The sequence below is a fragment of the Rhizobium sp. BK312 genome, assembly GCF_014193605.1.
GTDB lineage: Bacteria > Pseudomonadota > Alphaproteobacteria > Rhizobiales > Rhizobiaceae > Rhizobium.
In genome coordinates this window covers 1-57671 of the sequence record NZ_JACHZP010000015.1, presented here as the reverse complement: position 1 = coordinate 57671, position 57671 = coordinate 1, and the positions used below count along the sequence as shown (strand labels likewise).

General features: G+C 59.2%; 45 protein-coding genes and 4 pseudogenes (1 of these 49 running past the window's edge). 26 read left to right on the top strand and 23 right to left on the bottom strand.

The window, feature by feature from the left end:
- Positions 1-586, top strand: partial view of a TetR/AcrR family transcriptional regulator gene (locus FHT85_RS28880; RefSeq protein WP_246780135.1) — the 3' portion only. It extends 95 nt beyond the left edge of the window; only the last 586 of its 681 coding nucleotides appear in the window; its start codon lies off the left edge, out of view; its stop codon occupies positions 584-586.
- Between the two features lie 134 nt (positions 587-720).
- Here the strand turns inward: FHT85_RS28880 and FHT85_RS28875 are convergent, their stop codons facing one another.
- The 5 genes from FHT85_RS28875 to FHT85_RS28855 form a co-directional block, all read right to left on the bottom strand.
- A complete protein-coding gene (locus FHT85_RS28875) occupies positions 721-1323 on the bottom strand; it encodes a class I SAM-dependent methyltransferase (RefSeq protein ID WP_183774754.1) in 603 nt (200 codons plus the stop codon).
- A complete protein-coding gene (locus FHT85_RS28870; protein ID WP_113241176.1) occupies positions 1320-1955 on the bottom strand; it encodes a DedA family protein in 636 nt (211 codons plus the stop codon). Before FHT85_RS28870 ends, FHT85_RS28875 begins: the two co-directional genes overlap by 4 nt.
- Before the next feature lie 3 nt (positions 1956-1958).
- Entirely contained in the window at positions 1959-2942 is a 984-nt protein-coding gene (locus FHT85_RS28865) for an oxidoreductase (protein WP_183774752.1), read from the bottom strand.
- Between the two features lie 265 nt (positions 2943-3207).
- On the bottom strand, positions 3208-4059 hold the full coding sequence (locus FHT85_RS28860; RefSeq protein ID WP_183774750.1) for an SDR family oxidoreductase: 852 nt from the start codon (positions 4057-4059) through the stop codon (positions 3208-3210).
- 54 nt (positions 4060-4113) lie between these two features.
- A complete protein-coding gene (locus tag FHT85_RS28855) occupies positions 4114-5427 on the bottom strand; it encodes an MFS transporter (RefSeq protein WP_183774749.1) in 1314 nt (437 codons plus the stop codon).
- A gap of 162 nt (positions 5428-5589) precedes the next feature.
- On the opposite strand from FHT85_RS28855, the gene FHT85_RS28850 reads away from it, so the two are divergent.
- Positions 5590-6513: an AraC family transcriptional regulator gene (locus FHT85_RS28850; protein WP_183774747.1), complete on the top strand. Its 924-nt coding sequence runs from the start codon at positions 5590-5592 to the stop codon at positions 6511-6513.
- Positions 6514-6718: 205 nt separating this feature from the next.
- Here the strand turns inward: FHT85_RS28850 and FHT85_RS28845 are convergent, their stop codons facing one another.
- From FHT85_RS28845 to FHT85_RS28810, 8 genes are all read right to left on the bottom strand, one after another.
- Positions 6719-8320, bottom strand: a complete 1602-nt coding sequence (locus FHT85_RS28845) for a bifunctional 3-(3-hydroxy-phenyl)propionate/3-hydroxycinnamic acid hydroxylase (protein WP_183774745.1) — start codon at positions 8318-8320, stop codon at positions 6719-6721.
- Between the two features lie 16 nt (positions 8321-8336).
- The gene (locus FHT85_RS28840; RefSeq protein ID WP_183774743.1) at positions 8337-9092 is read right to left on the bottom strand and encodes a cupin domain-containing protein; all 756 of its coding nucleotides are present in this window, start codon (positions 9090-9092) and stop codon (positions 8337-8339) included.
- 14 nt (positions 9093-9106) lie between these two features.
- A complete protein-coding gene (locus FHT85_RS28835) occupies positions 9107-10465 on the bottom strand; it encodes an MFS transporter (RefSeq protein ID WP_183774740.1) in 1359 nt (452 codons plus the stop codon).
- A 37-nt stretch (positions 10466-10502) separates the two neighbouring features.
- Positions 10503-11417: a VOC family protein gene (locus FHT85_RS28830; protein WP_183774737.1), complete on the bottom strand. Its 915-nt coding sequence runs from the start codon at positions 11415-11417 to the stop codon at positions 10503-10505.
- Positions 11418-11455: 38 nt separating this feature from the next.
- The gene (locus FHT85_RS28825; RefSeq protein WP_183774734.1) at positions 11456-11857 is read right to left on the bottom strand and encodes a cupin domain-containing protein; all 402 of its coding nucleotides are present in this window, start codon (positions 11855-11857) and stop codon (positions 11456-11458) included.
- A 16-nt stretch (positions 11858-11873) separates the two neighbouring features.
- Positions 11874-12818: a hypothetical protein gene (locus tag FHT85_RS28820; RefSeq protein ID WP_183774731.1), complete on the bottom strand. Its 945-nt coding sequence runs from the start codon at positions 12816-12818 to the stop codon at positions 11874-11876.
- A gap of 113 nt (positions 12819-12931) precedes the next feature.
- Positions 12932-13855, bottom strand: coding sequence for a LysR family transcriptional regulator (locus FHT85_RS28815; protein WP_183774728.1), 924 nt, complete (start codon positions 13853-13855; stop codon positions 12932-12934).
- A 173-nt stretch (positions 13856-14028) separates the two neighbouring features.
- Positions 14029-14946, bottom strand: a complete 918-nt coding sequence (locus FHT85_RS28810; protein ID WP_183774725.1) for a LysR family transcriptional regulator — start codon at positions 14944-14946, stop codon at positions 14029-14031.
- 137 nt (positions 14947-15083) lie between these two features.
- Between FHT85_RS28810 and FHT85_RS28805 the strand changes: the two genes are divergently transcribed.
- From FHT85_RS28805 to FHT85_RS28770, 8 genes are all read left to right on the top strand, one after another.
- Complete coding sequence (locus FHT85_RS28805; protein ID WP_183774722.1) at positions 15084-16010, top strand: ABC transporter substrate-binding protein; 927 nt, start codon at positions 15084-15086, stop codon at positions 16008-16010.
- 62 nt (positions 16011-16072) lie between these two features.
- Positions 16073-17818 (top strand): thiamine pyrophosphate-binding protein, encoded by a 1746-nt coding sequence (locus FHT85_RS28800; RefSeq protein ID WP_183774719.1) that lies wholly within the window; start codon positions 16073-16075, stop codon positions 17816-17818.
- Position 17819: 1 nt separating this feature from the next.
- On the top strand, positions 17820-18644 hold the full coding sequence (locus FHT85_RS28795; protein WP_183774716.1) for an ABC transporter ATP-binding protein: 825 nt from the start codon (positions 17820-17822) through the stop codon (positions 18642-18644).
- A complete protein-coding gene (locus FHT85_RS28790; protein WP_183774713.1) occupies positions 18641-19417 on the top strand; it encodes an ABC transporter permease in 777 nt (258 codons plus the stop codon). Before FHT85_RS28795 ends, FHT85_RS28790 begins: the two co-directional genes overlap by 4 nt.
- Positions 19414-20181, top strand: coding sequence for an ABC transporter permease (locus tag FHT85_RS28785; RefSeq protein ID WP_183774710.1), 768 nt, complete (start codon positions 19414-19416; stop codon positions 20179-20181). Before FHT85_RS28790 ends, FHT85_RS28785 begins: the two co-directional genes overlap by 4 nt.
- Before the next feature lie 32 nt (positions 20182-20213).
- Positions 20214-20648 (top strand): GlcG/HbpS family heme-binding protein, encoded by a 435-nt coding sequence (locus tag FHT85_RS28780; protein WP_183774707.1) that lies wholly within the window; start codon positions 20214-20216, stop codon positions 20646-20648.
- A gap of 36 nt (positions 20649-20684) precedes the next feature.
- Positions 20685-22115, top strand: coding sequence for an aldehyde dehydrogenase (locus tag FHT85_RS28775; protein WP_183774705.1), 1431 nt, complete (start codon positions 20685-20687; stop codon positions 22113-22115).
- A 46-nt stretch (positions 22116-22161) separates the two neighbouring features.
- Entirely contained in the window at positions 22162-23103 is a 942-nt protein-coding gene (locus tag FHT85_RS28770; RefSeq protein WP_183774703.1) for an alpha/beta hydrolase, read from the top strand.
- 19 nt (positions 23104-23122) lie between these two features.
- Here the strand turns inward: FHT85_RS28770 and FHT85_RS28765 are convergent, their stop codons facing one another.
- On the bottom strand, positions 23123-23842 hold the full coding sequence (locus tag FHT85_RS28765) for a GntR family transcriptional regulator (protein WP_183774701.1): 720 nt from the start codon (positions 23840-23842) through the stop codon (positions 23123-23125).
- Positions 23843-23966: 124 nt separating this feature from the next.
- On the opposite strand from FHT85_RS28765, the gene FHT85_RS28760 reads away from it, so the two are divergent.
- The 6 genes from FHT85_RS28760 (at position 23967) to FHT85_RS28735 (ending at position 31856) form a co-directional block, all read left to right on the top strand.
- Positions 23967-25010 carry an amidohydrolase family protein gene (locus FHT85_RS28760; RefSeq protein ID WP_183774698.1) on the top strand — a complete coding sequence of 348 codons (1044 nt, stop codon included), beginning with the start codon at positions 23967-23969 and terminating at the stop codon, positions 25008-25010.
- Positions 25011-25014: 4 nt separating this feature from the next.
- The gene (locus FHT85_RS28755) at positions 25015-25908 is read left to right on the top strand and encodes a VOC family protein (RefSeq protein ID WP_183774695.1); all 894 of its coding nucleotides are present in this window, start codon (positions 25015-25017) and stop codon (positions 25906-25908) included.
- A gap of 26 nt (positions 25909-25934) precedes the next feature.
- Entirely contained in the window at positions 25935-27518 is a 1584-nt protein-coding gene (locus tag FHT85_RS28750) for a bifunctional 3-(3-hydroxy-phenyl)propionate/3-hydroxycinnamic acid hydroxylase (protein ID WP_183774692.1), read from the top strand.
- A gap of 51 nt (positions 27519-27569) precedes the next feature.
- The gene (locus FHT85_RS28745) at positions 27570-28880 is read left to right on the top strand and encodes an MFS transporter (RefSeq protein WP_183774689.1); all 1311 of its coding nucleotides are present in this window, start codon (positions 27570-27572) and stop codon (positions 28878-28880) included.
- A gap of 37 nt (positions 28881-28917) precedes the next feature.
- The gene (locus FHT85_RS28740) at positions 28918-29766 is read left to right on the top strand and encodes a fumarylacetoacetate hydrolase family protein (RefSeq protein ID WP_183774686.1); all 849 of its coding nucleotides are present in this window, start codon (positions 28918-28920) and stop codon (positions 29764-29766) included.
- 122 nt (positions 29767-29888) lie between these two features.
- Complete coding sequence (locus FHT85_RS28735) at positions 29889-31856, top strand: glycoside hydrolase family 3 protein (protein ID WP_183774683.1); 1968 nt, start codon at positions 29889-29891, stop codon at positions 31854-31856.
- 84 nt (positions 31857-31940) lie between these two features.
- On the opposite strand, the pseudogene FHT85_RS31065 reads toward FHT85_RS28735, so the two are convergent.
- A pseudogene (locus FHT85_RS31065) lies at positions 31941-32332 on the bottom strand (transposase domain-containing protein); the annotation flags it as partial.
- 20 nt (positions 32333-32352) lie between these two features.
- Here FHT85_RS31065 and FHT85_RS28720 point away from each other — a divergent pair.
- Positions 32353-32586: pseudogene (locus FHT85_RS28720) on the top strand (transposase); the annotation flags it as partial.
- Between the two features lie 160 nt (positions 32587-32746).
- Here FHT85_RS28720 and FHT85_RS30950 read toward each other — a convergent pair.
- On the bottom strand, positions 32747-34066 hold the full coding sequence (locus FHT85_RS30950) for a DUF4135 domain-containing protein (protein WP_183774680.1): 1320 nt from the start codon (positions 34064-34066) through the stop codon (positions 32747-32749).
- Positions 34067-34172: 106 nt separating this feature from the next.
- Between FHT85_RS30950 and FHT85_RS28710 the strand changes: the two are divergent.
- Positions 34173-34322: pseudogene (locus FHT85_RS28710) on the top strand (hypothetical protein); the annotation flags it as partial.
- 395 nt (positions 34323-34717) lie between these two features.
- Here FHT85_RS28710 and FHT85_RS28705 read toward each other — a convergent pair.
- A complete protein-coding gene (locus FHT85_RS28705; protein WP_183774677.1) occupies positions 34718-35266 on the bottom strand; it encodes a DUF4946 domain-containing protein in 549 nt (182 codons plus the stop codon).
- Between the two features lie 246 nt (positions 35267-35512).
- On the opposite strand from FHT85_RS28705, the gene FHT85_RS28700 reads away from it, so the two are divergent.
- The 4 genes from FHT85_RS28700 to FHT85_RS31060 all read left to right on the top strand — a co-directional run bounded on the left by FHT85_RS28700 (position 35513) and on the right by FHT85_RS31060 (position 39204).
- Positions 35513-36244 carry a helix-turn-helix transcriptional regulator gene (locus FHT85_RS28700; protein WP_183774674.1) on the top strand — a complete coding sequence of 244 codons (732 nt, stop codon included), beginning with the start codon at positions 35513-35515 and terminating at the stop codon, positions 36242-36244.
- A 301-nt stretch (positions 36245-36545) separates the two neighbouring features.
- Positions 36546-38339, top strand: a complete 1794-nt coding sequence (locus FHT85_RS28695; RefSeq protein ID WP_183774671.1) for a methyl-accepting chemotaxis protein — start codon at positions 36546-36548, stop codon at positions 38337-38339.
- Complete coding sequence (locus FHT85_RS28690; RefSeq protein ID WP_183774669.1) at positions 38339-38812, top strand: chemotaxis protein CheW; 474 nt, start codon at positions 38339-38341, stop codon at positions 38810-38812. The genes FHT85_RS28695 and FHT85_RS28690 overlap by 1 nt, the downstream gene beginning before the upstream one ends.
- Before the next feature lie 116 nt (positions 38813-38928).
- Positions 38929-39204, top strand: coding sequence for a PilZ domain-containing protein (locus FHT85_RS31060; RefSeq protein ID WP_310234828.1), 276 nt, complete (start codon positions 38929-38931; stop codon positions 39202-39204).
- 30 nt (positions 39205-39234) lie between these two features.
- Here FHT85_RS31060 and FHT85_RS28680 read toward each other — a convergent pair whose 3' ends face one another.
- The 3 genes from FHT85_RS28680 to FHT85_RS28670 form a co-directional block, all read right to left on the bottom strand.
- Positions 39235-40452: a S41 family peptidase gene (locus FHT85_RS28680; RefSeq protein WP_183774666.1), complete on the bottom strand. Its 1218-nt coding sequence runs from the start codon at positions 40450-40452 to the stop codon at positions 39235-39237.
- Between the two features lie 216 nt (positions 40453-40668).
- Positions 40669-41265 (bottom strand): TetR/AcrR family transcriptional regulator, encoded by a 597-nt coding sequence (locus FHT85_RS28675; protein ID WP_183774663.1) that lies wholly within the window; start codon positions 41263-41265, stop codon positions 40669-40671.
- 195 nt (positions 41266-41460) lie between these two features.
- Positions 41461-42768, bottom strand: coding sequence for an MFS transporter (locus FHT85_RS28670; protein WP_246780134.1), 1308 nt, complete (start codon positions 42766-42768; stop codon positions 41461-41463).
- 325 nt (positions 42769-43093) lie between these two features.
- Here FHT85_RS28670 and FHT85_RS28665 point away from each other — a divergent pair, with 325 nt between their 5' ends.
- The 4 genes from FHT85_RS28665 to FHT85_RS28650 all read left to right on the top strand — a co-directional run bounded on the left by FHT85_RS28665 (position 43094) and on the right by FHT85_RS28650 (position 56070).
- On the top strand, positions 43094-44044 hold the full coding sequence (locus tag FHT85_RS28665) for a hypothetical protein (protein ID WP_246780141.1): 951 nt from the start codon (positions 43094-43096) through the stop codon (positions 44042-44044).
- A gap of 254 nt (positions 44045-44298) precedes the next feature.
- Positions 44299-46050, top strand: a complete 1752-nt coding sequence (locus FHT85_RS28660; RefSeq protein WP_246780140.1) for a ShlB/FhaC/HecB family hemolysin secretion/activation protein — start codon at positions 44299-44301, stop codon at positions 46048-46050.
- Between the two features lie 10 nt (positions 46051-46060).
- On the top strand, positions 46061-55444 hold the full coding sequence (locus tag FHT85_RS28655; RefSeq protein ID WP_183774655.1) for an MBG domain-containing protein: 9384 nt from the start codon (positions 46061-46063) through the stop codon (positions 55442-55444).
- 92 nt (positions 55445-55536) lie between these two features.
- Complete coding sequence (locus FHT85_RS28650; RefSeq protein ID WP_183774653.1) at positions 55537-56070, top strand: invasion associated locus B family protein; 534 nt, start codon at positions 55537-55539, stop codon at positions 56068-56070.
- A gap of 255 nt (positions 56071-56325) precedes the next feature.
- Here FHT85_RS28650 and FHT85_RS30740 read toward each other — a convergent pair whose 3' ends face one another.
- The 3 genes and pseudogenes from FHT85_RS30740 to FHT85_RS28640 all read right to left on the bottom strand — a co-directional run bounded on the left by FHT85_RS30740 (position 56326) and on the right by FHT85_RS28640 (position 57590).
- Complete coding sequence (locus FHT85_RS30740; RefSeq protein WP_246780133.1) at positions 56326-56736, bottom strand: DMT family transporter; 411 nt, start codon at positions 56734-56736, stop codon at positions 56326-56328.
- Between the two features lie 175 nt (positions 56737-56911).
- Positions 56912-57304 (bottom strand): annotated as a pseudogene (locus tag FHT85_RS30735) (EamA family transporter); the annotation flags it as partial.
- Between the two features lie 7 nt (positions 57305-57311).
- A complete protein-coding gene (locus FHT85_RS28640) occupies positions 57312-57590 on the bottom strand; it encodes an FCD domain-containing protein (protein ID WP_246780132.1) in 279 nt (92 codons plus the stop codon).
- Positions 57591-57671: the final 81 nt, after the last annotated feature.

Below are 57671 nucleotides of genomic sequence, written 5' to 3'. Positions count from 1 at the left end.
AGCGGCGACACGGCTATTCTGGATCAAGGGTTATGAGGCGACCTCGATCGCGGACCTGACGGAAACGATGGGGATCGGGACCAAGAGCCTTTATGCGGCCTTCGGCTCGAAGGATGCGCTCTATGCGGAGGCGCTCAAATATTACTACACGACCTACGAAGGGTTGGTCTGGGCCCGCTTCAGGGCCGCCTCGACTGCGAGAGACGCAGCGCTGGCATTTCTTCAGGATTCCGCGATCGCCATGACCGGAGGAGATCTCGATCTACCCCATGGGTGCATGGCGACGCTCGCGACCGTGGGCGGCGAAGGACACTCCGAACTGGGTGAACTCATGCGAGCGACCCGCGCCGGCGGTTTCGATATCCTTAAGGCGCGCTTCGACAGGGCGAAGAGCGACGGCGACCTTGAGGCCACCTCGGACACGACCAAATTGGCGAGGTTCGTGCAAACAGTGCAAAGTGGGATGGCGATCCGCGCCCGCGACGGAGCGGATCGCGACGAACTCTCTGCTGTGGCGGAAATCGCGCTTTCTGGCTGGGACCATATCACCGGCAACATCGATCACCTGATGCAGGGCAAGGCATGACCCTTTGGCCGGGTGCTGAAGGACAACGTCATGGCCTGATGGAATGTCCGGTGCCTTCCGCATTCAGCCGGAACAGCCAGAGAGGTAGCTGCTGCTGGCTAGGATAGATTGTTCTGACCACCAAACGACAGATCCTAGTGCGCCGGTTCGAATGACCTCCGCGGGCGTCGTCGTCTGATACGGTAAACGGCTGCAGGTGGAATATTGGCGAAGGTCCAGCCTATATACGTCGCTTTCAGGCCGAGACGGTCGAGCAAGGGTCTGGCAATCGGGCATTTCGGGCCGTAGGTGAATTGGTAGAATGCTCCACCCGGACGAAGATGCGAGAATGCCCCCTCCAGGATAGCATGCACTTTGCGTAATGGCATCGATAGAAGAGGAAGACCGCTGACGACAGCGCCTACAGGCGCCGAGGCGTGAAGCGGCAACTTGCGCAACTGTGCGGCATCCATCTGGACGGTTTTAGCGGCTGGGAAGCGATCGCTAAGTTGGTTGGCAAACTCAGCACCGTACTCGACCAGCACGAGATTTTCCTCAGCGACACCTCGATTCAGCAATGCTTCGGTAAAAACGCCTGTTCCCGGACCCAGCTCAATGACTGTGCCTGTGTCCGCAGAGATTTCGGTCGTCATGAGTGAAGACAACGCGCGTCCTGATGGCGTAACCGAGGCGACGCGAAGGGGCGCGGAAAGCCACGCCCGAAAAAACAAAAAGGCATCAGCAGTTCTGTTCGTCATCGCCCACTGGCTCCCGGATTAACGCGCACCGCGGATCGTCGCCGAAGCCGCCATACCAGGGCCACAAGTCCCTCTGTGACAACAAGCAGGATGAGTATCTTCAGTGCGAGCATGGATGAATTGATGCCGGGACTGGCCAGAACAGCGAGATGACCTGCGGCGATGAACAAGCCGTTCCACAAAACTATGCCGACTGCCACGCCAGCGATAAACCGCAGCGTACTTGTGCCCAAGAGCCCTGCCGCCACAGGCGCGATCAGCCGAACCGTGGGAATGAGTTGCGACAGAATCGTCAGCGATTGTTCCCGGTCGCGCAGGGAGGACAATGTCCAGTCGATGCGAGGTTGCGATAGACCCACCCATCTGCCGACCGCGTAGAGAAGCGTTGCGGACCTCTTTCTCCCGATAACACGCACGAGAAAATAGAGACCGAGAGCGCCCATAAAACTCCCGAGCGTCGTTGCGATGACAGCGGTGTGGAGGGACCAAAAATCGTCGGCCGCGATACCTATGGCAACGAGAACGCCATAGGAGGGTAGGGCAGGCAAGAAGCGCTCCGCCAGCCCGATCGCGATGAGGCCGAATATGCCATATATCGCAATCCATTCGACAAGATTTCCGAGCGGGTCCATCACTCACCCCTCCCGCGCGATCGTCGTCGCGCCCGGGCCAGAGAGCCCCAGGGTCGGAATCTGGGCGTTGAACGAGATGCCCGTGAGTTTTTCCGAGACTTCCCATAGCTTGCGCGCGACATGCTTTTCCAGCGCCTGTCGCGGAATTTGTGCTTCCGTTGGATGTCCACGGGTCTCGCTGAGCCTTTCGGGACCGTAATAGCCGCCGCCTCGAGCTTCTGGGGATGTTGCCGCGAACAAGGTCGGCAGCGCACCCTGTGCAACGGGCTGGAATAAAAACCATAAGAACGTCCTGAGGATGCCTTGAGCGCTGTGGCGCCCAGGGGCATTGTGAAGCAGATCGGTACGCGACACGCCTGGGTGGGCAGCGATGCTGGTGACACCCCAACCCGCTTCTTCACTTCGCCGTTGCAGTTCGAACGCAAACATCAGGCAGGCCAGCTTCGACTGAGTGTAGACGGGCATCGGCTTATAATGCCGTTCCGCTTGCAGATCGTCGAAGTTGATTGCGGCGCTTGCGCTCCTAACAGCAATGCTGGAGAGCGTGACGACGCGTGGGGCTTGTCCAAGCTTGAGCAGCGGCAGCAAGTGGCCGGTCAAGGCGAAGTGGCCGAGATAGTTGGTGCCGAATTGCAGTTCGAAACCATCCTTCGTCGTCTGACGCGTCGGCGGCGTCATCACGCCGGCGTTGTTGATGAGCACATCGATGTGATCGCGCGTTTCCTTCAGTCTGTTGGCCAGTGCCTCGATCGACGCGAGATCACCAAGGTCGACGATCTCCAAAGCGACCGATGCCTGGGGCGCCTGTTCCTTAATGCGCCGGATAGCGTCTGCACCCTTTGTCGGATTGCGTCCTGCGATGATCACGTCGCCACCGGCGCGAGCCAGCGCAAGTGCATCTTCCAAGCCCAGACCACCAGTCCCGGTGATCAGGATCGTCCGGCCCTTTTGAGACGGCATATCGTCAAGTTTCCACGATTTCGACATCGTCAGTTCCTTTGTTCTGCTGGGGCAAGATCGTCCGCCGAAGACGCTATGTTCAGGGCACGTCTCCGGCGGACGGGAGGTCGCCGTGGGGTAAAGCGACCTTTCGCGGATCCGGAACGGGGCGGTTCCGGGATCCGAGCCTATGCGTTGACATGCATCGGTTCGCTGAGGGGTGGCTTTGTGGCGATCTCTCGTGTTCGCCGCATTCATGCCGGAGACTCGGGAATGCTCGCTGGCTGCGAGGCAAGTCCACAGCGGTCGTCCGTCAGGCGATCCCGCCGTTTGCGAAGACGTTTTGGCCATTGATCCAGGCCCCGTCCGGCGAGCAGAGAAGGCCTATGACATTGGCGATATCCTCTGGCTGGCCGAGCCGACGGAGCGGCGTTGCTTCCGGTATGCCGCGAAGCGCCTCTTCCCCGTGCTGGCGCAAGAGTTGGGTATCGACGGCGCCTGGCGAAATCGCGTTGACCGAAATGTTGCGACCGCCCAATTCCTTCGCAAGAACGGTTGAGTAGACCTCCCGCGTCGCCTTGGTTGCGGCGTAGGCTGCCGTGGCGGGAGGACTCATTTTGATGATACTTGAGCTCAGGCTGATGATCCGGCCACCATCGCGAATTCGTCGTGAAGCCTCGCGCAAGACATTGAAGCTCCCCTTGACGTTGGTGGCCATCATCCGGTCAAAAGCCGCGTCGGTCATTTGAGCAAATGGACCGACATTCATGATCCCTGCATTGTTGACCACCACGTCCACGCCGCCGAACGCCTGGTCATGGGCGTCGAACAAGGCTTTGACCGCAACGGGATCTGCGACGTCGCCCTGGCGAACGATGGCGCGACCGCCAGCCGCCTCGATGTCGCGAACGACCGCTTCAGCAAGATCGCGGTTGGTCAGATAGTTCACGGTCACGGCGAACCCGTCCCGCGCGAGGCGGCGGGCTGTCGCGGCGCCAATACCACGGGAAGAGCCAGTGACGATCGCACCACGCTTGTCACTTGGTGGAGCGATAGCGCCAGTCTCTGACGATTGGGCCGATGCAATGCCGCTCATGGCGATAGCGGATGGCACGGCCGCTGCAAGGGCGAGGAACGTGCGCCGTGAATTGTCTGTGTTGGACATTTCAATATCTCCTAAAAAGTTTCGAATAGTTCGGCCTGCAACGGCGGTTTGCGGTCACTGACGGCGGAGGAATGCGGCGATGCGTTGATTTGTGATTAGGTAGACAATGCCTGCGAGAGTGCTCGCTAACGGCACGATCAAAAGACCGAGCCCGAGGCCGTTCGGAATGTCAGCCGCTGTGGCCGCATCACTGACAATACCGACGATCAGGGGACCGAGTGCCGGCCCGGCAAGGCCGGACGCGATCATGACGAGGCTGGTCGCCTGTGCCTGCCGTCCTGGACCGGCGATCAGATGCGCGGCCCCAAAGCCCCATGGCAACATGAAGGAAAATGACAGCATTCCGGGCACGAAGAGCGCGATGGACATCCAGCCAGTCGGGGCAAATAGCGCCGCAGTTGTCGTTGTACTGGCGATGAGAAACAGAATTGCCGGAGGTCCAAGCACCTTGCCGGTACCTGTGCGAACAGCGTGGTCAAACCAGCGTCCGCCGCCCAATGTCCCGATGATACCCATTAGTCCTTGCAACATGCCGAACGAGACGCCGACCTCAGTCGCGGTAAAACCATGGGTACGGATCAGAAAAGGGATCGAAAAGGCATAAAAAGGTGCGCCTGCGAAGCCCAGGAAAACGGCGCCAGCGAACAACCAGCGGAAAGCCGGGGACGACAACAGGTCAAGGCTGGTTCGCAGAAAGGGTTCGTCGCGAGAGGCTGTACCTGGAAGCGGAGGGGTGGGGCCGGCAATAAGAATGGTCAACAGCCCGATCAAGACGCCGATGGCTCCAGCACCCATCAAAACAACGCGCCAGCTGAAAACATCTGCAATCGCGCCGCCTGCCGCAAACCCAACCATCGTGCCGAGCGGAATGCCCATCGCGAACAAACCGATCGCAAGGCCACGCCGCTCGAGGCCGATCTTCCGGACGATGAGAGCATGGCCTGCCGGCACTGCGCCAGCCTCGCCGAATGCAACGCCGAAGCGTGTGAGGGCCAGAAACATGAAACTTGCTGCAAAACCACCGACTGTCGTCATGACGCTCCAGATCAGGATGCAGGACACCAGTACGAGCCGGGGAGAGCCCCGATCTGCCGCTCGGGCAAGCGGCAATGAGAGAAGTGCATAGCACACCGCAAACGCAAGGCCGGTGAGCAGGCCCATCTCGGTATCGGTCAGCTCCAGATCCGCTTTGATCTTTTCCGCCAGGATGAACGGCAATATTCGATCGATCTGCGAGAACGCGTTGATCAGCAGAAGCACGACGCAGATGGCGGCCATCCTCAGGCCTTTCACGTGCTCCCGTGTGGCGCCAGCAGGCGCCACTCGTGTCTCTACGGGGTCTATTGACCGGGCGACAATTTCTGTCATCTTGAGGTCACTCCTCGCTTGGTTGCACCCTTAAGCTAGATGGAGTGTCCAATGACCAGAATGCCCGAACCTTCAAGAAACTTGCCTATTCCTACAAGTGAGGTGATAGTGCCGGCGAGGAGCCACGTGTTGCCGTGGCCTCTGAAGCAACTGGAGCCCCGCTTGAATACGCCATTGCTCTCAGCCGTAACGGCCTACATCGAAGAACAGGGTGGTGGGCAAGGTCTGTTTCCGACGGCCATCGAAGGTTTCAACATCGTCCGATCGTATCAGTCGATGATGCCTATGCGGAACATCTACCGCCCGTCGCTCTGCGTCGTCGTCGAGGGCGGCAAGGAATTGCAGCTGGGAGAGGAGCTGCTACGCTACGGAACGATGGAATGCCTCGTCGTCAGTGTCGGCGTCCCAGCGACCGGCCAGATCGTCGAGGCAAGTGAGGAGACCCCTTACGTCGGCGTGATGATTGACTTCGACGTGGCAACCGTACGGGACGTTCTTGAACAGTTGGAGGTGCTTCCCCCGCAGCCGGAAATATCCGGTCCATGCGCTTTCGTTGCCAAGGTCGACCAACCGCTGTCAGATTGCATCCTTCGCCTGGTTCGGTTGCTGGCTACACCCAAGGCAATTCCGATCCTGGCGCCTTCGATCGTCCGGGAAATATGCTTTTGGTTGCTGAGTGGGCCGCATGGCGGCGAAATATGCAAACTAGCCTTGCCCGACTCGAACATTGAGCGCGTCGTCAGAGCAGTATCGGTCCTGCACACCAATTTTGCAGAGACGCTGCGGGTGGAAGAACTGGCTGATATTGCTCGAATGAGTCCGTCATCTTTCCATCAGCATTTCAAGGCGCTGACGGCAATGACACCGCTTCAGTTTCAAAAACAACTTCGCCTGCTGGAAGCGCGCCGACTCATGGCAACTCAAGCTGCGAATGTCGCCGAGGCTGCCTACAAAGTTGGGTACGAGAGCGCTTCACAGTTCAGTCGAGAATATTCCCGGACTTTCGGTATTGCACCGAAACAAGATGCTCTTAAACAACAGAAGCTTCAGGACCTATATGCTAGCCGTACCGTGCGTTCAGCGTAGTGTACTAGCGGAGCCGGCGATATAGCAGTGCCCTGTGGACTCGCCAGTCGTATTGCAGAAGATCAGCTACTTAGAGGGCCGGATGAGCAGGGTCGCGGGTTCGCATCTCTTCAAGAGCCTCGGTGTCTTCCTCAATGAATGCCATGGCCTTTCATTCGTCGAAATTCGAAGGCTCCAAATATTGCAAGGTTGATGGGTTTAATCCTCAAGCAACCTCTTCCGTGGTGACCGAACGGGGATTGACGCGCCGCAAATGGGAGCCCAAGTTTCTGAGATGTCGTTCGATGCTCTCCTTGCTTGTGGCGACTGAGTATACGTAGTGATCTGGCCGGACGATCGCCGCGCTTGTTTTTCGCTCGCCGAACCAGTGGTCGAGAATACCGTCATCTTCGACGAAAGGTATGACGTCGCTATGCGCCGAGGCAATGCTAGACCCGAGGTGAAGAATTGTCATTCCAAGCTGGCGCGCCTCATCGACAGTGGAAGGTGGAAGCGTGCCAAAACGCCCGCCATCGATGATCAGCCGCCACCCGCCGCCGCAGACGTCGTCGAGTAGGCAGCTTTTCCCGCGAAACGTCACGATTGGCTGCGGAAACAATTCTCCAGCACCGGAGCCAGTCGTGGGGTCGATGAGGCCATGACGGATTGGCGGAATGATCGACTGGCGAAAGAGTGTCCTTGGCAATCCATCGCTTTCCGCCAGGATGCGCTCGTCGCGGCGGATCGCGGCTTCGGGATCGCGTTCACACAGAACCGCACCGATCTCCTTGATCTTCAGGATCAACTCGCGGACGTGCTCGCGGCGCTCATTACCATAAGTGTCGAGAAGCTCCGGTGGGGCGCCGTCCTTCAGGACAGCCTTCAGCTTCCAGCAGAGATTGGCTACATCGCGCATACCCTGACACATGCCCTGACCGAGGATCGGTGGCTGTTGGTGGGCGGCGTCGCCGGCGAGGAAGAAGCGACCTTGTCGCCAGTGCGTGGCGACCAGGGCGTGAAACCGATAGGCGGCCGACCGCCAGATCGTGGCATCGTCCGGCGTGATCCACCGATCCAGGAATTTCCACACCCATTCGGGCTTCTCGACATCGCGCGGGTTTTCGTCCTCGCGCAACATGATCTCCCAGCGCCGATGGTTTTGAGGCCCGACAATGTAGGCCACCGGACGCTCGGGATTGCAAAAATGCGACGAGTTGACCGGAACGCGATCGAGCTTGTCCGGATTGACGAGAACATCGACCACCACCCACGGCTCATCGAAATTCAGGTCTTCCAATGTTAAGCCAAGCCGCTCCCGCGTCCCACTGGAGGCGCCGTCGCAAGCGATGACATACTGTGCTGAGACGGCCCGCTCTGTCCCGTCTGCCTCTCGTAGCGAAACTACGGCCTTGTCAGAAACGTTGGAAACAGCAGTGACTTCCGTTCCGAGCGAGACGGAAACGCTCGGCCATTGCACCGCATGGGCTCGTAGCGCTCTTTCAACCGGGGGTTGGGTGAACACCATGGTCGGCGTATAGCCGAGCGGGTAGGGTTTGCCGACCATGCCGACACGGCGCAAAAGCTGTCCGGATGCTCCGAAATGTTCCGAAAGATCGAAGGGGGCTACATGAGCCTCAATGTCTTGACGGAGGCCAATATTGTCGAACAGCCGCATGATTTCATGGTCGAGAGCGATCGCGCGGGGCTTGTCGTAAACCTCGGTGGTGCGATCGACGCAGAGCGTTGTAATCCCGGCTTTGCCAAGCAGATTGGCGGCCATGGCTCCAGACGGGCCGAAGCCAATGATGATGACCTGATAGTCTTTCATTTTAGTCTCTTCAATTTTAGCTGTTAAGATCGATGGAGTAGGCGCCTCGGGTGCCGACTGGCACTTCCGGAACGTTGATCGTCAGCAAGAGTGTAGGGCTGGCGCCGTCATTGGAATTGCTGTGGATCAGCCCCGCGGGAAAGGCGACGAGATCACCTTCGCTCATCCTGCCGCTATCGAAACCAAGAAGCACGGATAGCTCTCCCTGCAGGACGTAATAGAATTGATCGAACGGGTGGACATGCAGTCCCATCCCACTGCCGGGATGGACGAGCGAAATGAAAGCCTTGATGCTTTCGGAGCCGATCTTGCGATCGATAAGTGCCTGGGTCTCGAACGCCCGGCCTTCGGCGGCATGAGCGGTGTGCACCGCGAACGCATTTTCGTCGACGCGACCCTTCAGGTCGGATAGTGCCTTGTCTGCAGCGGGTGAGGATCGCTCGTACGAGATCGGTACCTGGATGTCGAGCAGCCGTGCTGCGCTGTCCGTTCCCATTATGATGATTGCACGTGACCTCGGTACGAACAGGAAATCGTTCGCTTCGAGCCGGACGAAGTCGGCACCCTCCTTGAGCGAAATCGCCCCCGCGAGCACGTAAATCAGCCTTTCCACGGTCTGAGAATGCAGGCCGACAGGTGAAGCCGGGGCGGAGAGAAGAACATGGTCGATGCGGCATGTTCCGATCGCACTCAGCGAGCCGAATACGGAAGTCCGGGCCTCTGGCGCGTCTTCCGCACCAACGTCCAGTTTCAATTTTTGAACATACCGCATCACCAAAACCTCCTTCAGATATTTATGGCAGGGATTCCACTTACATTGGCCGCCTGCTTGCGGTTGAGCGTGCCGACAGTCAGGACGGCGAGCGTAAGGATGATCGCCGGTACAATCGGCAGCATCAGGATGTCATGGGCCGCCCACCCGCCGGATACCATCAGCCAGCCGATAAAAGACGGCGAGAACGACGATCCAAGCCGGCCTATCCCGCTTGCCCAGCCAAGCCCTGTCGAACGACTTGCCGTCGGATAGGCTTCCGTAGTCAGCGCATTGATGACGCCGAGGCCACCCATGATCGTCCAGCCGGTGACAAAGGAGCTGAACAGCAGAAGCGTTTGCATATCGCGCGACGAGGCCAAAGCGACCATTCCCGGAATGATAACCAGAAAGTTGATCGCGGAGACCCTGTAGACGCCCCACCTTGCCGCCATCGGCCCAAGAACGATGGAGCCGACCATGCCGCCGAGGTTGAACACTGTCGACGCATAGGTCGCCATCGCCGGAGAGAAACCGAATTCCCTCGCCAGGGTTGGAAGCCACTGGAACAGAAGATACATGGTCGACAGGACCAGGATGTAGCTGACCCACAGGACAATAGTCGTGACCGCCATCCCCCCTGCGAACAGTTCGCGAAAAGTCCCGGCCGCCGGCCGTTCGCTGACCATCCAGTGGGCGTTCTGCGGTATGTCAGCCGAGGGCGAGATCCGCTTCAGAAGCCGATAGACATCCGGATGGGTCGGGTTGCGAGCGATTAGGAAGCGGATCGATTCGGGCAGAAGGACAATCGCCACGACCAGCGCGACGATCGTCAAGCCGCCCGCGACCATGAATAGAGACCGCCATCCGAACGCCGGCTCGATGAACGAGGCCAGAATGCCACCGAGCATCGCGCCTGCGGCGATACCGCCGCTGACAACCAGGACGCCGGTCTGTCTGTGCTTGTTCGGCGAATATTCCGACACAAGGGCGCAAATGTTTGGAAGCAGCCCGCCGATGCCGATGCCCGCCAGAAAGCGAAACAGGATCAGCATGTTCAAGCCCTGCACATAATGGATGGCGAGGGTGAAGATGCCAAAGAAGGCCGTGCAGGCAAGCGTTGCGGGGCGCCGTCCCCACTTGTCGCCAGCCGGTCCGAGGACCATCGCGCCAACGGTCAAACCGATAAGCGTTGCCGTGAAAACGGATGCAAGATCGGTCTTGGGAATTTGCAATTCGGCGGACAATGCCGGAGCGACGAGGCCCAGCGTCACGTTGTCGATGCCGTCGAGCATCGCCAGCAGCACCGCCAGTGCAAACACGGCGATGCGGTATCCTCCTACGGGCATTTGGTCGAGCACCTGCTCGACATCCACTCTCGTCTGGGTATTCATGTCCAATCCCTCCTCCACAGATGGAAACTTGGTTTAATCAGGCGTTTTTGTTGTTTAAGGCAGATAGCCGCTCCCTCGGATGCGGGTTGATGCGATAGGCGTCCTTCGCAAAAGCGTAGAGATCCTGCAGACGCTTCCAGCGAGCGGTGTGTGGCGGTGTCACGCCCCAATGATCCAGTCGGCCACGTGGCCAAGCCCAGTATTCCGGACCGTGGTATTCGTAACTGTCGTCAATCTGATCGACGTCGGACGTGTACTCCAAAGGCCACTCTTCCGGCCCCGCGAAATAGGCGAAGGTGTTATGCGCACAGCCGTGTCGGCCGGGGCCCCACTCGATCGGGTAGCCTGCATCGATCATTCGACCGGCGCCGCGCATCACCGCATCGAGATCCTTCATTTCGAAGGAGAGGTGGTTTAGGGTGCGCCATGGCGCACCGCACACCACGATCGAACTGTGGTCCGGGCTGTCGCAATTCAGGAATATCTGCCGTCCTGCCCGATCGCTGACACGAAAGCCGAGAGCGTCGACGAGAAAGGAAACGAGGTTTTCCGGTTGCGGATCGTTGAAGTTGATATGAGCGATCTTGATTGGATGATCGCTTGAGCCGAAGCCAGGCTTGTGACGGATATCGTCAGTGACCACCGCGAACGCGCGACCTTCGGGGTCCTCAAAACCGAAGCCGTATCCGCTGCCTATGCGATCCAGAGGTCCGGGGGTTTCGACCACAACGCCTGTGGCCGCGACGCGCGCGTGTAATGCATCGACCACATTGCGATTTGCAGCATCCATCACAGTGCGCCGAACAGCGCCGGGACCGTTCGCGGGATGGATTGCCAGGATGTGATGTGCATCACACGCTCCGCGAAGATAAATGCTTCCCTGATCGCGCGCGACGATCTCGAGTTTCCAGACGTCGACATAGAAGCGTGCCGCACGCTCGGGATCTGACATCTCTATCTCGACGCTCTGGACGCTCTTTACCGAAATTCTCAAGACTTGCCCCCTTGGCACCACTTCGAGAAATCGTCGTCCTGATAGGCGACGATGTTGAGGTAGTCCTCACGGGCTGGACCGAAGATATCGAGGTTGATGGCCACGCCGTCCTCGGGAGACGGCGGATCGACATAGTGGATGTAATGGGGCGGGATGCGGATCACCGTTCCGGGTTTGCAGTCGAACGTCTGGTCCTCGACATGCAACGTGACCCGCCCCTGGATCACCATGAAAATCTGGTCGAACGGATGGCTGTGCGGCGACCCCTTGCAGCCTGGCTGCAGGTAGTTGTAGGTCACCATGACGCCATCACTGCGGAAGCCACGCTGGATGATGCCGGGCTTGAGTTCACGTTCGGGGATTTCGTCCCAGTTATAGGCTTTGATCGATTTCTTCATGGCAACCTCCACTGCATCAGGACTCACATGCCGAAGCCACGTCGGCATGGAGCTTTAGAAAATCGGCAATCACTGCGGGCTCGCGGGTGGCAAATCCGCTGCGCGCAGCAAGCGCGAATTCCGGGAAGCCTGTCCGGGCAAGCGCGATGCGGCGCATCGCACCTTCCACTCCATCCGACAGATGGATCAGGCCGAGGCAGAGCCGGGTTTCGGGTCGCAGAGCAAGGCGTCGCAGGGGTGCGAAGAAGCTCTCGTCGGACACCACGAGCGGAACCGGTATGTGGAGGAGATCGATCCGCCTGACACACCGCTCCAGCAGGCGGTTTGACAACTCCGTCATATCCGCGAAATCGTTCGGCTGGATCTTGAAGCCCGCGCCGTCCCGGCAATTCATATGTACGGCGACCGGAATGGATTCCGGCAAGGCCTCGATTATACTAGTAACGGAATCCAAAAGAACGTCGGCAAATGCGCTGTCTGCGGTATCGCCTTGCGTTGCTTCAGCAAGGTCCGCGAAAGGCAGCTTTATCTGGACCGCCAGATCGGTAGAAGACGAGGGGAGATCGGTTACGACCCGCTTTACCTCGTCCATCAACCATGCGGCGTAAGCCGAGTCCGCGTCCGGTTCCACCCGATCTTCAGGTTTGGCGAAACGCGATGTTTTAAACGGGGCCAGGATGCTGAGAGAGGCGCGGATGCCTGCCGGCAGCGCGACTGCCTCCTTCAACGCCTCGAGGGCATCGAGCGAGCCGCGGGCTCGGTGCGAAAGCCGCGCTGCTCCGTCGGCTCCGGCTAGCCATGCCCTGATATCGTCGCCGTCCACGATGCGGGTGTCGGGATAGTAGAGAAGCCGGGGACCCAGCTCCGCCTGGCACAGCTGGTAGATCTCACACCCGCTATGAAGCGGAAAGTCGCCGACAAGATGGATACCGGTAGCTAGGGGTAACCTGTCGAGTGCCATGGTTCCTCCCGGGCCCTTCAGATTTTCCGTAATGGTGCAGGAGGATGGCTATTATGTATAATATGTATTTATGCGCTTTATATAGTTCTCAGCTATAGAAACTTTACCGCCAATCACTTGAGATCCGCGCCGATAAACCTGGCGATCTCGATAAAGCGATTTGCCACCGGACTGGGCTCACGGGACTTCAGGCGGTGAATCCCGAAAACGCGCGGTGTCATGCGTTCAGCCAATGGAACGGTGATGAGAGATCCTTCGGCAAGCTCCGTTCTGACAATCTGATCGGATAGGATGGTGACGCCATCGGTTTGCTTGACGATTTCTTTCAGAACGCCAAACGGTGCGGCCTCGATGAGATTTCGCGGGACGGGAATGCCGGCTACCGTGAATCCGGAATCGATCAGCGTTCGAATTATGCTTCCGCGCGGCGGCAATACCCACAGCGCATCCTGCAGATCCCGCAGCGACAACGTCTTCTCAAAAGCGAAAGGGTGGCCTCTTCGAACGACGGCGGAGGTTTGCGCCGAAAATAGCGGTTCGCTAGCGATGAGACCGATGCCGTTCATTTCGAGGACATCCGCCCGCATCGAAGAAATCACCACGTCGATCTCGTTGTTCAGGAGGCTCTTTATCAGATCCTCGTCATACGCCTCCACGATATCGCATCGGATCGGCATGAAATCCGGCACGAGCTTGGACAGGATCTCGGGAATGATGCTCGCCGTCGCCAAAGGCGTTCCGCCGACGACCATCGGACCGCTGAAGCCGAGCGAAGAAAGGCGGACCTCCGCCAGGGCGTTTTCCAGCGCGTTGTCCAGGCCCTCGGCATGCCGAACCAATATCTGCCCCGCCTTGGTCAAGACGGCGCCGTGCCGTCCCCGATCCATCAGCTTTTCGCCGACAATATCTTCCATCCGCGAAATGCTGACGGAAAGGGAAGGTTGGGCGATATTGAGGGCCTTTGCGGCAGCTAGCAGCGACCCCGTCTCCGCAATGACCTGGAGATATTTCAAATGTCGTGGGTTTAGACCTGTCATAGTGGGCATCCCGATGGAATTCGTCTTTAACGAATACATAAAAATGAGGATGGAAAAATCGCCGAAATTCAAGGTCCATGCCAACCGACTTCACCCCCGTAGCCTCAGGGTAGAAAGAGTGGCCCTTCAGGCGAAACTGCGGCAATGACGCCACCTCCTTCCTGCGGCGCGCATCACCTGCCCAGATAGGTTGCCTCCCAGCGGCCGGATCTAATGTTTTCCTTTGTCGACGTCTGCAGCAGTTCTATGAAGCGTTTTGCCGCTAGCGTTCGCTCAGAGTTTTCCAGCAATGCGATGAGCCAAGTGACTGACAGGCCTTCTATCGGGGCCCAGGCAAGCTGAGTCAGCGGTGAATTGACCATTCCGCAGAATGGCATGATGGTGAAACCCACCTTGCGCCGAATAAGATCGTCCATCGGGGCATATTCGGTTTCCACCGCGACCTTCGCGCGCCGGCCGATGCGAGCGAATTCGGTCTCGATGAGAGTTCGCAAACCATCGGGGCGGGGCGTAAGGATCAGCGGTCGGTCTGCCACCATTTCGAGCGTGATGGGCTGTTCCGGTGATATGCCGCTGCCGTCAGGTCCGACGAGGTACAGCTGTTCTTGCAACAAAGGCTCTGTGTGCAGGTCGGGCTCCGTAAGCGGTGCGGCCAGAATACCGATATCGATGTCCCGGAAGAAGATGGCTTCGCGAAGCTGGAACGAATGCGCGCCGCGGACGCGAAGGCGCACATGCGGATAAGTCTCCACATAGGTCGCTACCAATTCGCCGGTGAGCACGCGTCCCATGAACGGCGGCGCACCAAAGGCAAGCCGCCCGGAAGGCGTGTTAGCCACATGCATGACTTCTTCCGGAACCCGCGCGATCTCTTCCAAAATAGCCTCAGCTCTGGCGCGGAAAACTTCTCCGGCTGGTGTCAGCGTCAGACCACGTCCGGTGCGGTGGAAAAGCGAAGCGCCTATTTCCTGTTCCAGAGCAACGATCTGCCGGCTTAGTGCCGGTTGCGAGATGTCGAGCTTTTCGGCGACGCGTGACAGGTTACCAAACTCTGCTGCTTTGAGGAAATATTCCCACTTCCGAAGGTTCATCGCATCGCCTCCCGTTGCGGCGCAGATATGCCTTTAATGTTATAGCTGAACTGCCGTTCTGTCTATTGATGTAAGTCTGCGCCATTGAAATAGTCGCGATAGGTTGAGGAGCCCCGCATTCGAGGAGGAGGTTATTTATGCTCAAGCGCGCGATTCTCATAGCCAGCGTTGTTGCCGCAAGTGCGGCACCATCACTGGCCGAAACAAGCATAACCTTTGGATCTCCGCCGATTGCCGAGGTCGAAGCGGTGTTCGTTGCAAAAGAGCTAGGCGTCTTCGACAAGAAGGGCCTCAACGTCGAAGTATTGCCGAGCACCTCGAACCAGGCAATGGTTGCCGGTTTAGTGTCAGGATCGCATCAAATTGCCGCGATCTCGCCAACAGTTCTGCTGCAGGCGATCGATACGGGAATGGATCTTGTCGTCGTTGGCACCTGCGGCGTCACATCCGCACGCACGGCAAACAATATGGGGCTCGCGGTTCGCGACGGCGTCGATATATCGAAGCCGGAAGACCTTGTGGGAAAGAAAATTGGTGCTCCAGGTACCAATGGTACGATCGACGTCCTGTTCAAGCAGTGGCTCAAACTCAAGAATATTCCGGAGACGAAGCTAACCTTCATCGAAGTTCCTATCCCCAACACCGCGGACGTGTTGAAGGGTGGTACGATCGATGCGATCATCGCCGGCGAACCTTCGCTCGGGCGTGCGGTCAGCCAGTCGAACGGCAAGGTCGCATTTCACTACATGTCAGAGCTTCCTGAAAACCTGCCCTATACGACGTTTGCGACAACCCGGGAATGGGCAAGGTCGAATCCGGATGCAATCAAGGCTTTTCAGGCGGGCCTTGCCGAAGGGGCTGCGTTCGTGAAGGCCAACCCCGACAAGACCCGCGAGATACTCTCGAAGTACACAAAGCTACCTGTCGAGGTGCTCAACACGTTCGAATTGCCCGAGTGCCAGACGGTGCCGACCAAGCAGGGTCTCGACTACTTTGATAAGGCAATGCGCGATGACGGCCTCTTGACCGGCAATATCGACACTGCCGGGCTTATCGTACCCTGAGCCGAAACGGCCGGGGTGCATCAAGGCTCCCCGGTCATGCTCCCAGTTTTACAGGTGATATCATGGTCCAGATGACCGGCGCGGAAGCGCTGACACGTTTGCTCGTTCCGGAAGCCGTTCCATTCGTTTTCGGCATTGCCGGCGGCAAGTTGAACCCGCTTCTACACGCGATCTCGCGCGAACCGTCGATCCGCTACCTCGGCGTTCGTCATGAGGCATGCGGACCTTTAATGGGGGCCGCCATCGCTGCGGCCAGCGGACGGATCTGCGTGGCGCTCGGCGAAATGGGGCCTGGGTCTTCCAATCTGATCGGCGGTCTCGGCACGGCTTTCAACAATAACCTGCCGCTTCTGCTGATCACTTCCAACAACCATCATGCGGCATCCTACCCCAACCGCGGGATGTTCATGGACCTTGATACGCACGCACTACTGAAGCCGCTCACCAAGTGGAGTGCTGTCGTGCATGATGGACGCCGTTTGCCGGATCTCGTCCGCGATGCCTTCCGGCAGGCACTGACGGGGCGACGCGGGCCGGTTCATCTCGATGTGCCCCAGGAGATTTTCACCGCCAAATTCGACTTCGAGGAGGAGGCGCTCTCTCTTCCGCCGGAGGCTTATCGCGCTGTCGAAGGCCCGAGAGCTTCTGCCGCTCAGATCGCCCGCGCTGCGGAGATGCTGGCTGAAGCGAAACGTCCGGTTCTGGTGGCAGGCGGCGGTGTCGTCTCGGCGAACGGCGGCGACCTGTTCCGTGAACTCCTTGGCGTGATGAAGGCCCCGGCTCTTGCCACCCAGATGGGTATCGGAACGGTTCCGTCGGATTCGCCCTTCTTTATCGGCCACGGCGGCATCATCGGTGGCGACGCCATTCCGGTTGCGCTGACGGAAGCAGACGTCATTCTGGCAGTCGGCTGCCGCTTCTCCTCCTGGCTCTGGGATGACGGTGGCGCGCTTGCAAAGCGTGGCGCCCAGCTCATCAACATCAATATCGATCCGATGAGCCTCGGCGCGAACACTCCCCATGCGCTTGGCATCTGGGCTGATGCCAGCAGCGCGCTGGCCGATCTTCTCTCAGCTCTCAAGGGCCGCGCCACGCCCGACCGGTCTAAATGGCTCGCGCGGTTGCGCGACGTCTATGCCAGCTATCGCGGCAAGCTCGACGGCATGAACGAGGACGACGGCACGATCATGCATCCGGCCCGCCTTGGAGCGGCACTTGGAAAACTCCTGCCGGCGGATTCGCTGATCGCTTACGATGGCGGCCACACGTCCTTTTGGAGCAACGACCTCACGCCGGCGACCGCCGAGCGAACCCGCTTTCACGAGCCTGGCATGTGCCAACTCGGTTTCGGCACTCCCTACGCAGTGGCGCTCAAGCTCCTCCATCCAGAGCGGCCGGTCTTCAATATCTGTGGCGATGGAGCCTTCGGCTTCACGCTTTCCGAACTGGATACTGCGAGGCGCTACGGACTGCCGATCATCAACATCATCCACAACAACGCGTCCTGGGGTGTTATCAAGATGGGGCAGCGAAAGACTTACGACTTTTCGTTCGGCACAGATCTCGATGGTGTCGACTATGCCGACGTGGCCCGCGGCTTCGGCTGCCACGGGGAACGCGTAACGACTGTAGATGAGATCGGTCCTGCTTTGGAACGCGCTATCGCTTCCGGGCTGCCGGCGGTTATAGACTGCCATGTGCGTTTCGAGGCCCATCCGAGCATGCCCTATTTCGCGAAAATGAATGCTTACGGCTTTCAGAAGGGCGTGGGTGGTGGGCCGCATGCGGCTCTCGTGAAAGGAGCATGACGTGGTTGTGACGCAGCTTTCCACCCGCCTGCGGCATGGCGAGGGCAACTCCACTCCGACATCCGGGGAAGCGCGAATTCGCATTCGCGACGTCACGCTTTCCTATGGCTCGCTGCAGATCATCGGCGGCATCAGTCTCGATATCGCGCCGGGCGAGACCATTTGCGTCATCGGGCCTTCCGGCTGCGGCAAGACGACACTGCTGCGCATGCTGGCGGGACTTGCCCGACCGACCTCCGGCAGCGTCGAACTCGACGGATCTGTACTTGGCGGACCGAGCCGTTCTGTCGCGATCGTCTTCCAGGACTATGGAAAGGCACTCCTGCCGTGGCGCACGGCGGCCGGCAATGTCTCCCTGGCGCTCGAAGCGCGCGGGTGCCCCCGCGCCGAGCGACCCGCGATCATTCGCGAATTGCTGGAGAAGATCGGCCTTGGCCGGCATGCCGATAAATATCCGGCAGAGATGTCCGGCGGCATGCAGCAGCGTCTGCAGATCGCCCGGTGTCTTGCGCAGGAACCGAAGGTGCTCCTGATGGACGAACCCTTCGGCGCGCTGGACGCGATGACGCGGCAGGCGCTTCAGGACGAGGTGCTCGGGCTGGTGGCGATAACGGGCGCCACCATGGTCTTCGTTACCCATGACCTCGAAGAGGCGATCTATCTTGGCGATCGTATCATCTGCCTTCAGCCCAATCCGGGGCGTGTCGGTCGTGTCGTCGACGTTCGGCTTGTCCGGCCGCGCGACCAGTTGCTGACCCGCGAGGATCCCGAATTCCTGCGTCTGCGTCGCGAGCTTTACGACATCATCAAGGACGACCATCAATGAGGGCGGCGAGCCTTCTCAAAAGCGGCTGGCGCGCGGCATTGCTGCCCGTTACCCTGATCGTTGTGGCGCAGGTCGCGGCAACCGTTACCCCACTGGAAAGCGATACGCTCGCCAGCCCGTTCGATATCGCGCGGGCGTTCGGTTCCGTGATGGCCGACGGATCTCTTCCTAAGGCGACGCTGGACACGCTGAAAGCCGCCGCGGCCGGCTGTATTCTGGGTGTCGGGGCGGGGTCGCTGCTCGGTATCGTGCTCGGTCTTTCCCGTCTTGCCGATGATGCGCTCGATCTCACCATTGAGTTGCTGCGGCCGGTCCCGGTCGTCGCGCTGATCCCGGTCGTCATGATGCTGTTGGGCTTCGGTGCGGAAATGGAAATCGTCATTATCGCGCTCGGCCTGTTGTGGCCGTCCGTCGTGCTGGCGCGCGCTGCAGTTAAGGAAGTGGAGCCGCGCCTGATGGAGGTGTCAAACGTGTTGCAGCTCGGCTTCCTGGCCCGGCTGACAAAGATCGTCCTGCCGGCGATACTCCCGCAGCTCTTCATGTCGCTGAAGCTTGCTGCCGGTTACGCGCTGGTGGTGGCGGTGACGGTGGAGATCACCGCCAACCCGCTGGGCCTCGGCTACGGGATCATGATGGCGCAGCAGGCGCTGCGGCCGGCGGAAATGTTCGCTTATCTGATCTGGATCGGCGCGATCGGCTGGCTGATTAGCCTGTTGCTCAACGTGGCGCAGCGCGCCTTCTTCCCGGCCTTTGTGAAAGGAGACGGACGATGAAGCACTTTTCCCTGCGCAAGCTGTTCCTCGGCTTCGGTGCGCTAGCGCTTTTCATCCTGGCGTGGAAACTCGTTACCGATGCGAAACTCGTCTCGCCGATTTTCTTTCCCGGTCCGGAGCGGACTTACGCCGCTCTGGTAAAGGGTCTCGCCGGCGGTGCCATGCTGTCGCAAACCCTGGAGACGGTCCGGCGGATGCTGCTGGGCTGGTTGCTCGCGTCCTTCGTGGGCGTTTTTCTCGGCGCATTGATCGGCGTGTCCCGGCGCGCGCGGGCGTTCATTGCCCCGACGCTGGAGCTGCTCCGGCCTTTGCCCGCTTCGGCCATGATTCCTATCGCCATCGCCTTTCTGGGCTTCTCCGACAACATGGTGCTGGTCGTGATCGCCTTTGGTGCGCTTTGGCCCATGCTGCTGGCCACGATTCATGGTTTCGCGGCCATGGAGCCTCGTCTCTATGAAGTCAGCGCCGTGCTTGGCCTCAGCCGCGCCGAGGTCATCTGGAAACTGGCATTGCCAAGCGCAATGCCGATGATCCTCGCAAGCTTGAGGCTGGGCCTGACCATCTCGCTCATTCTCGCCGTGGTCGGCGAAATGCTTGCGAGCCGGCAGGGACTTGGCCAAAGCATCCTGGCGGCCAGCCGCAGCTTTCGATCGCCCGATCTGTTCGCCGGCATCGTCATTCTCGGTACGATCGGCCTTGTCGGCAGCCGTCTGCTTTCCTTCGCCGAAAGACGCCTTCTGCGCTGGCAGGCCGTCAACCGGTAACCTCTTCTCCTCTCAACTTACTGGATTTAGACATGTTCAAGCTCACCGATGCATCAACCATCATTGACACCGCGCTGTCCGAAGCGCGGGTCCGTTCGCTTGCTCCGCTTGCGGTAGCTGTCCTGGATGCTGGCGGGCATCTGGTCGCCTACAAGCGGGAGGATGGTGCGGGTATCGTCCGTTTCGACATCGCCCATGGCAAGGCCTGGGGATCACTCGGCATGGGCTTCGGCACGCGTGAACTGACGGAGCGCGCCGCGAAAAATCCGGCCTTCTTCACCGTGCTTGCCTCGGTCAGCGCCGGACGCATGGTGCCGTCGCCGGGCGGCGTTCTCGTCCTTGATGATGCGGGCGCTGTCATCGGCGCCGTGGGCATTTCGGGCGATCTTGGCGACAATGACGAGATCTGCGCCATCGCCGGCATTGAAAAGGCTGGTTTCCGCGCTGCTCCGAAGCTCGTGGCTTAAACAAGACTTCAGCCTAACCGACACACGGAGACTGCCATGCAGCAAAACGTATCGACTTCCGGCAAACCAGGCCAGTTCGTTCGCCTCAACCCCGTAACCGGCGAGATCGCCAGCACCGCGCAGGCGGCGACCGCCGTGGAAGCGAATGCCGCTGCAGACAAGGCAGCCGCAGCCTTCCCGGCTTGGTCGGAGAGCGGCCCGAATGCCAGGCGGCAGCTGCTGCTGAAGGCATCGCAGGCCCTGGCCTCTAAGAAAGACGAGTTTGTCGCGCTCATGCAGGTCGAAACCGGTGCGACCGCAAGCTGGGCCGCCTTCAACGTGATGCTGGCCGCAAGCATGATCGCCGAGGCGGCATCGCTGACGACACAGATCAAGGGAGAGGTCATTCCCTCCGACAAGCCCGGATGCCATGCCATGTCGGTGCGCGAAGCTGTTGGCGTCTGCCTGGGCATAGCGCCGTGGAATGCCCCGATCATCCTTGGTGTCCGCGCTATCGCGACCGCGCTCGCATGCGGCAACACGGTCGTGCTCAAGGCTTCGGAAAAATGCCCGGCGGTACATAGCCTGATCATCGAGTGCTTTCAGTCGGCAGGTTTCCCGGAAGGCGTCGTCAATGTCGTGACCAACGCGCCGGAAGATGCGGCCGAAGTGGTGAATACGCTGATCGACCACCCGGCGGTGCGGCGCATCAATTTTACCGGCTCCACCGGCGTCGGCAAGATGATCGCGCGTCGCGCGGCAGAACATCTGAAGCCCGTCCTGCTGGAGCTTGGCGGCAAGGCGCCGTTCGTGGTGCTCGACGATGCCAATCTCGATGAAGCCGTTGCGGCAGCTGCCTTCGGTGCTTTCTTCAACCAGGGCCAGATCTGCATGTCGACGGAGCGCATCATTGTGGTTGACGCTATTGCAGATGCCTTTGTGCAAAAATTCCAGGCCAAGGCCGCCACGCTATCCGCCGGCAATCCGGCGGAAGGCAAAGCGCCTCTCGGAGCGGTGATCGGCATGGAAACCATCGAGAAAGTGCAAGCGCTGGTTCAGGATGCCGTTTCGAAGGGCGCCAAGCTCGCAACCGGCGGAACCGCCGAGGGCGTGCTGATGCCGGCGACGGTGGTCGATGGCGTTACCAAAGACATGCGCCTTTATGGTGAGGAAAGCTTCGGTCCGGTTGTCGCGGTGCTGCGCGCACGCGACGAAGATCATGCCATCGAACTGGCCAATGACAGCGAATACGGCCTGTCGGCTTCGGTGTTCACCGGCGACGCAGCGCGCGGTCTTCGCGTTGCCCGCCGTATCAAATCGGGCATCTGCCACGTAAACGGACCGACCGTTCACGACGAGGCGCAGATGCCGTTCGGCGGCGTCAAGGGCTCCGGTTATGGCCGTTTCGGCGGCCAGCCAGGTATCGCTGAGTTCACGGAACTGCGCTGGATAACCATCGAGACACAGCCGGGACATTATCCGATCTGATCCAGGTCGCTGTTTGGCGATGCTTAAAATAAGTATGGGAGGAAACATGCGATTGCTTTACTGGAGTTTGCTCATCGGAGTAGCGGGTATTATCTCGCCCGCCCACGCACAGATGTCGGCGAACTCGCCGTCGGTCGCAGAGGGTGTTCGCGCCTTCGGCGATCGGTTGGGACCGGACGTGGTGAAAGGTGTGACCGAGCTTTACAAGCCGCTGCACGAAGCGGCTTCGAAGGAAGGCGTAACAGTTACGAAGGATATCGCTTACGGGAGTGGCGAACGTCAGAAGCTCGATCTCTACGTTCCCTCCAATCTTCCGGCCGGCGCAAAGGTACCGGTTCTGGTCTTCGCGCATGGCGGCGGTTTCGTACGCGGCGACAAGAAGGACGTTGCCCATTTCGGTGTCTATTTTGCGCAGCATGGGATAGTAACCGCGCTGATCAACTACACTTATGCACCACAGGCGAGCTTCCCGTCTGGCGGCGAGGACGTCGGCAAGGCGGTGGCTTGGCTGCGGGAGCATCCGGAAGCGCATCCAGGTAATGTTGGTTCGATCTTCGTATCGGGCAATTCCGCCGGTGCGACGCATGCGGCGACCTACGGGTTTCTCACATCAGCCGGCAAGCCGGATGATGGCGTGCGCGGCTTGATCCTTATTTCGATACCGACAGCCGACGCGGAAGATCTTGCCCAGCAGGACAAGGTCTACTACGGCGAGGACGCATCGAAATATCCCGGCATGTCGATCATCCACCACGTGGCCGACCGGAAACTGCCGATCTTCCTGGCTGTGGGCGAAAACGACATGCCTTCGATCCAACGCCAGAACAAGCGGCTGGTCGATGCACTGTTTGCTCGCGATTGCAAGCTTCCGAACTACAAGACGGCGCTCGGCCACAACCATATTTCCATCATCGAGCATTTCGGTACCGCCGACGAAAGTCTCGGTCCCGATATCCTCGAATTCATCCGCGAAAACGCGGGCACGTGATTTTCCGGTTCCGTGAACATCAGGCCGGCGGCGTCGTGTCGCCGCCCTCGGTCGTTTCCAGATCGGCCCTGATGATTTCGGCTGTCTGCTCATAATGTCGCTGCAGAAGGCGCATAGCCCCTTCGCTGTCGCGATCCAGGACCGCCTTTACAATATCCGCATGCTCCTGGCTCACCTTGCGCACCCTGAATGCCTTGCGGCTGGAAAGCGCGCGATAACGGCCAAGGCGGTCCGCAAGCTGCTCACAGAAGCCGATCAGCGGACGCGATTGGCAGCCGCTGATGAGAATGGCATGAAAAGCCTTGTGCAGCCGCTCCCATTCCGGGTTGCTTTCGAACCGCTCGGGATTGAGCGAGCGGGGCGCCCGATCCAGCCGGTGATGGGCCACGATAAGAGCTTCTTCCCAAGCTGGGTCGGCATTGGCGATCGACTCGCGCAGGGCGAGACCTTCTACCCAGCACCGGGTTTTCGTCAGCTCCCCGAGTTCATCAAGACTGATCGGTTTTACGAAGAAGCCGCGCTGCTCCTTGCCGATGACCAGGTCCTCAGTGGTGAGGCGGTTTAACGCTTCCCGCAAGGGTGTTTGCCCGGCTTCGTAATGCTCCATCAGAAAACGCAGCTGTAGCTTACGGCCTGGTTCGAGCCTTGCCGACAAAATATCGGCCTTCAGTCGCTCGTAGATGCTCGTGGCAAGCGTTGCAGGGCTTTCCAGCCCCTTGTTCGGCGCATCGACGTTCATGTGGCTCCCACCATTCAAATCAATTTTTATATACACGAGCATACCGAAATATCAAAATTTATAAATTCTGTCTTTACGTACCGAAGTTTGTATATTATTCGAAAGATCAACACAGGAGGAAGGCGTGGGCGAGGAAAAGGCAAAACGCTTCAGGAGGGGTTGTGGCTGCAGCGGCATCGACGTTCATTGCCACGTTGTTCCTGCCCGTTTTCCGCTGCCGCGTGGCGGCTCCACTGTACGCGGATGGCCGTCCATGGTTGCCTCAGGTGATTGCCATGCGACTGTGGTCATCGATGAGAAGCCCTATCGTCAGGTGAGCGATGCCTGCTGGGTCGCCGAGCGGCGGCTTGAGGAAATGGATCGCTCCGGTATAGAGCTTCAAGCCCTTTCGCCTATGCCTGAGCTTTTCGGCTACTGGATCGAGACGGGCGCGGCCAACGATCTCGTGCGTCACGTCAGCGACTCGATCGCTGCCTTGGTAGCCGAAGGTCAGGGGCGTTTCGTCGGGCTGGGCGGTCTGCCGATGCAGGATATCGATCTTGCTATAGCCGAGCTGCATCGCATCGTGGGTAAACTTGGCTTCCGCGGCATCGAGATCGGCAGCAACATCAACGGTGTCGCGATCGGCGATCCGCGCTTCCACCCGCTCTTTGCGGAAGTCGAAAAGCTCGGTGCGGCGGTATTCGTCCATGCCGTGCGGCCGGCCGGCATGGATCGGGTCGTCGGTCCGGCGCCGCTTCAGCAGGTTCTTGGGTATCCGACCGATGTTGGCCTGGCGGCGGCTTCGGTGGTCACCGGTGGGCTGCTGCAGAAATTCCCGAAGCTCCGGATCGCCTTCAGCCATGGCGGAGGAACCTTTGCTTTGCTGTTGCCGCGCCTGGAGCAGGGTTATGCTGCATTTCCGGCGCTCAAGGATATCATGCCGGAAGCGCCCTCGGCGCAGGCGCGGCGTCTTTACGTGGACTCGCTCGTCTTCGATGCGGACACATTGCGGCGTCTGGTTTCCGTCTTCGGTGAAGAGCGCGTGCTGCTTGGCACCGACTATCCGTTCAATTTTCGCGAAAACGAGCCTGTTGCCCGTATCAACGAGGCTTTCGCCGATGTCGAACTGCGTGAACGCCTGAAATTTGCGAATGCGCGGGCTTTCCTCGCTCTGGATGAGGTTTGATCAGATGACCGATTTTCCTGTTTCCGCCCTGCGTAGTGTCGAACTGGGGACGCCTGATCTCCCAGCTTCCGTCGACTTCTACACCTGCGTTTGGGGGTTGGAAGTCGTTGCCGAAGCCGGGGGCAAGGTTTTCCTGGCGGCGACGGGCGACGATTTTCATGTGTTGGAGCTGAAGCAAAGCAATCGTTCGGAATTGCGCAAGATCAGTTTTCGCAGCGGTTCGGCTGAAGCGCTGGCGTCGCTGTTCGCAAAGACGGTTGTCGCAGGCTGTACTGTCCTGCGCGACATCGGACCCGCTGATGGTCCCGCCGGTGGCGAGCGTTTCGTCATCCGCGAGCCGCAAGGCGTTGTGCTAGAATTCGTACACGGCGACCGCCGCAAGCATGGCCGCGTGCTTCCCAACCGGCCAGAACGTCTGGCGCATGTCAACATCAACAGCGCTGATATCGAGGCGCTTTCGGACTTCTATCGTAATGTCCTCGGTTTCCGCCTGACGGACCGGTCGAAGCTTATGGCTTTCCTGCGCTGCAACGACGACCATCATGCGGTCGTGCTGGCCGAAGCACCGGTCAATGGGCTGAACCATGTCGCCTTCCTGATGCCCGACCTCGAATCCGTCATGCGAGGTTCTGGCCGCGTCGTCGATCACGGCTATCCGATCGGCTGGGGTGTGGGACGGCATGGACCGGGCGACAACGTCTTTGCCTATTTCGTCGACCCGCAAGGCGTAGTGATCGAATATACCGCCGAAGTTCTGCAGCTGGACGACTCCTATCGCTTCCGAGGACCTGAGGAATGGGTCTGGCCGCCCGGCCGGACAGATCATTGGGGTATTGCGCCTCCCAAAAGTGACGCCTGCAAGAAGGCACAGATTTCCATCGGCTTTTCCGGCGCCTGATGCGCCCAATAGACATTTGCAGAGGCATGCCTGTGACGAACGATAACGATATTTCGAACTCTTATGACGTGCTCGTGGTCGGCTTCGGCCCGGCTGGAGCCGTGGCCGCCGGCATGCTCGGCGCGCGAGGCCATTCCACGCTCGTCGTCGATCGATTGACCGGTATCTATGACAAGCCGCGCGCTATCGCGCTCGACCACGAAATCCTGCGCCATTTCGACAATATGGGCATTGCCGACGAGGTGCTTCCCGATATCGCGCCGTTCACGGCCTCCCAGCACTTCGGCGCAGAGGGGCAGCTCATCCGTCGTATCGACATGGTGCCGGAACCGTATCCGCTCGGCTACACCCCGAGCATGGTGTTTACCCAGCCTCCGGTCGAGGCTGTGCTGAGACGGCATGCCGAGAGCTTCGACTGCGTGAAGATAGAACTTGGCACGGAAATGGTCGATCTCGATCCTCAGGGGAATGAAGTGGTCGCGACGCTGCGGGATTCGTCGGACAAGAGCCAGAGGATCGCAGCGAAATATGTGATCGGCTGCGACGGGGCGTGGAGCCGTGTGCGTGAACTGTCGGGAATGAAGCTCGAGGATCTCGTCTTCGACGAGCCGTGGCTCGTAGTCGATGTGCAGGTACATGAAACCGCGCTGGGCAAGCTGCCGCAGACTTCGGCCCAGTTCTGCAATCCGGCGCGTCCGACCAGTTACATCATCGGTCCGAAGAACCACCGCCGCTGGGAAATCATGCTTCTGCCGGGCGAAGACCCGCGCGAGATGGAAAAGCCGGGAAATGTCTGGCGGCTGCTCTCGCCCTGGCTGATGCCGGAAGACGGCGAGCTGTGGCGGGCCGCCGCCTACCGCTTTCATGCGCTCGTTGCCGACGAATGGCGGCGGGGGAGGGTCATGATTGCCGGCGATGCCGCGCATCAGCAGCCGCCCTTTATCGGACAGGGCATGTGCCAAGGCCTGCGCGACGTTTCCAATCTCGTCTGGCGGCTCGACCGCATCCTAAAGGGGCAGTCTTCCGAAGCGCTGCTGAATACCTACACGGTGGAACGCAAGCGGCATGTGCAGACGCTGACCGGCAAGATCAAGGCGATTGGCCAGACGATCTGCGAACGCGATCCGGAAGCCGCCGCGGCGCGTGATGCCCGCATTCTTGCTGAGGGCGGCGGTCGGCCTCTTACCATTACCCGGCAGGAAATCGTTCCGCCCATCGAGGATGGGCTGATCGCCGAAGAAGGCACGCCGGCGCGAGGATTATTGTTCCCGCAGCCAGCAATCGTCGAAGACCCCGTTCCCCGTTTGATGGATGCCTTTACTGGACCGGAATGGCGGCTTGTGCTCGACGGCCGCCGGATCAGGATGGCCGAGGGAGAAGCGCTCGCCGAAGAGATTGACGGGATCGTGGTGAAGGCAGTTGTGCCTCAAGGCGATAACGCAGCCGATCCGGCCTCGCTCCGCGAAAAGGATGGCGTGCTCTCGGCCTGGTTCGACCGACACGGCGCCATCGCCGCTCTCGTCCGTCCGGACCATTACGTTTTTGGCGCGGCAAGATCGCTCGCCGATCTCGCTGAACAACTTTCAGATCTGCATCGGCGTCTCGCATGAGACACGGCGCGATCCGCTGATGACATCTTGATACGGTTTTGGGAGGGAAACATGACCGATACAGCAATCCAGAAAGGCAGTGCTTGGCGTCCGTTTGCGGTGCTCATCCTGCTCTTCCTGTTTCAAACGCTGAACTTCTTTGACAAGCTCGTCTTCGGCCTGTCGGCAGTGCCGATGATGAAGGAGCTGCAGATTACGCCGCAGCAGTTCGGTCTGATCGGCAGCAGCTTCTTCCTGCTGTTTTCGATATCGGGCGTGCTTGTCGGCCTGTTCGTCATCGGTCGCGTGCCGATCAAGTGGATCCTGGTGGCGCTTGCGGCGATCTGGTCGCTGACCCAGATCCCGATCTATTTCACCAGTTCCGTCACGGTTCTGGTGGTCTGCCGTATTCTTCTCGGTCTTGGCGAGGGGCCGGGCCTGCCAACGGCGCTCCATGCCGCGCATAACTGGTTCAGCCCGGAGAAGCGAAGCGTTCCAAGCGCCGTCGTTCTGCAGGGCATCAGCGTCGGCCTGCTCGCGGGTGGTCCGCTGCTCACCTATATCATCGTCCAGTACGGCTGGCGCACGGGCTTCCTTTTCTGCGGTGTCATCGGCATCTGCTGGATTTTCGCTTGGCTGTTCATCGGTGGCGAAGGCCCTTACGCGACGAGCAACGAAAAGAGCGCTGCCAGCCAGCCTTCCGAGGCACCGATCCCCGCCCGCAAACTCTGGCTCGACCCGACCGTCATCGGCGTCATCATCATGTCGACCATGTCCTACTGGATCGTCGGCATGTCCGCGACCTGGTTGCCGCCGTTCCTGCAGCAAGGGCTGGGCTATAGCCAGGTGCAGACCGGCAGCGTGATCTCCGCGGTCTACATCTTCCAGTCGCCGCTTCTGCTCATCGGCTCCTGGATCGCCCAGCGGATGCTTCAGCGCGGTGTCAGCAAGCGCACGGCGCTCGGCAGCGCCTCGGGCTACGCTCTGCTCGTCAGCGGTCTCGCCCTTATCGGCTCGGTCCACGCCAGCGGCGTGTTGCAGCTCGCGCTGATCGCAATCGCCTTCGCGGCGCCGAGCCTCACCACCGTCTATGGCCCGATCACGCTCGGTGCGGTCGCTCCGGCAGTTCAACGCGGCAAACTCATCGTGGTCATCTATTCCGCCAATGCGGTTTCCGCCCTCGCATCGAATGCGGTCACCGGCATGATCGTCCAGCGGCCCGGCCCCGAGCATCTGCCCGATGGCTATGCGAACGCGATGATGTTCACCGCGGCGATCCTCATCATCGGTGCGATTTCCGCCTTCGCGCTGATCTTCCCGGACCGCACCATCCAGCGTTTCGGCGACCGCAGCCGCGTTTCGGATCACATGCAGCGGGCATGACGGCCCGCCATTTACAAGCACTCAAGGAGAAGACCACATGAGATTGTCCACCGTCAGAATAGCCGGCCGCACGACCTGGGGCGTTGTTGATCAGGATAGCTTCCGCGACGTCGGAACCGTGCTCGCCGGCCGTTATGCCGATCTTAAGGCAGCCATCGCGGCCGGGCTGGCTGGCGTGGCGGAGGCAGCTGCCTCCGTCACTGCGACACCGCTCGCGGATATCGAATGGTTGCCCGTCGTCCCGAACCCGGACAAAATCCTCTGCGTCGGCCTGAACTACGAAATGCACCGCCAGGAAACAGGCCGTTCGGAAGTCGAAAACCCGACCATTTTCGCGCGCTATGCCAATAGCCAGACCGGCCATCTGGCGCCGATCGTGCGCCCCAAGGTCTCGACCGATCTCGATTACGAAGGCGAGCTCGCCATCATCATCGGCAAGCCCGGCCGCTATATCTCGCGTGAAGACGCGCTCAGCCACGTCGCCGGCTATGCGATCTACAACGATGGCAGCGTCCGTGACTTCCAGCGGCACACGCACCAGTTCACGCCGGGCAAGAATTTTCCAGATACCGGCGCCTTCGGCCCCTGGATGATGACGCCGGATGAGCTCGGCCCGCTGCCGGACCTGCGCATCCAGACCCGCCTCAACGGCCAGGTGGTGCAGGATGCGACCTTTGGCCAGATGATCTTCGATATCGCGCGCCAGATCGAATATTGCTCGAGCTTCACGCGTCTGGAAGCCGGTGACGTCATTGCCAGCGGCACACCTGGTGGAGTTGGTGCCAAGCGCAACCCGCCGCTATGGATGAAGCCGGGAGACGTCGTGGAGGTAGAAATCGACAGGCTCGGTATTCTCAGCAACCCGATCGTTGATGAAGTGCATTAGCTTCGTGGTTGCGAACTGATGAGGATCGACAGGCCTTAAGGTCCGCAAAAGCACTTGAGGTGGCGCGGTTTGCGCCCCTTCAATTTGCCGGGATCGATTGAAATTCTTTCGGGAGGGATGTCATGAAACAGTTCATTGCCTTATGTGCGGTCGTATCGCTGCTCGCTTCAACAGCTTTATCGCAGGAGCAGCCGGCGCTTTCGGCTCGTGTCGCCAAGACGCTGACCATTGACGGGCTTTCCTTCAAGGATCTCAATCGCAATGGCAAACTCGATCCTTACGAGGACTGGCGCCTGCCGGCTGCCGAGCGGGCTGCCGATCTGGTCAAGCAGATGACGTTGGAGGAGAAAGCCGGCCTGATGATGCATGGCACTGCTCCATCCGTCGGCCCCGGTTCCGGCATGGGGGTCGGGACCGAATATGATCTGGCGCGCGCCAAGGAGATGATCGACGGGCGCAAGGTCGTGACCTTCATAACGCGATTGGCAGGCGATGCCGCCCTATTGGCCGAGCAGAACAACAAGCTTCAGGAAATCGCGGAAGCTGGCCGACTTGGGATTCCGGCGACGATCAGCACTGATCCGCGCAACCACTTTCAGTTCGTGCTGGGTGCGAGCGTTGCGGCGGGCGGTTTCTCGAAATGGCCTGAAACCCTCGGGTTTGCGGCGATCGGCGATGCTGCACTCATGCGGCGCTTTGGCGATATTGCCCGCCAGGAATACCGCGCCGTAGGCATACAGGAAGCATTGTCTCCACAAGTGGATCTTGCCAGCGAGCCGCGCTGGCTACGCACCAACGGTACGTTCGGTGAGGATGCGCAACTCGCCAGATCCATGGCGGAAGCCTATGTGGCCGGGTTTCAAAATGGCGAGAACGGCATCAACAGGGAAAGCGTCGTTGCCGTGGCCAAACACTGGGCCGGCTACGGTGCAGCAAAAGACGGTTACGACAGCCACAACGCCTATGGACGCCACGCGACCTTTCCAGGCAATAATTTCGCAGAGCATCTCATTCCGTTTGAGGGAGCTTTCAAGGCGAAGGTCGGCGGCGTCATGCCGACATATTCGATCCTGGACGGCGTGACCCTCGACGGCAAGCCGCTCGAGCCGGTGGGCGCGGGATACAGCAAGCAGCTTCTGACCGATCTGCTGCGCGGCCATTATGGCTTCGACGGTGTCGTTCTCAGCGACTGGCTGATCACCAACGACTGCAAGGGAACTTGCCTGGATGGCGAGAAGCCGGGCGTAAAGCCGACTTTGAACGAGGAAACCTTCGGCATGCCTTGGGGCGTGGAGGATTTGAGCCGTGTCGACCGCTTCGCCAAAGCCGTCAATGCCGGCGTCGATCAGTTCGGCGGTGTCACCTCTTCCGATCTTCTCGTTCAGGCGGTGAAGGAAGGAAAGATCAAAGAACAGCGCATCGATCGATCTGCAACTCGTATTCTTGTCCAGAAATTCGAGCAGGGCCTTTTTGAAAATCCCTATGTCGACCCGCAAAAGGCGCGGGCAATCGTTGGCAATGCGGCATTTGCTGCGGAGGCAACCGCTGCTCAAAGCCGCGCCATGGTCTTGCTCGACAACAAGGCTGGCCTGCTGCCTATGACGTCAGGCAAAAAAGTGTTCCTGTATGGCATCGATGCAAAAATCGTGTCGGCACGCGGCTTTACTGTGGTGGCGGACGCCAAGGATGCCGATTTTGCGGTGATGCGTCTTAGCGCGCCCTATCAGCAGCCGCATATGAACTATTTCTTCGGTTCCCGTCAGCAGGAAGGCGATCTGGATTTCAAGGACGGCAATGCCGATTTCGAGACGTTCAAGGAAACGGCGAAGCAGGTTCCGACGATTGTCTCCATCTATCTGGCGCGTCCGGCAATCCTCACCGGAATACGCGAGCATGCCGCTGCGATCCTCGCCAATTTCGGCGCAAGCGACGCAGTCTTGTTCGATGTGATCGAGGGCAAGCAGAAAGCTGAAGGTAGGCTGCCTTTCGAACTCCCTTCATCGATGGACGAGGTGCGCGCGCAGAAATCCGATGTGCCGGATGACACCCGCAATCCGCTCTACCCGATCGGTTATCATATACGATACTGACCATTGGTCTCATTCTTCGACATCCAGATCTCCTTCGCGAGGTGCGGATAGACGGTAAGCATCCGGTGAAGGCCGCAGGTTAGGCGCTTGAGCGTTCAGTCCGTGTGGCTGCCAATTCCACGGAAGCAATTGCTGCAGCTTACTGATTGGCGTGTCGGCGATGCGGGCCAGAACGGCAGCGAGCCAAGCCTGCGGATTGATGTCGTTGAGTTTGGCACTCATGATCAGCGCCGCCGTGAAGGCAGCACGATCAGCGCCGCGATCCGATCCGGCGAAGTGCCATGACTTCTCCCGAGAGCAAAGCCAGCGCGCGTTCAACCGCGTTGTTCGTGAGACAAATCTGGCCGTGGTCGAGGAAAGACACGACCGGAGAACTGCGCGACAGTTTTGCCCGCTTAGTTTGAAGGCAGTGGTGCAGTTCGTCGCAGCCGCAGGCTGTGCTTGCAACGGCGCTCCAGGCGCTCCACCGCGGAAAGTTGATCTCATGCTCGATGTCTGGGCCAGATTGCTTCGTGACATTGGCCATGACGTTCGTCTCCTCCCTGCGCAATATGTGCGAACCTACGTCAAGACGAACAAGAGCGACGCGGCTGATGCCGAAGCGATCTGCGAGGCAGTCACACGACCGACGATGTGCTTTGTGCCGATCAAGGAAGAGGTGCAACAGGAAGTTCTGGTTCTACATCGGGTCAGGGAGATGTTAATCCGCCAACGGACCCAGCTCATCAACTAGATTCTTGGTCGTGGCGATGAGTTCGCCCATGGGGCACCGGGGACTCCGGAATCACGCGAGTGGGCTGTCATGAAGGCGCGGGAGATTTATGAGCCGGATCGGCTTATTGACAGGTTGAAGGTGAAGAGCCGGAATTTTCAGTACGCGATTCGCCAGCTCATACCGACGGTATAGCGCGCCGCGAATGCCCGCCGTCGTCGGCAGAAACCAACCGGTTAACCATCATCCGTAGAGTCGTCGAGATACGAGGCTCATTGAGCATCAAAATCTTCTCCCTCCATTGAGAAAACGGGCTTTTGAACCAAGCGTGCCGCGTCGGACGGTAGTTACTGTAGATTTGGCAGTTATGGATATCTACGTGAAAGATCGGGATATTTCCGGCGCTAAGCTGGGCAAACTCCCAGTCGGTAATGGGAATAGTCGGAAATGTCGGAGGTGTTCCGGCTATCTTTATCCGACCTCTAAACACCTCACGCATCAGGCCTACACCGTATGCTGACATTTCCTCCACCAGCAACTTATAGAAACTGGTCGGTCGAAACAGCTTTCTTGATCGCAGCTTCAGCGATTCTAATATCGCTGCATTGCGCTCGTTGTTTCGTATCAGCGCCCGAATAGTGTCGTTATATCCGTCGGAAAATTCGCGGATGTAATCCGCCACTCTCGCGATGTTTCCCTGCTCATCACGAATGGGATGTTCCGTACGAGGAACATCTCGAACAATCTCGAAACCGTTTTGCGACAAATGAAGATCGCTATATTCTGAAAATATTGATCGGCCATTGCTGGCGTCGACGCCGATCACGCTATTTGAAATGGCAACAAAGTCGGCGCTGAAAGAAAAAGCTCTATTGTCGAGAGGGTATAGGAAGCATTCCAAATCTATCGGAATAGATCCGGCAGGCGTCATTATGTAGTTTTCATAATCAATGTCAAAGATGTTAAAGTAAAAAACGATGGCAGCGAGGAAGCCCAGCCCATAAGCCTGTCGCTTCGGGTCGCCGCGATCCCCCTCCCTTATCCAGGTTCGGGAAAACCAGCCGAATTCAGTTTCGTCGCGAGTAAGGGACGCGACCTTCATGTTGAGGTCAAACCCTTCGCGAACTAGCTCTTCAACTAACTTATAACAATTCAGATCGCCATATTTGAGCACGAGGGAACGATCGTCGAATGTAAGCCTGATGGGGAGTTTCGATCCGTGAAGGTCCGCATCGAGGAGTTGAACACTGATTGGACAAGAATCTGTGTTTGCGAGGGCCGCCTGAACTGCAGTACACGAATTTGTTTTGAGAAGAGAAACTCGGTTCTCATAGGCTCGTTGCTGGCGGAAGAGCAGGGGTTTGATCTCTTCCCGTGGAAGACCGATGCTTCGCAAATAAGCTTCTTGCGTCGATAACGACGACGAGAATTTCTTTGAGATTTTTGCAATCTCGTTGTCTATCAGCTTTGTTACGTTTGACGCCGTTGCTAGTTGCACCGCGTACCGCTTTGGCAGCATTTGCTGGTTGACAAAATTACAGAGTCGCCGCGAATGGCTGAAATGGCGTTGCTGAACAAAGTCGATCGCGCTGAAACAGAGCGGAGTGATCTGGGTTCAGCCGACACTGATTGCCGAGATCGAGTATCGTGCCTGGACTGATGACGGCAAACTGCGTCACGCTTCGTACAAGGGCCTCCGGGAGCGGCAGGACAATGCCGAGGTCTACCGTCTAACCGCTATTCAAAGCAGGTGAGACACACCGACGATGGCCCTATCAGTTTGTCGATTCTCTCGCGATTTTTGAAGCGCTTCGCTCTAAGATTGAGAATGAAGCTTTGCGCCAATTGCCGGAATTTGGCGCTGCGGACCAGTTCCTGTCCAGAAACTTCGTCCTCGCCGTTGCAGCCTATTCAAGTGCCCTGACCACTTCGCTTTTCGAGTTTGCGGGAAACCCCCACGGACGATGAGGGGCCAGAACAAGATGCCGAAGCGGGCAATGTACGCTCGCGCCGGCCCAGAACTGATGAGGGCGAGGATGCTGCCGCTAGATCACAGAAAGTGAAGATGAACCCGTAATTGTAAGAACGCGGCAATCCCGACTATCGTACCCGTCTCGCCACGGTGAGCCATACGCGTCGGGCGGCTTGATTAGTCAGGCCGTAGGCTGTCGCGCATGGCGGCGAATTCAGCTTTATAGATCTGAAATTTTTCCGGCTGGGCGGTGTAGCTCAAGGATTGCGCTGTGTGAACCCCGAGCGCGACGACTATCTCTTGCGTCAGAACTTCTGTGTTATCCTTGCGCACGTGACAGCGCGTCTGTCGGGCCTGAATGTCGCCAAGCGTGGTCCTCTGGGACGTATCGCAGGCGGCCTGCAGGCCCTTGGCCGCATAGCCATCTCGTATGGTCGCGATCATGGACGTTGTTTGATCGTCCAGATTAGGCATGTCACCGCCCTTTATCTTGAGGATTGACAGATTTAACGCCGCCTCGAGCTGACCTTTCCGATCCATTTTAAGAGCGAGTTGATTTGAACCGTCGAAATGTTCTCCGCTACCGCTGGTCGGCATGGGAACGCTGTGCCGCTCCCAGCCATGCGGCCATTGAACCGCAGAACCCGCCAATGCCTCCGAAGCCAATAGAGCGGCTGGCAACAACAGCGACACCCACCGGGTGAGTAGTTTAAACGCAACCTTCATTGCCCTCTATTCCTCATCATCACACAAGTTGCCTTCGCAGCCCTGCCTGCTGCGAGAGATGTTAAATTCTCGTATCGGCCGCCGCCTCAAACAGGATCGTCAGGCACCTCTCTCTTCAGTTCTGCGAACCGCTTGGGCGAGGTAGCCGTGTGCACTACACCGGATAAGCCTGCGGTTGCGCATTTACACATTCTTAATATTTCACCCCCAGAACCTGATGCCTGAACTTGGTTGGAGATTTGAAGATTGCCGTTCTCCCGCGCCCTCGCTCTTAGCGACCCTCTTAATGATGTCCTCGATCTGAGGTCGCTGCCTACCCGCAGGCAGGTGGTGTTGCATCCGTTTATTGAAAAGCTGCGTGGAGCCGTGCCATTTGATTTCTTTGCGGTATCGGGACTGGACCTCGATGGCTACCGGTTCGGCAGCGGGCACTCGATCGACACCGATGTGCCGCCAGCCTTTCTCGACGCCTATTATGGTGATGACCTCCTGAAATCTGATCCTTTCGTGGCGGCATCAATGTCGTCCGCGAATGTTGTTATCGAGGAGGAAGTCTATGCTGAAGCACCTCCTCCCCAAAGGCTGCAATATCTTGCCAGGACCTTCGGCGTGCTCAATCGTACACTTTTTCCTATCCGACGCGGTAACGTGGTATTCGGTGCGGTCACCTTCTCTCGTTCAACACCTTTCTTAGAGGAAGAAATCGCATTCCTGGGCGAGATCGCCGAGACCACCCACCGCGTTCTGACGCGGCCAATCATGGACAGGTTCTCGGCGCAGACACTTAAGTTGATCGAGGGTGAGATCACCTGCCTAAGATTTGCCAGTCTCGGCAAGACAACGGACGAGATTGCCATATTGAGCGGTTACACGCCGGACACCGTGAATAGTTACATGAAGGCTGCAATCCGCAAGCTCGGTGCGGACAATCGCGTTCACGCGATCGCTGAGGCGATCCGACGCGGGCTAATTTCCTAGCTGAAGATCGAACAGAAATTGGTGTGATCGCGTTGGCTGCCTCAGCGAGGCGGCCTTCGAACGCGTTTTACAACCCTGGGGCTGGGGGGATGAGCAGAATGTGCAGCTGCTGAGCGAATGCTCACGTGCGCCTGACGAAATTAAGATTTTGTTTGGTGTTCGACCCTAGAAATAGGGGCGCCGGGAGGAGGGATTGTCCCAATGTCAATCAGCCGGCTGACCTATAACCGAAAGCCACGGCCTCCAAGTCCAACAGAGCCTAATTGGCGGACACGAGCCCTCGGCGGACATGGAGTGCATCATGGGTATTATGTCTTTTGGTTTCTCGTCTGAGGCAAGCGCCGTTCTTGCAGCGATGAGCAAATCGCAGGCGATCATCGAATTCGACCTCACAGGAAGAATTCTATCCGCCAATCCGAACTTTTGTGCCGCGCTTGGCTACGAGTTGAACGAAATTGTCGGGCAGCATCATCGGATATTTGTTGATCCGGCAGAGGGCTCCAGCGCCGAATACCGGCAGTTCTGGAGCGATCTGGCTGCTGGGAAATTTGATCAGCGCCAATATAAACGAATTGGTAAAGGTGGAAAGGAAATCTGGATCGAGGGTTCATACAACCCGGTGTTCAGGGGTGGCAAACCTTATAAGGTTGTCAAGTTCGCAACCGATATAACAGCACAAAAGCTCAAGAGCGCCGAGGATGCCGGGAAGCTTGACGCGCTGTCGCGCGCTCAGGCCATAATTGAATTCACGCCAGCGGGCGAGATTCTGACGGCCAACGAGAACTTTCTCAACACGCTCGGATACCATCTGTCGGAGATCAAGGGAAAGCATCACTCGATGTTCTGTGAGCCCGCCTACACCCAAAGTGACGACTATAGGCGCTTCTGGACCCGATTGGCGGGAGGCGAGTTTGTCGCCGATGAGTTCATGCGTCTTGGGAAGGGCGGAAAGAAGGTCTATATCCAGGCTTCGTACAACCCGATCTTTGACATGAACGGCAAGGTCTTCAAGGTCGTCAAGTTCGCAACCGACGTCACCAAGCGCGTCGAAAACGTGGACAATCTCGCTTCCGCGCTGCAAGGCCTTGCCGACGGCGACCTGACCCAGGAGCTCGGCATGCCCTTCTTGCCGACGCTGGAGAAGCTCCGGTTGGATTTCAACAGCGCTGCCTCCAAACTCCGCTCAGCCATGGAAACGGTATCGCGGAATGCCGGCGCCATCGCCGCCGCATCGCAGGAAATCCGGACCGCTTCCGATGATCTCTCCCGCCGCACCGAGCAGCAGGCCGCTTCCGTGGAGGAAACCGCGGCAGCCCTGGAAGAGATCACCACGACAGTCTCCGATTCCAGTCATCGGGCTCAGGAGGCAGGCCAGTTGGTCCGCAGGACCAAGGAGAGTGCAGAACGCTCGGGCCTGGTCGTGCGACAGGCGGTTGAGGCGATGGGAAAGATCGAGACTTCCGCCTCGGAGATCGCCAATATCATTGGTGTGATCGACGAGATCGCTTTCCAGACAAATCTTCTCGCTTTGAATGCGGGCGTTGAAGCCGCCCGCGCAGGCGACGCCGGCAAAGGCTTTGCGGTCGTAGCGCAAGAGGTTCGTGAGCTTGCCCAGCGCTCGGCCAAGGCGGCGAAGGAGATCAAGGATCTGATCGGTACGTCAAACGGGCATGTTAAGAGTGGGGTTGCCCTCGTGGGAGAAACCGGCAAGGCCCTGGAGGAGATAGTCGGACAGGTCGTGCATGTCGACAGCAATGTCGGCGCAATCGCCGAGGCGTCCCGAGAACAGGCGACAGGCCTGAAGGAAATCAATACCGCGGTCAACATGATGGACCAGGGCACACAAAAGAACGCTGCCATGGTCGAGGAGACGTCTGCAGCCGCGCACGGGCTGGCGAGAGAAGCTGACGCTCTGTTCCAACTTCTTTCTCAGTTCAATATCGGCGGGGCGCAGTCCCAGCGTTCGGCGGCGAGTGCCACCTCTCCCACGCCGCGATCGGCTGCCAATGCCGTGCGGCAGATGACAGCGAAGGTTGCACATGCATTCCAGGGGAATGCCGCAGTCAAGGGCGGTGACAGTTGGGAGGAATTCTGATGTCCGGCCTTAGCACCAATTTGAACGGCCAGACCACACTCGACATCATTGCATTCCAGCTCGGCGAGCAAACATTCTGCATTGAAACGACGTCAGTTCGCGAAATTCGCGGATGGGCAGCCTCGACGCCACTGCCACATACGTCCGCTGAAGTTCTCGGTGTGATCAATTTACGCGGAACAATCATCCCGACGATCGACCTGGCCCGCAAACTTGGGATGCGCTCAGGCGAAACGACCGAGCGCAGTGCAATCGTGGTGGTGGAGGTTCATGGAAAGCCGATGGGACTTGTCGTAGACCGGGTGACCGATATGATCTCCGTCACCGCGGATCAACTTCAGCCGCCCCCCGACATCATCGGGTCCATCGATCGATCATGTTGCGAGGGGATTATCACGCACCCATCGGGAATGATTTGCTTCCTTCATTTGACGAACATGTTCGCAACGGGGGATGAGACTATAGCAGCATAGATCGTTCGCAGCGGCGTCATTCACGCCTGCCTCCTGCTCCCTTAACACCGCAATCATTGTCCGTCCTTTAAGGACGAACCTTAGCGTATCACTGGATGAAGGAAGTACATTGAACCATGTCTAGCTCCGATGGGGAAGCGATGAGTGAACGCCGAAAATTTGCCAGAACGCGTGCTCTCAAAGGAGCGCGGATTATCTACGCTAACGGTTCTCTCACGCGAGATTGCGCCGTGAGGAACCTTTCCACGAACGGGGCAAAATTGGTTATGCCAAGCACCGCAGGTATCCCGGACAGTTTCGAGCTTACGTTCGAAGATGGCGCCCGGAAAAACTGCGTCGTTCGCTGGCGAAAACTGACGGATATCGGCATCGAATTTGTCGGCGAGGCCTGATCGGCAGAGAGATTTCCGGCGAACAGCGGTTTACTGTGCCGATATCATCTTGGCCGCAAGTTCGAGCTGGGCATCGGTACCTTTCTTCAGTTCGTTTCGCGTCAAGGGGATCGACACGTCCGGTGTTACTCCCACGCCTTCGAACTGGCGACCATCGGGAAAATATTCGCGCTTGGTCGATACCCTGAACGACATACCGAACTCCGGCAACCTCACGAAGTAAGGCTGCCCCGTCGATCCAAAGCTGGGTTCACCGAGCACGAGGCCTCGCTCGCCATTCTTGAAGCGCATAGCGAAATCCTCGCAAGCTGAAGCGCTGCCACCATTGATGAGCAGCGCCATCTTTCCCTTCCAGGCGTCAGGGCAAGGTAGCGTTATATCCGGGCCACTTCGCATCATCGTTGTCGGTAATGCTGGGATGCTGCCGTGGAAGGAGTTGGAAGCATCGGACTTGGCGATCGTCATGGGAGTGGATACCAGGGTGCCGCGACAGGGCTTGGTCATAATGGCGGACAGCAGGTTGCCGGGCGAGCTGCCACCGCCGTTGTCGCGTAGATCGAGGAGAAAGGCCCGAGCATTTTCCACGCCCCGAATGCCAGCAATAGCGGCCTCCTCATGTTTTGGATCATCAAAGCTTGGAATGCGGATCACCACCAGTCCGTCTGGGCGATGGATCGTTTCGACTTCGCTTGCGAGAGGAGGGCCGCGCTCCGGTTCAGTTGGCAGCTCGGTCAGATCGATTGCCACTTGCCTACCGTCATCCGTGCCGATCGTAAAATGCCGAGGCAACAGAAAAGGGCGAAGCCACGTCATCCAATCCAGCGCCGCCAGGCTGGACTGGCCGATGTGTTCACGCACGGTCCCAAGCCAGTCATCGACCAGTTTGCCGTCAACGACCGTCACCACGTCACCCGGGTGAAGGTGCGTTATTCTGGATCGCACGATTGTCCACTGATTGTCGATCCGTCTTATCCTGAGCGGCATCGTCCCTGTCTGCTGCGTCAATTCTTCGTCCCAAAATGAGGTATGGCCATTTCGCAGGCTTGCGAAGAAGCGCATTGTAGCCAGCGAAAAGGCTTTCCTGTTTGGTGCTTCCAGCGCCTCTCGCAGATAAGCACGATAACGCGTCTCAAAATCGTAATCCGCAGGCAATCCCTCAGCATGCGCAAAGTAGCGTTTGATCGCATGGTAAGCGGTTGCGCCGATATAGGCGCGATCTGTGATATCCGGGTCACGAAACTGGGTCATACGGGCTGGCTCGCCATCGGCTGCGGTATGTCACGTTTTGCTGGGTCATGACACAACGGGGTTCAGGAAGGCTTAATCGGCAGTATGCTTCGAAGGATCGCCATATAGGATGCCTAAGTCATGGATAATGTGGGATGCGACACGAAAGCAGCGGTTCGATTCCCTTCAAGAGCAAAGATACTCGGAACATATACCCTGCGAATTTCCATGAGCCCGTCACAGCTTAACTGGCTCGGCACAGCCGAACAGGATTGCTTGGCTCATCTGCCGGTAGCGTGCGGTGATTTCCTCTGGAGAAGGTGCGAAAAAGCTTTGGTTGGTTCCCCGAGCACCGTCGCAGAGAAGCTGCACCAAAGTTTCGACCGATATCGAAGACCGAAGTGTCAGTTGGTCGTTTGCCATGACCTGTTTGAGCAATGCGGCGAAATCGGCTTGGAAAACTGTTGCAGCTTCGACCATCTCCGGACGGCATAGGCGAAACGCGTAGTCGTTGACCTCAAGCGCGAAGGGTGAAAGCACCAATTTCCTTCTCGTGTCGCCATATCGGACATCAAGAACAGCGGTGACGATATCAAGTACATTTGCGCCAGCCGAAAACAGCCTTGTGCCTTCGCTAAGACTGCCTTGTCGGGTCCGTTGGTTGTTTTGGCGAACCATTGCCTGAAAGGCTTCTTCCTTGCTGCTGAAGTGATGATAGAGGCCACGGCGCGTAATGTTGCAATATTTTGCCAGTTTGCTCATTGTCATGGCTTCATAGCCATGATCGAGAAAACTCTGGGTAATATTGGAAACCAGGACTTCGTAAGCCGACATGCAACGCGCTTTCAACGATTCTCTCGGGTCAATCTATAAGATGCGGCGTGAACATCGAGCAAAAATGGCGTGCATTCGGTACACGGTTCCTCTGAGGATTGCTGATCGTCATGCAAAGTTCTCGTTGCGCGAACCGGGACAGCAGCCTGACAATCCTGATCTTCAAACGTGGCTTTGTCCCGATAGACGCGATTTTCATACCGCGCGTGCCGCTGTGTTGTCCGATTCGAGCTTGTAGTTGAAGATAGCCACCAACGCCAAAGCCGACGAGACGACGAGAGCGGCACTCGATACGATGCTAAGTGCGACGCCAATCTTGTTTGGATCGCCGATGATGTTCTGGCTGACAAACCCGACCACTGTGGGGCCGACGCCCATGCCGATAAGTGTCACAATCAGGATGCCGACTGCGCTCGAGATGCCGCGCATACGGGACGGTGTGATGTCCTGAAGCGCAGGAGGACCGTTCGCAACGATGACTGTGGAAAGAAATGTTGCGATAGATATCAAGGCAAGCGCGGCGTTGAGGGTCGAAGCAAAGGGTACTGCCGCAGCGAACAGCGATGCAGCCAGGGCGGCGCCGCACATAAGGATGGGGCGAGCCGCCGCAATACCACGTCGAACCAGGCTATCGCCGAGTACCGCGCCAAAGAGCAGCCCCGATACACTCGAGGCAATCAAGAGTGGTCCGAGGCTAAAGCCGATGGCGACTAGCGGCATATGAAAGGTGCGGATCAACACGGTGGGGATCCATGCGCTGTAGCTATAGGCTTGGGTCGCTGCAAAGCCCAGGCAGAAATAAAGGCTCGCGAGTTCTACTCGATTATTCGAAAAATAGGCGCGGATCTCGGCCATGCCCGGTACAGGGGCTGGAACAGTTCCGGAATGCTTACGGGGTTCCTTGAGGCTTGCGGCCCAAAGGGCGACAACGATGCCAGGTAGTCCGATGAAGACGAATACCATCTGCCATATGTACTGCATGCCGGACAGAAGGAAGACGTTTCCTGCGCTCGACAATTCATGAAGAACCGTCGCTGCCAAAACGAGCGATAGACCGGCTCCGATGAATGCGCCTGTGCTGTAAATACTTATTGCAAGTCCGCGTCGGCGGGTGGGGAACAAATCGCTGATCAGGGAATAGGCGGCGGGTGTGAGGGCTGCTTCCCCGAATGCGACACCTGTCCGGCACAGCAAAAGAGCTCCAAAATTGCCCGCAAAGCCGCAAGCGGCTGTCATGATGCTCCAGAGCGCGATTCCTACGGCGGCAATCCGCACACGGTTTCCGGTATCAACCAAGCGGCCCAGCGGCAATCCAGCGGTTGCCAGCACAATGGCGAAGGTGAAACCCTGCAGCAGGCCGATCTGCAGATCTGTCAGATGAAGGTCCTGTCTCAGCGGCTCCGCCAGGAGACCAAGTATTTGCCGGTCGAGATAAGACAAGGTGGAAGCGATGGTCAGAACGCCCAAGGTGTACGACGGATTAATCGGTCTTGGTAAGGGCATTCGCTCAGGTCCTCTCGGCAAACCGGTGGTTTGGCGACGACGTGAAGCGCGCTTTAGAATTCTCCGCCTCAGCGCGCGAGCACCATTCGACACCGGTCGATTTCTCAGATTGCAATAATATGAGAAACATTCTCGTTGACAAGTGACGGGGGATCCGGCATTTATTTCTCATATTTTGATAATGTGAGAAGTTTTTTAATCGTCGCCAAAGAATTGCGGGTCGGCGCAGCGCTCCTGGTCAGCAAGTGGACCGGAACGATCTGACGAGGGCTTTTGGTGGTTTCGTTGGCGGATGCGCTAGCCGGAGATCGCATTCTTGGGGCAGATGATAGAATTTCCGGACGCATTTCCAGCTCTTGCAGGCGAGGGAACAAACGATCGGTCGTGGGGCAGCGTCAGCGACATGATTTCGCGCGTTGCCTTCCCGTCTGCGGCTTTTTTCCTGGCTTCGGCGATGTTCGAGGCTCATAAGCAATCACCACGAGCCGCAGCGCTGTTTGCAACACAGCAGCGTTGGCTCCTAAGCCATGCCGCAGTCGCCCACTTTTTTCACCCCATCGGCGATGTAGAGCCGGGTCTTAGCCGTAGAAGTCTCGGCCTTCTGGCAACCTTCCTTGGTCTCGCGAGCCGCAATACAGCCTATACCTTCTTTGATGAATCGATGAAGTATGGCGTCATTCAGGCGATCGACAGTCAGGTCGCTGGCCATCGTGGGCGGGCCAAACCATCGCCGGATTCCCTGTCTCTCCTGGCGCTCTGGTACAATCTGCATTTCCAGGCGCTCGATCTGCTCGATGACGGACAAAGATACGTGCAATTCTCCACGCGATGGGAGAGCCTGCTTCCGTCGATCCAGCCGGTCGTGGCGAATGCTCTCTTTTTCACTCCCGAAGTGCGCACGCCAGGACCGCTCTACAGGATCTTCAGCTGGATCGATTCGGGTGGCTGGGTGATGGATCGGCTGATCGCAGGCGTCGATAGGCAAAGCTTCCCGCAGCCGGAGCGATATCTTACGGATGTCAGCTCCATTGCATATCTGGCGCGAGCGACCGGTCTTTCTAGCGCGCATACCAGCCGCAAGATCTCGGAAGCTCAGGCGATTGGAGGACTTGGCTGGGCTGGGCGGCCGGGACATTCGCCGATGTGGATTTCGCGCGGCTTCTACGAGGAATATGCGGCGTTTCAGGCGCAAAAGCTGATCATCCTCGATGGCGCGCTCGCCAACGCTTTAAGCGGTGGGGCGGCGATTTCTCAAGGAGCCCGCAATTGCGAATAAGACGGCCTGTCTTCCTTGGCACCTGCCGACAATTGCCAGCGGAAAGTCCTCAAGATCTCCCAAGTCAAAAATGGATGCTGACCTCTGTAGCCAACTTTATTAGTCCTGCTGCGGGACGGGGTTGTGCTGGCAATTTTCGACCATTCCTTGCGGAGTTTCTTCCAACACGACCGCGTATGCTGAGATTGAGGTTCATTTTGACTTTCGGATACCGTTTTTTCCGATCCTTGGGACTGGCCGCGAGCGTTGCAGTGATGGCGCCGGCATGTCTTGCCTTTGCGCAGACGGCCTCGCAGGTGACGCCGCAGAGCTTCGAACCGCAGTTGCAGAAGCAGAACAGCGGCATCGTCATTCCCGAAGCGTCCGGCCCTGTCGCCCCCAAGGGGGCGGAGAAGCTCACCGTCCGACTGAAGGCCGTCAAGGTCGAAGGCGGGCTTCCAGGCTTTGCCGAGGATGAAGCGCGCGTGACGAAGAACTTGACCGTCGGTCCAGTGACGGCGGCCGCCCTCTTCGAAGCAGCCGGTCAGCTGGAGCGGGCCTATGGCGCTAAGGGATACGGCCTGGTGCGTGTGGTGTTGCCGGCACAGCGCCTGGTCGATGGCGCGACCTTGCGCATCGTCGTCATCAATGGCTTCGTCGAAAGCATCGACACCTCGCATCTTCCCGAGAATATCCGCGAACGCATTGCCAAGATGCTCTCGCCGCTGGTGGGCGAGAAGGGGATGTCCAACGATGAGATCGAGCGTCGGCTGCTTTTGGCCGGCGATCTGCCGGGCACGGTGCTGCGTTCGACGCTGTCGCGCGGCACGAAGCCCGGCGGCAGCGTGCTGACGATCGAGGCTCGCTACAAGCCGGTCACGGGCTTCATCTCGGGCGACAACAATTCCACCGACGCGCTCGGCAAATACAACACCGGCGTCGGTCTGGACTTCAATTCCGTGTTCGGCTTCGGCGAGCTCTTCTATCTGAGAGCCTCTGGTGCGCCGCGTTTCGGCGGTGACGAAGGCTATTTCACCGGCGCACCGCGCAACCGATCCTTGGCCGGCGGTGTAACCCTGCCGATCGGCATCGACGGGCTGACGCTGAACCTTGAAGCCACCGCCTCGCGCACGACGCCGGAGGCGAGCACATTCGGGCTGCAGTTCATGTCGGACTTCACCCGCTATTCGGCACGGCTTGCCTACCCGCTGATCCGCTCGCGCGAGTTCACGCTCAACCTCAATGGCGGCTTCGATGCGCAGGACGAAGAACTTCAGTTTCTCAATGGCGGAAGTGTCGCACTGTCGAAGGATCGGCTGCGCATCCTGCGCACAGGCGCGGATCTTTCCTGGTATGTATCCGGCGATGCGCTTGTCAGCGCCGGCCTGACCGGGTCTTTCGGCATCAATGGGCTTGGGGCACGCAGCGCGGCCGATGCCGATGGCAGCGGCACGCCCTTGTCACGCCAAGGCGCGGATGCCGATTTCCAGAAGGTCGAGGTCAATCTCGGCTATCGCCAGCCGATCGCCGAGCATCTGGTCTTCGATCTCCGCGCGAAGGCGCAGACCTCCTTCGGCCAACCGCTGCTCAATTCCGAGCAGATCGGCCTCGTCTCCTCCTCAGGCCTGTCGAGCTTCCCAACCGGCTCGATGCAGGGCGATTCAGGCTTCGTGCTGCGCGCCGAGGCGCAGTTCCCTTTCATTGCCAGCTTCACCTTGCCGTTCGGCTGGCCGGAATTCCCGGCGCAGCAGGGAACCAGTCTGCCGGATGGAACGACTACGGCCGGCGGCGTGGTGGTTTCGCCTTACCTGTTCGGCGCCTATGGCGGCGTCAAGCTCTACCAGCCGACGGCGCTGGAGAGTGGCGTCTCGCGCGGCGCGGCCTATGGCCTCGGCCTGCGGCTGGCTGCGGCCGAGCAGGCGAGCTTCAACAGCACCAACGTCAATCTTGAATACGGCCGTGTCGAGCACTTCGGCGATGGCTCCAACGACAACCGCTTCACCGTCTCGGCGGCGTTTCAGTTTTAGGATAGCAGCGATGACCCCACAGACGAACCGTCGGACGTTCAGCAATGGAGTGCTTTCGCACAGAACCCGGACGCACAAGGTCCGGCTCGTCGCGCTTCTGGCGTCGACGGCGCTTGCCCACGCGACGGTGGCGCCGGCTCAGTCACTGCCTTCAGGCGGGCAGGTGGCAGCGGGTAGTGCCACGATCGGGACGCCATCGGCCGGCGCCTTGACCATCAACCAGACGAGCGGCAGCGCCGTCGTCAATTGGCAGAGCTTCAATGTCGGCAAGGCCAATCGCGTCACCTTCGTCCAGCCCGATGCCAATGCCGCCATCCTCAATCGCGTGACCGGTGAGACAAGCTCGACCATATCAGGCCAGATCAATGCTAATGGCCAGGTCTATCTGATCAATCCGAACGGTATTGCGATCACCAGTTCAGGCACGGTCAAGGCAGGCGCCTTCGTCGCCTCGACGCTCGGCATCTCCGATGACGACTTCATGGGCGGCAAGAGGAGCTTTACTGGTAATGGCGCCTCGGCGCCGGTGACGAATGCCGGTGCGATCACCATCAATCGCGGCGGCTACATGGCGCTGATCGGCGGCACGGTCGCCAATGCCGGTGTCATCACCGTGCCGATGGGCAAGGCGGCCTTGGGATCCGGCGAACAGGCAACGCTTGATCTGTCCGGCGACGGTTTCCTGCAGGTGGCGGTGCCGACCAAGGCGGACGGCAGTGGGGCGTTGGTCGACAACAGCGGCAAGATCGCAGCCAGGGGCGGCACGGTGCAGCTCACCGCCGCCGCGGCCAAGGACATGGCGCGGCAGGCGGTCAACATGTCGGGCACGATCGAGGCCAACGGCGTTTCCGGCAAGAGCGGCGATATCACGCTCACCGGCGGCGACGGCGAAGTGGCGGTTTCGGGCACGCTCGATGCCGGCAATGCCGCCGGTAAGGGCGGCAAAGTCACCGTGACGGGTCGGTCGATCAAGCTTGCCTCCGCCAAGGTCAACGCGTCCGGCAAGACCGGCGGCGGTGCGGTCAATATCGGCGGCGAGCGTCAGGGGAAGGGCCTGCTGCAGCATGCCGAGACGCTTGATGTCGACGCCCATACTGTCATCAATGCCGATGCAGTCACCATGGGCACCGGCGGCGATGTCGTGCTGTGGTCGGACGACCTGACGAACTTTGCCGGCACGATCACGGCCAAGGGTGGCGCAATCTCGGGCAATGGCGGCGAGGCCGAGGTATCGGGCAAGGCGAAGCTTTCCTATACCGGTCTCACCGATCTGACGGCAGCGCATGGTTCCGTCGGCAATCTGCTTCTCGATCCCTACAATGTGACGATCTCGACGGAGACAGGCAGCAACACGGATGGCGGCTTTAACGCCACGGGCAACGACAGCATCATCAATGTCAACACTCTGACCAATGCGCTCGCGACCGCCAACGTCACGGTCACGACCGGATCGTCGTCGGATGCCACCAATCCGCAGGCCGGCACGATCACCGTCGCAGCGCCGATCAACTGGAGCGCGCTCACCACGCTGACGCTCGCGGCGGCATCGGACATCAACATCAACAGCGCGATCACGGCGAATGGCGGCCTCATTGTCTCTTCCGGCGGTACGATTTCTGCTCCGGCGGACGTCAATGTCGGCGCCTTCGTGCTGGCAGCGGGCAACTGGGTGCAGAACAGCGGAACGCTGCCCGCCTTCTCGGCCAAGGACTTCCGCATCACCGACGGCGCCTCGTTCCTGCGCGTCACCGGCGGCGATGGCACCAGCGCCACACCCTACACGGTCAGGGATGTCTATGGCCTGCAGGGCATCGGCTCATCCAGCGACTATCTCTCGGCCAAATGGAAGCTTGCAGGTGACATCGACGCCTCCGGCACCGCGATCTGGAATAATGGTGCGGGGTTCAATCCCATCGGCGATGGTAACATCACCTTTACAGGTCGTCTCGACGGCGCGAGCCATACGATCACCGGGCTGACCATAAACAGGCCAAATACCAACACCGTTGGCCTGTTCGGCATTATCGGCCAGGGCGGTGGGGTCTCTGGTCTTGGCCTGGTCAACGCCAATGTTTCGGGCCGATCGATGACCGGCGGGCTCGCGGGCTCGAACGCCGGCGGGATCGCCCAGTCCTATATCAGCGGCAGCGTTTCGGGGGCGACTCATACCGGCGGCCTCGTTGGTTACAATACAGGTGCAATCAACCTATCCTACGCTACTGCCTCGGTCGCAGGAGCCTCGAATGTTGGCGGCCTGCTCGGCATGAACTTCGGTACGATGAACCAGGTTTATGCATCCGGCGCGGTCTCAGGGATGTTCAATGTCGGTGGCCTTGTCGGTGGGAACAGCGGCACGGTCGTGGCGTCTTACTTCGATATGAGCACGACCCTGCAGTCTTCAGGTGTTGGTAGTGGTTCCACCTCCGGCATCAGCGGCTTGAACTCGGCGCAGGCGCGCAACGCGTCGAACTATTCGGGTTGGGATTTCACCACCGACTGGTACCAGTCCGGAGACCTGCGCCCGATTCTGCGTTCGGAAGCGGCGGCAGCCGACGCAAACGGCGTCGTCACCATCTCTAACCTGCACCAGCTTGCGCTGATGGGCGCGAACCTCGCCGGCACCTACAAACTCGCGGTCGATATCGACGCGAGCGCCGCGGTTGGCACAAATGCCGCCGATATCTGGCCGACCGGCGGCTGGGTGCCCGTCGGCGGCTACGGTGCTGCCTTTACCGGCAGCTTCGACGGCCAGGGCCACACGATTGCCGGCCTGACTGTCAACCGAGCGGCCAGTTTTCTCGGACTGTTCGGCAACGCGGCGGGGACCATCGAAAACATCGGACTGACTGGCGAGTTTATCAATGGCTACTCCTATACGGGCGGACTGGTCGGAAACAATACCGGCACGATCAGTAACGCTTACATGACCGGCACGGTCAACGGCATGCAATATGTCGGAGGGCTGACCGGCTGGAATTCCGGTTCGGTCAGCAACAGCTACGCCACCGCTGCCACCTCCGGCAGCCAGGATGTTGGCGGATTGGTCGGTCATAACCATGGATCGATCAGCAATAGTTACGCTACCGGTGCAATCCACGGCTCGAATACTTATGCCGGTGGTCTGGCCGGCTTCAATGACAGCACAATCAAATTTGCCTATGCCACTGGCTCCGTATCCGGCAATACATATGTTGGCGGACTGGTGGGCTATAATGATTCCGGAAGCTCTATAGACAATGCCTACGCCTCCGGCGCGGTTAGCGGGGGTGTCGCCGTCGGCGGCCTGGTAGGCCGAAATTACTTTAGCACGATCACCAACAGCTTCTGGGATGTCTCCACAACCGGCCGATCCAGTGGTTACGGCCAGTCCTTTTCGGGCACGTTTTCCGCAATCGGCCTACCGACCGAATATTTGCGAGACTCGGCCAACAACGCCACGAACTATGCTGGCTGGGATTTTACCAACATCTGGTATCAAGTCGGCGACATGCGGCCGATCCTGCGCTCTGAGGCGGCAACTGCCGATGCGACCGGTGTCATCACGATCACCAATCTGCACCAGCTTGCGCTGATAGGGACCAACCTTGGCGGAAGCTACAGGCTCGGCGCGGATATCGATGCCAGCGCTACGGCGGGCGCCAATGCGTCCGGCATCTGGGATTCGGCAAACAATAGTGCGGGCGGCGGTTGGCAGCCGATTGGTACTTTCACTGGCAGCCTGGACGGGGCGGCCCACACCATCAGCGGGCTGAGCTCCTATTTAGGAGGGCTGTTTGGAACCATCGGCACCAATGGTAGCGTGAACGATCTTTCACTCACTGCCGCCAACATAAAAAGCTACCTCACGCCGACGGCCATTCTTGCAAGCGCCAATGCCGGTTCCATCACATCCGTTTCGGTGAACGGCACCGTTACGGGCGCTTTAGGCGCGGCGGGCCTTGTCGGCAGCAACAGCGGCACGATTAGGTCGTCCTCGGCGAGCGGAATGGTGACCGGCAGTGGGGACCTCGGCGGACTGGTGGCCAGCAACAGTGGGACGATCTCGGACAGCAGCGCGTCTGGTTCCGTGACCGGAGACACATATGGCGGCTCCGAGGGGCGCGGCGGTCTGGTCGGTCGAAATAGCGGCACCATCTCCAATTCCTTCGCCACCGGGACCCTAAGCGACTTAAGCTATATCTCGTTGGGCGGTCTCGTTGGCATTAACACCGTGACGGGTGTGATCCGCCAGTCCTATGCAACTGGTGCCGTCAACGTTGCTGACGCCCCCAATGTAGGGGGGCTCGTGGGACTGAACGATGGAAGCATCGCGCAATCCTACGCGACAGGCGGCATTAGCGGATACAGCAACCAGTATGGAGGTGGCCTCGTGGGATATAACACGGGCCGCATCTCCCAATCCTATGCTCTGGGTTCCGTGACAGCCAACTATGCAGGTGGGCTGGTTGGATACAATGCCGCAACGGGCCAGATCAATGAGACCTATGCGGCAGTGTCGGCCAATCGTGGCGGCCTTGTGGCCTTCAACGATGGCACGATCAGCAACTCGTTCTGGGACACGACTGTTTCGGGTCGCCCTGCGGCCGTTGGATTGGGAAGCGGCACGATCACCGGCACATCTGGCCTCACCACGGCACAGATGGCCGATCCGTTTAAGTTCATCGACGGTGGCTGGGATTTTGCCTCGACCTGGGCGATGTCGAAGACTGGCGGCGTGCCGGTGCTGCGCAGCCTGACCACAGATCCAATCTACAATTACTATGCCCGTTTGAGCGGCAATACGTCGTCAACCTATGGCGATACTGCTTCGACTGGCGGCATAGCCGTTGACGGTGTCGGGGCCGGTAATGTCAGCCTCGGTTGGGGCAGCGCCATCGATGCCACGAGCAATGTCGGCACCTATGCCTATTCTGGCGCCAATGTGCTGGCGCTTACCTATTCCGCCGGATCGGCCGGCGACTACTACATCGATTATGGTTCGGGCAGCTTGACGATTTCGCAGCGCGTGCTGAGCCTTACCGGCAACCGGGTCTATGACGGCACCACCAATATCGACGCCGCCAATCTGTCGCTTGGCAATCTCGCCAATGGTGACACGCTGACGTTGATGGGCGCAGGCTCCATGACCGACAAGAATGCCGGTACCGGCAAGGCACTGTTATTCGGCTCGTTGTCGCTCGGCGACGACACCGGTCTGGCCTCGAACTACACGCTGATTGGCGGCGCCGGCACTGTCGATATCGCCAAGGCGACCATCTCCTCGATCACCGGTATCGCCGCAGACAGTAAGACCTATGACGGTACGGCGGCTGCGACGTTGAACACCTCGTCCGCCGGCTTCACCGGCCTGATCGGGAACGATGTCCTGACGGTGGCAACCGCCACCGCCGCCTTCTCCGACAAGAATGCGGCGACCGGCAAAACGGTCGGTATCACCGGGCTCTCGCTCGGCGGCGCGGATGCGGGCAACTATACGCTTGCCTCCAACACCGCGACGACCACGGCGGATATCGCCAAGGCGACGATCTCTGCGATTACCGGCATCGCCGCCGACAATAAGACCTATGATGGCAATACCAGCGTGACATTAAACACGTCGGGTGCGGGTTTCACCGGCATGATCTCCGGCGACGCCCTGACGGTCGCGACCTCGGCCGGCGCCTTCTCCGACAAGAATGCCGGCATAGGCAAGACGGTCAATATCTCCGGGCTGTCGCTCAGCGGCGCAGATGTCGGCAATTATACGCTGGCCTCGATCACGGCGACAACCACGGCTGATATCGCCAGGGCGGCGATCTCTGGCATTACCGGCATCACCGCCGGCAACAAGACCTATGACGGCACGACGGCCGCGACGCTGAACACCTCGGCCGCCGGCTTTACCGGCCTGATCGGGAGCGATGTCCTGACGGTGGCAACCGCCACCGGAGCCTTCACCGACAAGAATGCCGGCACCGGCAAGACGGTTGGCATCACCGGGCTCTCGCTCGGCGGCGCGGATGCGGGCAATTATGCGCTCGCTTCAAGCAGTGCGACGACGCTTGCCGATATCGCCAAGGCCTATGTGTTCTTCGGTGGCATCAGCGCCAGCACCAAGGTCTATGACGGCACGACGACGGCCACCGTCAATATCTCCACAGTGCCGGTCATCGGCACCGATGACATGCATGTTGCCTATACGAGCGCGAACTTCTCCGACAAGAGTGCCGGCAGCTTCAAGGCGGTTGCCGTCGATGGCCTTTACATAACCGGCGCAGATGCAAACAATTACCAACTTGGCATCACCAGCTACACCAGTCATGCCACGATAACTCCCGCCAGCATCACCTCGATCGGTGGCATAACCGCCGGCAACAAGACCTATGACGGCACGACCGACGCGACGCTGAACACCAACAACGCCATCTTCCACGGCTTGGTATCCGGCGATAATCTGACAGTCAGCACCGCGCTTGGCGCCTTTTCCAATGCCAATGCCGGTACCGGCAAAACGGTCGGCATCTCCGGACTGACGCTTGGCGGCGCGGATGCGCTGAACTACAGGCTGGATATAAACACGGCCACAGCGCTCGCCGATATCGGCCAGCGTGTCGTCAACCTCTCGGGCAGCCGTACCTATAACGGTTCGACGGATCTCGATGCCTCGATCTTCACGCTGTCGAACGTGGTCGGCGGCGAGACGCTGACGCTGTCCGGCACCGGCACCATGTCCGACAAGAATGCCGGCTCGGGCAAGGGCGTGACGCTTGCGTCGCTGGCTCTGGGTGATGGCACGAATGGCGGCCTTGCCTCGAACTACACGCTGGCGGGCGGCACGGACACGGTCGATATCGCCAGGGCTGTGGTCTCATCGATCGGCGGGATCACCGCCAACGGCAAGATCTATGACGGTACGACGGATGCGACGCTGAACACTGCGGGCGCTGTCTTCAACGGCATGGTGTCGGGCGACACGCTTTCGCTGGGCAACGGCTTCAGCGGCGCCTTTTCCGACAAGAATGCCGGCACGGGCAAGACGGTCACCATCTCCGGCCTGTCGCTCGCCGGCGCGGATGCCGGCAACTATACGCTTGCTTACAACACGGCCACGACACTTGCCGACATCGCCAAGCGCGCCATCACGGTCACGGCCGACGGCGCACACCGTACCTATGGCGATGCCAATCCGGGCTTCACCTATACCGTCGGCGGGAGCGGCCTCGTCAATGGCGATGCGCTTTCAGGGGCGCTGGCCACCTCCGCGACGACGGCGTCAGGGATCGGCAACTACGGCATCACGCTCGGCACGCTTACTAACTCGAACTACGACATCAGCTTTACCGGTGCCGCCCTGGCAATCAGCCCTCGGGCGCTGACGGTGACGGCGGACGCGAAATCGAAGACCTACGGCGATGCAAACCCAGCGCTGACCTATACCACCTCTGGCTTGGTCAACAACGACACACTCTCCGGATCGCTTGTGACTTCAGCAGGACAATATTCCGGCGTGGGCGGCTACGGGATCACTCTCGGCAGCCTCGGCAACGCCAATTACGCGATCACCTATAATGCGGCTAATCTGACGGTCACTCCGCGGGCGATGACGGTAACGGCGGATGCGAAGTCGAAGATCTACGGCGACGCAAACCCGGCGCTGAGCTACGCGACCTCGGGCCTCGTGAATAGCGACACGCTCTCCGGTTCGCTATCGACTTCGGCGGGGCAGTATTCGAATGTTGGCAGCTACGGGATCACTCTCGGCAGCCTTGGTAACGCCAATTACGCGATCACCTACAATGCGGCTAATCTGACGGTCACTCCGCGTGCGCTGACGGTAACGGCGGATGCGAAGTCGAAAACCTATGGCAATGCAAACCCAGCGCTGACTTATACAACCTCGAGCCTTGTCAATGGCGACATGCTCTCCGGATCGCTTTCGACGGCGGCTGGGCAATATTCGAATGTGGGCGGCTACGGGATCACTCTCGGTGGCCTCGGCAATGCCAATTACGCGATCAACTACAATGCCGCCAACCTGACAATCACCCCGCGCGCGCTAACCGTTACGGCGGATGCGATGTCGAGAGCCTATGGTGATGCCAATCCGGCGCTGACCTACGCGACCTCGGGCCTGGTCAACAACGACACGCTCTCGGGGTCGCTTTCGACGTCAGCAGGGCAATATTCCGATGTCGGCGCCTATGCGATTGCCCGGGGTACACTGGCCAATACAAACTACGCCATCAGCTATACGGGTGCCAACCTGACGGTCACCCCTCGGGCGCTGACAGTAACGGCGGACGCGCTGTCGAAGATCTATGGCGATGCCAATCCGACGCTGACCTATACCGCGACCGGCCTGGTCAATGGTGACACGCTGTCCGGATCACTCGCGACCACGGCGGGGCAATATGCCAATGTTGGCAGCTATGCCATCACCGGCTCGTTCTCGGCCTCAAACAATTACGCCCTGTCTTATGTTGGAGCTGACCTGAGTGTGAACCGACGCGCGATCACGGTGACGGCGGATACGCTGTCGAAGACCTATGGCGATGCAAACCCGGCGCTGACCTACACGGTCGGAGGAGCGGGCCTGGTCAATGGCGACACTCTCTCCGGATCGCTTTCGACCATGGCGGGGCAGTATTCCAACGTCGGTAGCTATGCCATCACCGGCTCGTTCTCGGCGTCAAACAATTACGCCCTGACTTATGTCGGAGCCAATCTCAGCGTGAACCAACGCGCGCTCACGGTGACGGCGGAAGCGAAGACGAAGACCTATGGCGATGCCAATCCGACACTGACCTATGCCGCGACAGGCCTGCTGAATGGCGACACGCTCTCCGGTTCGCTCTCGACCACGGCGGGGCAATATTCCGATGTCGGTGCCTACGCGATCACGCAAGGGTCGCTAGCCAACGCCAATTACACAATCAGCTACATGGGCTCAGACCTCACGGTGAACCAGCGTGCCATTACGGTTGCCGCCGACTCACTTAGCCGCCGCTATGGCCTCGCCAATCCGGCACTGACCTATATCGTCGGAGGTGCGGGTCTCGTCAACGGCGACAGGCTTTCGGGAGGGCTCGCCACGTCTGCAACCAGCCTTAGCGAGCCGGGTGCCTATGCGATCACCCAGGGCACGCTACTGGCGTCCGCCAATTATCGCATGAACTTCGTTCCAGGCGTGCTGACCGTGGGAAAGGCCGCCAACCCCGAACCAGGCACACAGGCAAGCTCCGTGATGCCGAGCTTCGATGCCGGCCGCTTTGCGCCGATCCGGCCGGTCTCCGATAGCGCCGAAACCGCGGATGGCAGCCACGACGTGATCACCGATCCACGCTTCGAGGGCACGTTCGTCTGCCTCGACAATGGCAACGGCTGCGTTTCGCTTGCGGGCCAGGCGACGCCGTAGCTACGACACACAGTCCGCCGGACGCTGGCCGTCCGGCGGACTGAGCCGTCACGCGCGGTCGGACCCCAACCATATGAAGGGAACCCATTCTAATGACGTCATCCCGCTATTTGCCGAAGGCTTCAGTGCTGGCGGCAATGCTCGCTCTCGTCGGCGGCACCGCGACCGCCGCCCCGCTGCCGGGCGGGGCCAGCTCACTGGTCGAGACATACGACGATTGGGGCGTTGTATGCCAGATGCAGGCCAACGCTCCATCCTGCCTCGCCCGACAGGTCCAAACCAGCAATCAGACGAAGCAGACCGTCCTGGCTGTCGAGATCGGCAAGGCAACTGACGGCAAGTTCCGGGGCACGCTGGTGCTACCGCTCGGACTGGCACTACCCCAGGGCGCTCAGTTGAAGGTCGACGATGCCCCTCTCGGCAACACTCTGTCGTTCTCGACCTGCCTGCCACAAGGCTGCCTCGTGCCGCTGACCTTCGAAGCAGACACGATTGCGAAGCTCAGAACCGGCAAGGCCCTCAACGTTACCGTTTCCGCTGCCAGCCCGGTCCAACCGCTGACCCTGGCTGTCTCCCTGAAGGGTCTTGCCGGCGCGCTCAATCGTATTGCCGACCTCACCAAATAGCGCTGTCAACCCCGATGGCTGAAAGCATGCGGAAGTCCGCAGGCATAGGAAGTCTGCTACTGCTGCCCGTGATAATCTCCAAAACGCCATCATGGATGTTGGTGCATGGAGATAAGGTCAGTCCAAATTGTATTGGCTTTCAATTGCTTGATTGAGGATCAGTGGTGCGGAGAATGTATGTCCTTGGTTCATACCCCTTCAAGGCGCCCGTTTACAAGAGCTCGGCCCAAGGGTGGGGCGGCTAATAAGCGAGGCTCATCTATAGAGCCGTGTTGTTCGACCGCTCTCGTAGGCTGTTGAGCGCTTCGAAGGTCGCGCAACGACGAGGAAGACGCCGAACAAGATGAGAGCCAGGCCGAGAAAGGCAGCCGTTTCCGGACGCTCTCCCAGTAATGTCCACCCCAGTGCGACGCCGACGATGGGATTGACGTAGGCGAAGGTCGAAGCGATCGCCGGATTGAAGGACTTGATCACCTTGATATAGGAGACCAGGCATATCGCCGATCCGAAAACGACCAAAAACAGGAAGGCTGCTATCTGGTGCGTTGTTAAACCGAATTGGGGAAGAAGTGGGACCGCTTGCACTTCGCCGACCGTCGTCAAGATGAGTGCGGCCGATAGCATCTGGATGCCCGCGGCGGTCGTGGGTGCCAGTCGGCCAAGCAATGGCTGCTGCAGGACTGAGCCGAGCGACCACGTCAGGCCGGCACAGGATCAGGGCGGTCCAGACAGCATAGCCTTGTTCAACGGAAGAAACCTCTGAAGACAGGGCTGGCGGCACGATGACGAAACCCAGCCCGATGATGCCCGCAAACAATCCCAGGATCATGGTGCGCGATGGAAGCGCCCTGTTCATGATGCTGGTGATCAACGTTGTCCAGACGGGGATCATCCCCATTGCCATCACGATGAAGCCGGAGGCGGCGTGACGCGACGCCAATGTCGCCAGCCCGTTTCCGGAAACCCACATCAACCCTCCAGTGACGCAACAGGTCAGCAGGTCCCTGATTCTGGTCTTCGATGGCAGATTGCCGGAGAAAAACGACAGGCCGATCAGCAGGATGCCTGCTATCCACATGCGCCAGGTCTGAAGCTGAAGGGGAGACAATGCGGGCGGGCCGCTCACGCATATCTTGACCGCCAGATAGGTGCTGCCCCACACGAGATAGACCACGGCGAGATGACCGCATCGATGCCAGCTGTTTTTTGGCGCGACTGCATCGGACACGCTCATGGACTACTCAATCCGCCCGCATGAATATTCGGGCGAGACCTTCCTTGACCGAGGATACGGCATCGGCGACGCTGATGCTGATATGATCGCGCATGATCCGTGAGGCGCGTTCCGCATCGCGGGCTGCCATGGCCTGTGCGATGTCGGTATGCTCCGTATAGGTCGTCGACAGTCTCCGGTGCTTCTCCACTTCGATCTGTCGGACAAAATGGATGCGTGTGTTGATCCCCTCGATCATGCGCGCAAGCTCCGGATTGCCGGACATCTTCGCGAGGTTCTGTTGCAAACTTCCTGGTTACTGGTGGCATGGCATTGATCTCCGGAAGTCGCGGAGATTGGCAATGTTCAAAGGTCGGCATTTCGAGCA

Bases quoted from the DNA above. Each gene is read 5' to 3' on its own strand.
- FHT85_RS28805 (WP_183774722.1), top strand. From the start codon at position 15,084: ATGCTCAAGCGCGCGATTCTCATAGCCAGCGTTGTTGCCGCAAGTGCG.
- FHT85_RS28650 (WP_183774653.1), top strand. From the start codon at position 55,537: ATGACGTCATCCCGCTATTTGCCGAAGGCTTCAGTGCTGGCGGCAATG.
- FHT85_RS28675 (WP_183774663.1), bottom strand. From the start codon at position 41,265: ATGTCGGCTTACGAAGTCCTGGTTTCCAATATTACCCAGAGTTTTCTC.
- FHT85_RS31060 (WP_310234828.1), top strand. From the start codon at position 38,929: ATGTCTAGCTCCGATGGGGAAGCGATGAGTGAACGCCGAAAATTTGCC.
- FHT85_RS28865 (WP_183774752.1), bottom strand. From the start codon at position 2,942: ATGTCGAAATCGTGGAAACTTGACGATATGCCGTCTCAAAAGGGCCGG.
- FHT85_RS28825 (WP_183774734.1), bottom strand. From the start codon at position 11,857: ATGAAGAAATCGATCAAAGCCTATAACTGGGACGAAATCCCCGAACGT.
- FHT85_RS28790 (WP_183774713.1), top strand. From the start codon at position 18,641: ATGAGGGCGGCGAGCCTTCTCAAAAGCGGCTGGCGCGCGGCATTGCTG.
- FHT85_RS28670 (WP_246780134.1), bottom strand. From the start codon at position 42,768: ATGCCCTTACCAAGACCGATTAATCCGTCGTACACCTTGGGCGTTCTG.
- FHT85_RS28660 (WP_246780140.1), top strand. From the start codon at position 44,299: ATGGCGCCGGCATGTCTTGCCTTTGCGCAGACGGCCTCGCAGGTGACG.
- FHT85_RS28860 (WP_183774750.1), bottom strand. From the start codon at position 4,059: ATGTCCAACACAGACAATTCACGGCGCACGTTCCTCGCCCTTGCAGCG.
- FHT85_RS28835 (WP_183774740.1), bottom strand. From the start codon at position 10,465: ATGAATACCCAGACGAGAGTGGATGTCGAGCAGGTGCTCGACCAAATG.
- FHT85_RS28680 (WP_183774666.1), bottom strand. From the start codon at position 40,452: ATGACCCAGTTTCGTGACCCGGATATCACAGATCGCGCCTATATCGGC.
- FHT85_RS28875 (WP_183774754.1), bottom strand. From the start codon at position 1,323: ATGACGAACAGAACTGCTGATGCCTTTTTGTTTTTTCGGGCGTGGCTT.
- FHT85_RS28785 (WP_183774710.1), top strand. From the start codon at position 19,414: ATGAAGCACTTTTCCCTGCGCAAGCTGTTCCTCGGCTTCGGTGCGCTA.
- FHT85_RS28800 (WP_183774719.1), top strand. From the start codon at position 16,073: ATGGTCCAGATGACCGGCGCGGAAGCGCTGACACGTTTGCTCGTTCCG.
- FHT85_RS28775 (WP_183774705.1), top strand. From the start codon at position 20,685: ATGCAGCAAAACGTATCGACTTCCGGCAAACCAGGCCAGTTCGTTCGC.
- FHT85_RS28810 (WP_183774725.1), bottom strand. From the start codon at position 14,946: ATGAACCTTCGGAAGTGGGAATATTTCCTCAAAGCAGCAGAGTTTGGT.
- FHT85_RS28740 (WP_183774686.1), top strand. From the start codon at position 28,918: ATGAGATTGTCCACCGTCAGAATAGCCGGCCGCACGACCTGGGGCGTT.
- FHT85_RS28840 (WP_183774743.1), bottom strand. From the start codon at position 9,092: ATGCGGTATGTTCAAAAATTGAAACTGGACGTTGGTGCGGAAGACGCG.
- FHT85_RS28855 (WP_183774749.1), bottom strand. From the start codon at position 5,427: ATGACAGAAATTGTCGCCCGGTCAATAGACCCCGTAGAGACACGAGTG.
- FHT85_RS28870 (WP_113241176.1), bottom strand. From the start codon at position 1,955: ATGGACCCGCTCGGAAATCTTGTCGAATGGATTGCGATATATGGCATA.
- FHT85_RS28755 (WP_183774695.1), top strand. From the start codon at position 25,015: ATGACCGATTTTCCTGTTTCCGCCCTGCGTAGTGTCGAACTGGGGACG.
- FHT85_RS28830 (WP_183774737.1), bottom strand. From the start codon at position 11,417: ATGTCAGATCCCGAGCGTGCGGCACGCTTCTATGTCGACGTCTGGAAA.
- FHT85_RS28695 (WP_183774671.1), top strand. From the start codon at position 36,546: ATGGGTATTATGTCTTTTGGTTTCTCGTCTGAGGCAAGCGCCGTTCTT.
- FHT85_RS28845 (WP_183774745.1), bottom strand. From the start codon at position 8,320: ATGAAAGACTATCAGGTCATCATCATTGGCTTCGGCCCGTCTGGAGCC.
- FHT85_RS28690 (WP_183774669.1), top strand. From the start codon at position 38,339: ATGTCCGGCCTTAGCACCAATTTGAACGGCCAGACCACACTCGACATC.
- FHT85_RS28765 (WP_183774701.1), bottom strand. From the start codon at position 23,842: ATGAACGTCGATGCGCCGAACAAGGGGCTGGAAAGCCCTGCAACGCTT.
- FHT85_RS28655 (WP_183774655.1), top strand. From the start codon at position 46,061: ATGACCCCACAGACGAACCGTCGGACGTTCAGCAATGGAGTGCTTTCG.
- FHT85_RS28750 (WP_183774692.1), top strand. From the start codon at position 25,935: ATGCCTGTGACGAACGATAACGATATTTCGAACTCTTATGACGTGCTC.
- FHT85_RS28665 (WP_246780141.1), top strand. From the start codon at position 43,094: ATGATAGAATTTCCGGACGCATTTCCAGCTCTTGCAGGCGAGGGAACA.
- FHT85_RS28815 (WP_183774728.1), bottom strand. From the start codon at position 13,855: ATGACAGGTCTAAACCCACGACATTTGAAATATCTCCAGGTCATTGCG.
- FHT85_RS28745 (WP_183774689.1), top strand. From the start codon at position 27,570: ATGACCGATACAGCAATCCAGAAAGGCAGTGCTTGGCGTCCGTTTGCG.
- FHT85_RS28705 (WP_183774677.1), bottom strand. From the start codon at position 35,266: ATGAAGGTTGCGTTTAAACTACTCACCCGGTGGGTGTCGCTGTTGTTG.
- FHT85_RS28770 (WP_183774703.1), top strand. From the start codon at position 22,162: ATGCGATTGCTTTACTGGAGTTTGCTCATCGGAGTAGCGGGTATTATC.
- FHT85_RS28735 (WP_183774683.1), top strand. From the start codon at position 29,889: ATGAAACAGTTCATTGCCTTATGTGCGGTCGTATCGCTGCTCGCTTCA.
- FHT85_RS28780 (WP_183774707.1), top strand. From the start codon at position 20,214: ATGTTCAAGCTCACCGATGCATCAACCATCATTGACACCGCGCTGTCC.
- FHT85_RS28820 (WP_183774731.1), bottom strand. From the start codon at position 12,818: ATGGCACTCGACAGGTTACCCCTAGCTACCGGTATCCATCTTGTCGGC.